A 57,160-nucleotide genomic window follows, 5' to 3' on the forward strand; every position below is an offset into this window, starting at 1 on the left:
CCAGCAGGGACTAAATCCAAGCCGGGTGGTGAATTTTCGTCCGACGATCACCGATCACTTTTCATCCGACGTTGACATTCTCCTTCAGCCATGCGAACAGCAGCACAAAAAGAGCCATACCCGGCGTCCCCAGGCAGCCCCGAACCGACAAATGTTCGGCCAGTATCGCCCGGGAAAAACGGTAAGGAAATAACAACTGGCAGAAACAGGACCCGCGCAGTCGCTGAACTGCCGTTCGAGCTAGCGCTCAGTTCGAGCAACTCTCGGGTGGCAGATTTTCGGCGGCCCACGTTGTCAGTTCACTGAGAGCGGGGAGCAGCGCCTGCCCCGACGCTGTGAGTTCGTACTCCACGGCGATGGGCGGACCTGCATCGACGCTCCTCGTCACCAGGCCTGCCCCTGCCAACTCCGTCAGGCGTTCCGAGAGCACCGAATCACTGATCCCGCCCACCGCGCGCTTGAGTTCGGAGAATCCCGCCGGCCCGTTCAGCAGCGTGCCGAGAATGACGCCGTTCCACCGTTTGCCCAGGAAGCCGAACGCGCGGGCCAGAGCCCCGTCACATGCGCGGGGCTCGTGTCCCGCTTCGCTCTTGCTTGCCACCCCACCATCCTAGCCACAGTGCTAACGTATCCGTAGGCACTATTTTTTTACTAGCAACTAGCTTTACCGGGTGATGCTCGGTCGAGCTACCACGGAACGGAAACCCCCGATGTCTCTCGACGCAGCCACCCCATTCACCGCCCAGCAACTCGACGAAGCCGGCCGCGAGCTCCTCTTCACTGCGGCTCGCACCGCCAACTCCTTCTCGAACGAACCTGTGACCGACGACGAACTGACTGCGATCTGGGAGCTCGCGAAGTGGGCACCGACCGCGGCCAACACCAATCCGCTACGTGTGCTGTTCGTCCGTACCGAGGAAGGCAAAGCACGCCTCGTCGAGCACATGGCAGACGGCAACAAAGCCAAGACCGAGGCCGCTCCTGCAGTTGCCGTTCTGGCGGTGGACACCGAGTTCTACAAGCACATCCCCAACCTGTTCCCCATTCGCCCGGAGATGAAGGACTACTTCGAATCCGACGAGGCTGCCGCCAGTTCGACGAGTCGGTTCAATGCCGCACTTCAGGCCGGCTATGTGATCCTCGCGATTCGCGCACAGGGTCTGGTCGCCGGCCCGATGGCCGGGTTCGACGCCGACGGCATCGACGGCGAATTCTTCGCAGACGGACGTTTCAAGACGATCCTCGTGGTGAACATCGGCCATCCCGGTGAGAACCCCTGGTTCGATCGTCTGCCGCGCCTCTCCGATGAGGATGCGCTCAGCTGGGCCTGAGGACAATTCGGACAAATCAAGCAATGCGGGAGAGTTCTGCGGAACTCTCCCGCTTTGCCATCTACAGCGCGTTTCAACTCTGCCCGCAGTGGGTACATACCCGCGTCTCGCAAAATCTCACGTCCAGAACAACATCCGACACGCTGCAATCGGAATTAGTTGCAGTATCTCAGTTTTTGGACGACAGTCGAGGGAAACCCCTCGGCCTACGGAGGCTGCGGGGAAAGCCCTTGTGCGCCGGTCGGTGTCGAGGGAAGACGTTCGAGCGAGCAGAAGTCCGAAGAAAGTGGGTTCGGAAATATGGGCGCCCTATGGGATTTTGTCGTTGCACGACGACAACAATTGATGACCGACTCGTACCTACATGTTTCAGCAGTTATCCAGTCCGTGATCATCGCGACGATTGCCGCCGTGATCATCGGCATTCTCGTCTACCGGAGCCCGGCGGGATCCTCCATCGCTACGGCGTTGGCCAGCACGATCCTGACGGTTCCTTCATTCGCCCTCCTCGGACTGCTCATTCCGATTCTCGGTCTCGGCGTCGCTCCCACGATCACCGCGTTGATCTTGTATGCCCTGCTCCCGATCATTCGGAACACGATCATCGGTCTGGATGCAGTCAACCCGGCGATCACGGACGCAGCCCGCGGTGTCGGAATGAATCGCATGCACGTACTGAGTCGAATCGAGCTACCGATCGCGTGGCCGTCGATCCTCACCGGCATGCGGGTCAGTACACAGATGCTCATGGGCATCCTCGCCATCGCGGCGTACGCCAAAGGTCCTGGTCTGGGAAACCTGATCTTCTCCGGACTCTCGCGTGTCGGTAGCCCGAATGCTGTTCCGCAAGCGCTGGTCGGCACCGTACTGATCGTCATTCTCGCTCTGATTCTCGACGGAATCTACGTCGTCATCGGTCGTCTCACTACTTCGAAGGGGCTGCAATGACTGAAACCATTCCGTCTGACGTATCCACAGATCAGAAGGTATCCGGGGTCGAGATCGTCCTGGAGTCCGTCACCAAGCGGTACCCGGGCCAGAAAGCTGCAGCGGTGGACAATGTTTCGCTGACTGTTCCGGCCGGTGAAATCGTGGTCTTCGTCGGACCTTCGGGTTGCGGCAAAACAACGACGATGCGCATGATCAACCGCCTGATCGAACCTACCTCCGGCAAGATCACCATCGACGGCAAGGACGCGCTGTCGATCGACCCGGACAAGCTCCGCCGTGGCATCGGGTACTCGATCCAGCAGGCAGGCTTGTTCCCGCACTTCACGATTGCGAAGAACGTCGCGACTGTCCCGGGTCTGATCGGTTGGGACAAGAAACGTATCGCAGCGCGCACCGACGAGATGCTCGACCTCGTAGGCCTCGATCCCGATACCTATCGCGACCGCTACCCTCGCCAATTGTCCGGCGGGCAGCAACAGCGTGTGGGCGTGGCGCGGGCGCTGGCTGCCGATCCTCCGGTGCTGTTGATGGACGAACCTTTCGGTGCCGTCGATCCGATCACCCGCGGCCTGCTCCAGGACGAACTGATGCGTCTGCAGTCGGAGTTGGGTAAGACCATCGTCTTCGTCACCCACGATTTCAACGAGGCAGTCAAACTCGGTGACCGTATTGCCGTGCTGGGCAATCAGTCCAGCATCATGCAGTACGACACTCCGGAAGCGATTCTCGCCAATCCCGCAAACGACATGGTCGCCGGATTTGTCGGGGCGGACGCCTCGCTCAAGCAGCTGACCCTGACACGCGTGCGCCAGATCAAACTCAAACAGTGCCTCACCGCCCGCGAAACCGATTCGGTCGATGATTTGAGAACCGCACTCGCAGCGCGTAAGTGGAAGTGGGCCCTGATTCTCGATCAGCGCGGACGGCCGCTTCGCTGGGTCTCGCCCGGCCACCTCGCCCATGCGTCGACTCTTCGAGGTGTCGGTAACGAGATCGGCGAAGCCGTGTCCATCCAGTCCACCCTGCAGGATGCGTTGGAAGCTCTTCTCGCAGAGAGCAATGCGTCCACCGTGGTCACCGGACGGCGTGGCGAGTACGTCGGTCTCATCACCATCGACACACTGGTCAGCCATCTTTCCGAAATGCGCGAGGAGCATGCGCACGACCACGACGAAGAGCCAGACACCGAGAACGTCGAGGGTTGAACATGACTGCCACGACAGAGGAGCGCGTCTCCGCGCCTGAGATGGAACCGGACGCCCCCGATCTGGGTGCGGCCGAGAACGCCGCCACGCGCCGTGCGGAACGGATGCGGCTGTATGTCCAGCCGGTCATCGTCCTGATCCTGGTTGCGGGCGTGTTGATCTGGGCATTCAGCCGAGATCTCAACGCGACGCAGAAGGCGAGCATCAATCTCGACAACATCGTCACACTGACCTGGCAGCACGTACTGATCACGGCCGCCGTGGTCATCATCGTCGTCGCCATCGCAGTTCCACTCGGAACCCTGCTGACCAGGCCGAAATTCACCCGGCTGGCACCGTTCTTCGTGGGGATAGCCAACATCGGAGCCGCAGCGCCTGCCATCGGCCTGCTCGTGCTGTTCTATCTCGCGACAAGAACGACCGGCTTCTGGATCGGCGTGTTTCCCATCGCGTTCTATTCGTTGCTTCCGGTGCTGCGCAACACCATCCTCGGCTACCAGCAAGTGGACAAGACCTTGATCGATGCCGGGCGCGGGCAGGGAATGTCTTCGCTCACGGTCCTGCGTCAACTCGAATTCCCGATGGCCGTCCCGTACATCCTTGCAGGACTGCGTACTTCGCTCGTTCTGGCCGTCGGTACCGCGACGCTGTGCTTCCTGGTCAGTGCCGGCGGACTCGGCATTCTGATCGACACCGGATACAAGCTCCGCGACAACGTCACCCTCGTTGTCGGTGCCGTACTGGCGGTGTCGCTGGCCTTGCTGATCGACTGGCTCGGCGCGCTCGCCGAAACTTATCTCGGGCCCAAGGGATTGCGATGACCAAGACTTCGATCACCAGAACGTGGGGCTGGAAACTCGCGGTTGCCACGATCGGCCTCACACTTGTCGCTTCGTGTGGTCTCGAGTCCGGTGGCGCACTGCCCCTGGCCGTCGGCCCCGGCAGCATCGAGCCGGTTCCGGAGCTCGAGGGTGTGAAGATGACCGTCGGCTCCAAGGACTTCACCGAGCAGATCGTGCTCGGGTACGTCATCGAATTCGCGATGGCCGCTGCGGGCGCGGATGTTCGAGATCTCACGAACATCCAGGGCTCGAACAGCACCCGTGACGCACAGTTGAACGGCCAGATCGATCTTGCGTACGAATACACCGGAACCGGCTGGATCAACTACCTCGGCAACGAGACACCGCTTCCCGATTCGCAGGCGCAGTTCGAGGCCGTCCGCGATGCGGACCTTGCTGCGAACGACATGGTGTGGACCGATCCGGCGCCGATGAACAATACGTATGCATTGGCGATGAGCAAGGAGACCGCTGAGAAGACCGGTGTCAAGACCGTTTCCGACTACGCGAAGTTGGTCGAATCCGATCCCGGAGCTGCGGTGACGTGCGTCGAGACCGAGTTCAACGTCCGCCAGGACGGATATCCCGGCCTGGCAGCGAAATACGGTTTCGACGCCTCTCGTGCCCAACGCCAGATCCTGCAGACCGGCATCATCTACCAGGCGACAGCCGATGGCGATCAGTGCAAGTTCGGCGAGGTGTTCACCACCGACGGTCGCATCATCGCACTTGATCTCGTTCTGCTCGACGACGATCTCCAGTTCTTCCCGAAATACAATCCGGCACTGGTGATGAAAAAGGACTTCGCGGAAGCACATCCGCAGGTAGCAGAAGTCATGGCACCGATCTCGGAGCGACTGACCAACGAGGTGATGACCGAGCTCAACCGGCAGGTCGACGTCGACGGCAAGGAGCCGGCGGACGTGGCCCGCGACTGGCTGGTCTCGGAAGGCTTTGTCACGGCGCAGTGATCGGCTGACCGCAACCCAGCCGAGTAGTTACCGTTTGCGTCCGACGCAGAACACCCGCCGGAACGGAAAGAGCGTTCCGGCGGCTGTTGCGGGGTAGGCCTCCCTCAGCAGATCGGAATACTGACGCTCGAACTCCGGAGCGTCAGCTTCGCCGAGAACGTCGAGCACGGGTCGTAACCCCGTCCCCCGTACCCATCCGAGCACCGGGTCGGCACCTGCCAGCACGTGTACGTACGTCGTCTCCCAGGCGTCGACGTCGAATCCGTGTTCTTGGAGACGCTGCGCGTACTGAACTGGACTGTCGACGCCTTCCGGGCCGCGTAGGACGCCACCCAGTCGCTCACTCCATTCCGCTGATTCCGCGAGATCTCGCATGAGCGCATGGGACGGAGCATCGAAGTTACCCGGCACCTGCCACGCCAGCCACGATCCGGATTCCAGGGTGTCCGCCCACTGGTCGATCAGCTCGCGATGGCTCGGAACCCACTGCAATGCAGCGTTACTGACGACCACGTCGTAACCGGTGGCGTCGAAGGACATGATGTCCCCCAACTCGACGGTGACGTTTCCCGGTAGGTCTGTAGGGGCCTGCGCGACCATTTCGGGAGACGAGTCGAATCCGGATACCGAGGCGTCCGGCCATCTTTCCCCGAGCATCGCGGTCAGGGTGCCTGATCCGCAGCCGAGGTCGGCTACCCGCGTCGGGTCTTCGGTGGCCACCCGTGACACCAGGTCCACGAACGGGCGTGACCGCTCACCCGAATAGCGGCCGTAGACTTCGGGATTCCACGTGACAGTGCGCATGAACCCATCCTGCACCCTGTTCCTGAGAATTGCCGCCCGTCAGATCTCGCTCTTCACGATCCGGCCATTCGAAAATCACCGACGCGGCACCACGGTGGACACTACGTTCGGCAACCTCGACCAGTCCGCGGTGATGTAACTTGCGTGCTGCCCGGCCAACAGGTCGAGACGCTCGCTCGCCTCGGTTTCGGTGGCATGGGTTCCGTCGATCTGCGGAGCGACCTTGTGCGCGTCGGTCATGACGAGCAGGTAGCCGCGATCGTGGTACCAACTCGGATCCACGACTCCGGCGGTGTAGTCGAGAGCGTCACCGTCGAAGATCACGAACCACGGACGGATCCCCGGGTCGGTATAGCGGTCGAGACGTGGGTCTCCCGGTGATGCACGGTGAACAGCGGGAAAGGCGGCGCCGAGTTCGACGAGCCCGGCGGAGGACAGATCTCGCAGGTGCGTCGCATACTGCCGGTCCGTCCACTCCGTATCGAGAGGGTTTCCCTCCTCGATCGTTCCCGGTATCAGCTCGAACAGAAATTTCCCGGTCATTTCGGAATTGCTCGGCCATCCACGCTCGGTGACGGCGGCATCCGGGGTGGAGTAGGACTCCCCCATCAGGTCGGCCGGCGTGAAAACCGCGTCTCCGAGAGTCCCGAGAATCAGGGCGTCGAGATCCGCGGGCCCACGTCCGTACCCGGCAGTGAACCCGTCCTTGATTTCCAACTTGATCATCACCGGCGGGTGCTCGGGATTGGCCTCGTGCCACGCCCGCATATCTGCCAGGCATCCACGGAATCCCTGATCTCGTAGACCGCTTCGCAACCCGGATGCGTCCTGAGCGCCGACGCAGTTGCTCTCGCTCGCCACCGGATTCATGTGCGACACACGCCAGTCCGGACCGCCCCCGTTGGTCCACAGGTCCAGCTCGAGCAACGACGCCCCGGAATCCAAAGCGTCGGCGAAGTACGGAAACGTCGCCTTCTCGTAGGAATTGTGGACCCCGACTGACGTGGTCTCGGAAAACGAGCGCACTTGGTTCGTAGTCGTTTCGGCGCCGGCAGAGGGCGCCGAGACGACCGCCACGAACGCACTCATACCGGCTACCAGGATTGCTCGCATGTTCGACACTCTCGCAGAAATCACCCCACGGCAGGATGGAATCGTCAGAGTTAACTGGACAATCGTCTAGATTGCACCGGAGTGGGGCATGATTTCAGGCGGTGGGTGAGGGCAATTGTCAGGCCAATAGCATCAGTGCCGGAACTGATCCGAGTCAGAGCACTCGCCGCACACTCGCAGGAGGAATCGCATGCAGCTGACTCAATTCGTTCACCGATCCCTACGAGCGTCGCCCGAAGCGGTGATGACGATCTCCGATGGCCGAGTGCGCACGTCTCGCGAATCGGTCGACCGGATCAAGAGGCTCGCGGGCGGGCTGCAGACGTTAGGCCTGCACACCGGTGACAGAGTCGCGATCTTGGCATCGAACTCCGACTACTACCACGAGGCGCTCCTGGCCTGCTGGTGGTTCGGAGCAGTGGCCAGTCCGGTCAATTCTCGCTGGAGCACGGCGGAAATCAGGTACGCCCTGGAAGATTCAGGGTCGACGGTATTACTCGTGGACGAGAATTTTGCTTCCGTCGGATCTACCCTTCGCGAGGCGTGTCCAGGCCTGACCACTGTCGTCTACTGCGGCAACGACCGAGTTCCGGACGGAATGCTCGACTACGAACAGGTGATCGCGGAGGCGATTCCGGTCGACGATCTGCGCGTCGGCGGCGACACGCTTGCACTACTCCTCTACACCGGCGGGACCACCGGAGTGCCGAAGGGCGTGATGATCAGCCATCAAGCGCTGATGACCTCGGCGCTGGGCACTCTCGCGGCAGGCGGCGTGGCAATCAGCAACGGAACGAACCTCGCGGTGAACCCTCTGTTTCACATTGCCGGGATCGTCGGATGGTTGGCTCAGTCGCTGATGGGTGGAACCCAGGTCTTCGTAGCGAACTTCAGCCCACGGACGTTCCTCGAGGCCGTGGACCGCTATCGCCCGACAACCGTGGGTCTGGTGCCGACAATGCTCCAGATGTTGGTCGCCCACAAAAACGAAACGGGCGAAGACGCAACCACCTACGATCTGTCCAGCGTCAGGATCCTGAGATACGGCGCCTCGCCCATATCTCCGACGCTTCTCGGGCAGGTCATGCAAATGTTCCCCAACAGTTCCTTCGCTCAGGGCTATGGGATGACTGAAACCGCGCACATCAGCATGCTGAGTCCAGCCGATCACCTCGAAGGTGGTGATCTCCTCCGCAGCGCTGGTCGCGCGCTCCCTCATTGCGAGGTGAAAATCGTCGATCCGGCCGGCTCGGAACTCCCACCCGGCAAGGTGGGCGAAATCGTCACGTTCGGCAGCCACGTCATGCTCGGATACTGGAACAAACCGAAGGAGACCGCAGAAGTGCTCCGCGACGGGTGGATGCATACCGGCGACGCCGGATACCTCGACGCCCGCGGTTACCTGTTCATCGTCGATCGCATCAAGGACATGATCGTCACCGGTGGCGAGAACGTCTACTCCACCGAGGTCGAAAATGCTCTGGTACAACACGAATCCGTCGCGGCCTGTTCCGTGATCGGTCTGCCCGATGCCCAGTGGGGCGAGCGTGTCCATGCCGTGGTCGTCCTTCGGCATGGTTTCGACGCCGACGCCGACGAACTGCGCGCTCACGTGAAAACGCTGATAGCCGGATACAAATCTCCGCGCACTTTCCAATTCGTCGATGCATTGCCGCTGTCGGCAGCAGGCAAGGTGCTGAAGCGCGATCTTCGTTGCAACGCAACGTAATCCTTTACGACGGTCAGGATTACAGCTTCAATGTCGGTTCTGGGTCGGTGATCAAGCGGTGCAGTGACGGCGACGCCGCTACGGCCTCTCCTAGTTGCGTCGCACTCGCGATTTCGTCGCCGAACTCCGATCGCCAGGCGTGCAGTCGACGCGTCAGTTGTTGCAATCGGTATTCGCGGGTCATGCCGATTGCACCGTGTGCCTGGTGGGCGGCGCGGACGCTCACGAGCGCATTCTGCGAAACCACCAATTTGGTTGCGCTCACTTCGAAGTCGGCGTCGCCTCTGATGAGTGCATGTGCAGTGCGATCGACGGCCAGCGTGGACATCGAAGCCATCTGAGCAAGCGTCACGATATGCTGCTGGACTGCTTGAAACTGCGCGACGGGCCTACCGAATTGCACCCGGTCGGACACATAGCGCCGGGTCAACGTCGACGCCGACTCCATCGCTCCCGACATCTGCACCGAGCGCAAGAACGCGCCGAGCTTGCTGAGAATCCGGGCATCGACCGGGTTGTCGCCGTCAATGGTCCGCGCTTCGGAGAACGTCAGGCTCTCACGCGGTTGCCCCGCAAGATCCGTCCCGCCACCGATCTCGGCGTCGGAGATGTCAAGGAGTACGACGCGATCACCGAGAACTGCTGCCAGCACTGATGCGGCACTACCCCACGGCACGTCGTGAAAGGTTCCCGACAGGAAACCGTCGTCGGTCCGGCGCACATCGTCGCGCGGCGAACCCGGGGCGACCGTTGCGATTCCGGAGGGCACGGGTAACCCGCCCGCCGTTGCCAGCCTGCCCGCGAGGTACGTCTCGGCGAGCGGCAGCGGCGCAGCGTGCCTCGCCGCCGCGCGCTGGACAGTCACGGCGTCGAGGAGCGAGCCACCGGAACCACCAACCGATTCGGGAAGACCGACCAGAGGTAACCCTAGTTCGACTGCCGCGCTCCATAATCCGGCGGGCAGACCGCCGATCTCCGCCTGCGCTACCACCTCGGTGCCGGACTTCTCGGCGAAAAATTGCTCGACCATCGATTCGAGGTCGGCGTCGAATGTGTACGCGTTGATCTGTGACCCCGAATTCATCGGTCCAACCCTTTCATGATCACGGTGCGGAGAATTTCGTTGGTACCGCCGCGAATCGACCACGACGGCGCCACCAGCACGGCCCGGGCGAGCAGCGACTCGTACGGATCGTCGGATGCAAGGTCCGGAGCCCGGCCGAGGTGCCGCGCGACGGTCGCAACACAGTCCTGTTCGAAGCGTGTTGCCATCTCCTTGATCAGCGCGGCCTCCGTGACCGGCGAGCGACCGGCGTCGACCATCCGTGCGATGGACAGCGACATCCCGCGAAAAGCCCAGCAGCGTGCGGTAATCGAGCCCAGATCGGCGAGGGCAGCTGGACCGCATTGCGCTGCTTGGTTGGCCGCGAAGTTCTCGAGGACCGGCATCAGCGACATCCAACGGTCGACGCCACCTCGCTCGAGTGCGAGTTCACCGGTGTTTTGTCCCCAGCCCGCTCCGACGTCTCCGAGGCGACGCGAATCCGGCACGAAAACATCCTGGAACGACACCTCGCAGAAGTCCTCACTACCGTCGATGAACGGAATGGGTGAGACGGTCAGACCCTCGCTGTCGCGATCGACGATCAGCTGAGTGAGACCGTTGTGCTTGTCTGCCGAGGTTCGAAGCAGGGCGAGTATGTGTGTGGCATGGAAGGCGCCGGTGGTCCAGATCTTGGTGCCGTTGACTTTCCAGCCACCATCGACACGTTCGGCGCGAGTGCGCACCGATGCCAGGTCCGAACCCGAGTCGGGCTCACTCATCCCGATCGAGAACGAGAACTCACCGCTCGCGATACCGGGAAGGAAGTACCGCTTCTGTTCTTCCGTGCCGTTGGCGGCGATGCTCGGACCCGACTGTCTGTCTCCGATCCAGTGATAGCCGACCGGCGCTCCCCGCGCGAGAAGTTCTTCGACGACGACCAATCGATCCACTGCTGACCGTCCGCCCCCGCCGTATTCCTTCGGCAGCGACATGCCGAGCCACCCACGTCGACCCAGATCTCGCGAGAACACCGGATCCACCGCCCCGGCCATCCCGAGTCCGAGCGAGTAGGTACCGGGGGTGAGTCGCTTGTCGAGGTACTCCCGCACTTCAGCCTGAAGAGCAAGCTCCTCGATCGTCAGTTCTGTTGCGTCGAAACGCATGACGTCTCCGATCAGTTTCGTGAGTCGATCCGCCGCCCGTGGCGCTTACCCGAATTTTTCATGCGCCCAGCAGCAGGGCGCAGCCGATCTCGAAGAGTCTGTCCGACAGGTCGTCGCGACGGCGAAGCCGGCCGATTCGGACGGCGTTCTCCACAACTGTCAAAGTGGCATTGACGGTGATCCTGGCGGTGGCGGACTCGAGGCCCGGACGGACTTCTTCGAGCATCTTGACCCATAGCGCGACGTACTCACGTTGATTCTGTTCACACGTGCGGCGGAACTTGTCCGGTAATTGGTCGAGTTCGCTGATCAACAACCCGATCAAATGACGCTCGTTGATCGCGAAATCGATATGTGCGGCAAGCAATCCGGACAGCGCGTCCTCCGGGCCGGTTGCGGCGCCGAGAGCCTGTGCAACGCCGAGCCGGCGACGCTCGCCGCCCCGCGAGACCGCGGAGATCAGCAGGTCGATCTTGGCATCGAAGTGGTTGTACACATTCGGGCCTGTCGTTCCTGCAGCCTCACCGATGTCCTCGGTATTGACTGCTTGATATCCACGCTCGTCGAACAGCCGAATTGCTTCGGTCAACAAGAGTTCACGTCTGGGTATCACAACGGGCAGGTGACCCGTTGCCGCCACGACTTTCACTTCTGAGCGACCCAGTTCCGCGTATGCAGCGCGGTCTGCCAACTCGACAAGCAGCAGTTCCATCTGACGCCTCGGCAAGGACACTCGATGCGAAGACACACTGTTGAAGACTGCGATGACAGCCCAGGCGAGCAGATAGCTGTCTTCCTCGTCGAGGTCGGGACGCTCAATTCGGATCAGCGCTGCATCGCGCGAAGCTGCACTCTTGAGGGTCGAACGCATTTCCTCACGTTGCTCGTCAGGCAGATAGCGTGCCTCTCGCTGCCACAGGAGCGACAGACCCCGACGTTTGGACACCGATGCCGCAAGTTCGGTGATCAGTGTTTTCAGATCCTCGGCACCTGCGACCCGATCGTAGAGCGATTCGATGCCTGCGTTGACCGCGGCGTAGAGGAGATCCGGCTTGTTCTTGAAGTGCCGATAGAGCGCAGGTGCCGTGATTCCAACTGCAGCAGCCACCTGAGCGACAGACACGTTGTGATAACCGTGCTCACGGAAAAGCTCACCTGCAGCCGCAAGAATCTGCTGCTTACGGTCGCGGGGCCTGCGTACGACCATCGTGACTCTCTCCTTCGCGGCAGCGGACAAGCTCAGAGTACCGAGCCGAGGAATGAAGCAATGAACCGAACCGTCTACAGCAGCGACGATCCGATGCACCGTTCACGAACACGGAATCCCGCTCAGGAGTAGATGAACGACTCGACCATCCGTCGTTCGGCGGCCCTGTCTGCGAGAGGCCATGCCAAGAGCATCAACACGATCCGAACCACCCACTGCGACTCTTGACCTTCAGGATCCAAGCCCGCAAGTTCCAGCGCAGTACGCGGCAGCAACGGCGAGGACACGAGATACTCGTCGATTCCGTTGGCCCGCGCCGCCGCAAGGCCGTGGCTCATGGCAGCGTCGGATCTGATCGCGTCGACGGCGACGAGGATCGACTCCACGATGCGCTCGTCGCCGTGCAGTGATTCGACGGCAGTCGCGACCTTGCTCGCCACGGATGCCGCGCCTCGTGACAACAACCCCTCGCGGATCGCGGACTTGCCACCTACGTAGCGGTAGAGCGTTGCCCTCGAACAGCCTGCGCGGGCAGCGACGTCGTCGGCGTTGAACCGATCGAATCCCTGTTCTCGAATCAACTCTGCCGCAGCCGCGAAGATGCGCTCGGTTGCGAGTTCACGGCGGTTACCGCCGGCCAACCAGTCGGCGGCGCGGCGCTCGTTTGCACCGGTCACTCTCCGTCACCTCGTCTCACTCTGAGACAGATTCAATCAGAAATCTCAAGGCTACGGAAGGCCGCGAGCCTCTGACCTGGGAGAAGTACGAGGGGGTTGAAGTGCGTGAGATTTTCTCAAAATGCCAGTTCAGAGGCATTTTCCACCTGTTGACTTCTCCTCGACGGCCGTGAAATCTTCCCTTCGTGACACCATCGACGCTCGACATCAACCCTTTCCTGCCGTCGAACATCGACGACCCGTACCCGCTATACGACGTACTCCGGCGCGAGCACCCCGTGTACCGCATTCCTGATACCGACTTCTATCTGGTGTCCACGTGGGAATTGGTCACCGAAGCCGTTTCCCGTACCGACGACTTCTCCAACAACCTCACCGGCGTGCTGGTTCGTACACCGGACGGTTCGGCCGTGACCTTCGACATGAACGGCGGCGGCCAAGCTGTTCACGTTCTCGCGACTGCCGACGAGCCCGACCATCAACACCAGCGCAAACTTGTCTTGCCGACACTGGTCGCCAAACGTATACGAGCACTCGAGCCGGTGATGACCGAGTACACGCAGCAGTTGTGGGACAACGGCTTCGACGGTCGACGGATCGAATGGGTCACGTCGGTAGCGGACACGCTGCCGCTGCAGATGGTTGCCACGCTGATCGGCCTGCCGGCACACGACGTCCCCCAATTGCTGGCGTGGTCGTACGACAGCACCGAACTTCTCAGCGGCATCGTGACCGCAGAACGGTTGACAGGCGTCGTCACCTCGGCGGCCGAACTCACCGGGTACCTCTACAGCAAGTTTCGTGAGGCACGGGCTCACCCGGTGGATGATCTACTCGGAGACCTCGTCCGTTGCTGTGACGCAGGCGAACTCAGCGAAGACGTGGCCGTGCTGATGTTGGTGCAACTCGTCGGTGCGGGTGGCGAATCGACCGCCGGACTGATCGCCAACTCTGCACGGTTGCTCGCCGAGCGCCCTGAGATTCAGACGCAGCTGCGCGAGGACCCTCTACTCGTGGGCGCGTTCCTGGAAGAAACGCTCAGGCTCGAGTCACCCTTTCGCGGACATCACCGACATGTCAACGCGGACACGACACTCGGTGGCATGACACTGCCCGCCGGCAGTCATCTCATACTGCTGTGGGGTTCGGCGAACCGCGACCCCGAGTCGTTCGTCGAACCACAGGTGATGAACCTCGACAGAGTCAATCCCCGAGCACATTTCGCCTTCGGCAAAGGAGCACATTTCTGTGTCGGGGCCGCGCTGGCTCGTCTGGAAGCAAAGATCGCGATCGCAGTCCTTCTCGAAAACAGTGCGCACTTCACAATCGATTCCGAATCCCCACCCCGTTGGGTCCCCAGCATGTTCGTACGCCGCCATCAGAGTTTGCGTCTCGCTGTCACCGGATAGTTTCACTCAGTTGTCGAAATTGTGGGCTATCCAGTCGATCGTCTGCATTCCGAACAGATCAGTTCCCCAACCGTATGGATTCGTGAATGCGCGGTCCATACTGCAGTCGGTGGGCTGGTAGCTCACGTCGGTCCCTCCACTCCTGTACGTGTCCGCCAGTTCTCGCGCATCAGCTGCCGGCACAAGTGACATCGGGGAGTCGTCCTTTGCGCACGACGTTATCAATACCTTCGACGCCGGAGCACCGTGGCCCAGTACGTTGTCGTCGTACGCGCGCTGGAAACTGGGTTCTGTGATCGGATCGATCCCCGGCTCGAAAAGGCTCGCCAGCGGTACGAACGGAAGCGTGAAGTACGCCGGCATCTGGCACTCATCCCGGTACACGTCGGCAATCGCTCGGCCCACGGGATTGAGTTTGTCGTTCAACTTCATCTCGGGGTACCAGGGTTCGAGGCCAAGGAGCGTCGCAAATCCGAAGCCGGCACCGACCGAGGAATCTGTTGTCTCCATGAATGTTCGGGGCTTGATCACCATTCCCTCGAGGACTGTCGAGACGATGTCGAGTTCCGGTGCGTAGGACTGCGCAGATTCGGCGGCGAATGCAGTACCGACTCCACCACCAGCGATTCCGAACAACGCAATCTCCGCCTCAGGATTCAGCCCGGAATCCTGCACCTGAAATGCTGCACGCACAGCATCCAACTGCGCGTGCCCCGCGAACTTGCCCGCGAAGACGCCGTGAGGATCGCGGTCTCCGTTGTTCCCGACGTCGGATATCACTACGGCATTGCCTTTTCCGAACATCAGTGCCAGCGGACCCAACGCCGACCAGGAGGCGCCGTCCAGCGGATCGCCGCCCGTCCAGTGCGAACTCGGATGACAGTAGCCGCCAACGCTGTCGTTGGCCTCCTGGTAGCTGATGACTTTCTTCTCCGATGCCGGTGTTCCGTCGATCGGGATCATCATGATCCCGGTGCTCACCACCGGCGTCGAACCGTCGATTCCGGTTGTGACGTACATGATCTTGTAGGCGTCGAGCTGTCCCGGTTTGTATCCCGTGAACAGTACATCCACCTTCTTCGACTTCAGGAGTTCACCGGGACGCTCGGCGCCGGTCAACACCGGCTCGTCGTAAAACGGATCATCGGGCGTGAGTGCAGTGAAGATCTCCTCTTCGGATGCGAACTCCCCCGAACTGAGAGCACCGACGGTGAACCCGTTGAACACCTCTCCCATAGTGGGAGTATCGGTCCGAAACTCCTGGGATACCGGAGCTTGCGCATCGTCTGGAACACCACTGCCTGGGGCCTCGGCCCCAGCAGTCGCAGGCAGAACCAGCGCAACGGTCAGCGCTACCAGCGGCGCCAACCTTCGGAATGTCGCCGACGACATCACTGAACCGTCACTTTCAAACTGGAGAGGGCCGATTCGAGAGTTTGTGGGAGGGTCACCATCGGGCGGTGACTCTCCAATTGATTTTCGTAGGGAACACTCAATGTGGCTACGAGCCGTGGCCAATCTTCTTCGACCATCGCTCGGTACTTCGGCAAGAGCTGCGAGGTGATGTAGTCCCACCGGTCCTCGTACACCGACCAGTTCCAATCCGGTAGGGGCAGTGTCACTGTCGCGGTGCGTCCGTCCGCCAGTGTTGTCGCGAACTCGAGAGACCGAAACGAGCGAGGCGGTACGACGCCGGCGACCGAAGGTGAACCGGCGACAGTCGATGCGTAAGTGATCGCCTCTCCCACATCACCTTTGTAGGCGCGCACGGTATCCCACTGGTCGCGGATGATCATCCCTTGCTCACGTTGGAGCAGTGCTACGTTCCCACGTGCAATCCGATTCGAATCGCCAGAGGCTACATCACGCCAGGCGTCCATGACATCCTGACCGAACAATCCGGCACTCTGCATTTCCTCCAGCGCGAGAAGTCCTTCATCCACGTATGCCTGATGCATCGGCATCAGATCCGAGAAGATGTTCTTCTGCATCACCAGGATCATCCCCAGCACATAATCCAAGTCGTCCGCTGTGACGTTCCTGCCCACCGCGGCGAGTGCGCGCAGCCCTGCCGGCAATTGGTTCAGCGCTTGCACGCCAACCTGATCCGTGACCTGAGAAACTATCGAATTGGAAACATATTGCAGATTCGGAAACGAGTACATGTCCGCCATCAGTTCGAAGTCGATCAGTCCTCCGCCGAAGTCCGCACCAACCTGTCCGCCCATGCCCGCCCACTGCAATTCCGGGTGACCGAGTTGCAGATCCTCGTAGAAGCGGTACGACTTCACCAGGTTCGTGCGATTGGCCGACACTCCGGCGCGCGGATTCCACGATGACAGATCGATTCCGGCGGCTTCCGTGGCAGCGACCAATCGATACTGAAACAGCAAGGCCGCATAGGATTCCGGACTGCGACCACTGGCGCGGGCTTCTTCCACAAGGGCTTGCAAGGTGCCGAGATCAGTCGGCAACGCGGGATGGACACCGCCCGGACCGTGTTCGGCATTCCGATTCACCAAAGGCAAATTCACGTACTCGTCCAGCTCGGACGCCGACGCTGAAATCTGTACCGAGAGCAACGCGGACATCGCCAGCGCACATGCCGTCGCGGCTGCCAATACGTCGCGCGCCCAACGACGTCGCCGAACACCTGCCCCCAGGTTCATCCGCATATCGATCCCTGTACTCAGGTCGGCACCGCCCCGATCGATTGCCGAATACTACCTACTTTGCAGTAAGATAACTGAATCTGGGAGAAAATCCAAATTCCGAATCAACATCTCTGCAGCGACTGAAGCCATTGCAGATGAGAATCTTTTACCCCGAATAGTAGGCATCGAAACCCACTCGACAAGCGATCGTCCAGCTATCCGCGCCCCAATCTACGTGTCGCATCCACTCCGATTACAGTTCATTTTCAGCTCCCTCGCAGATTATTGATCAAACTTCCGAAAATGGTTGCACAACAGACAGTTAACTCTCACAACTCCTCACGCTTGGACGTTTGTCCGACTAGAATTCGGGTTATGAAAACTACCAGTTACTCATCTCGAAAGCCTGGCGCGCTATGGAGCACAGTCATAGGGATACTCACGGCCCTCGTACTTGCACTGGTGGGCGGAGCACTGATGCCGTCGCTCGCTCACGCAGCGGACGGTGAGAGTGGAATCATCGAGTACTCCGCAGACAACTCGACCTGGGGAGATACTTCCAAAATCGTCTGGAGCACAGACATACTCATCCCGGGTGGGACCAACACAACCACATTCTACGTCCGAAACGCATCGGACCGCGCAGGTGAGGCACACTTCTACGTCGGAGACTACGAAATCAGCGACGGCATGGAAGCCTTCCTTCGTGTCGACGTAAACGGCGTCACCGGCAATCCGCTCACCGCCACCGGCAATGCCGCCACACCAGGGACCCAGTTGAACTCGGTCCGCCTCGCACCGGGCCAAAGTGCCAAGGTTGCCTTCGTGATCGGAATGCCCGTCGAGGCAGGGAATTCTTCGCAGAACGGCAGTATTACGCCGAACTGGAGTGTGGACCTCACACTCGATTCCACCGATACACCCGTCACGCCCGGCGGAACCGGATCACTCGATTTCGGTTCCCTGAATTTGGGGTCGGCGAGCTTCGGTTCACTCGACACCGGATCAGTGAAGACCGGATCTACCAGCTCCGGATCGCTTGATGTCGGATCGCTCGGCAAGCCGGTCACATTCATCGGATAACCTCCCCTACAACAATTCACAAAGTGAGGCCGGATAGCAGATTTGCTACCCGGCCTCACTTCTGAACAGCTACAGCGCTCGTGTTGTCCGCACCGACATCATGCGGGAATCTGCACCAGATTCACGTCGAATCGCGCCAAGTTCAACGACTGATCCATCGACAACGCTGTCGCGGAATCCTTGTCGAAGGTGAAACGTATTGCCACGTCGACTATCTTGCCGTCCTTCGCCGTACTGACCACAGTTCCGTCGGCACCGACAGGCACTGGCACCCCGTCGAGCTTGACTTCGGTGACCGGCTTCAGCTGGGCAACCAGCGCAGCTCCACCGGAGACACCCAGATCACTGGTCGACAGCTTTGCCTTCATTCCAGTTCCCTTGATCTCCAACGCGAAACTGGCGTGGTAGGTCAGAACGTCGCCCGGCACGACAACCATCGTCGACAGATCGATCGGACCGTTCTGATCCGTCCAGGTAGGTGCGGTGACGGTTTTCAGCGCCAACGAACCGGATTCGACCGGAGTAGTCACCACAGGCGTAGTTGTGGCCGGAACGGACGTGGTCGTGGTGGGCTTACCGCCGCCGGACGAACCCAATGAGCCGGTATCAGCACAGCCAGTCAGGAATGCCGCCCCTCCGAGCATGACCAGCGATGTGCCGATCATTTTGGTACGTCGCGTATTCCATCGACTTGCGGGAACGATGCGATTATTCATTCGAACTCTCCCGTTCCCGAATTCCGTCTCTTCTATATTCATCACTTCTGCCCGTCGATCCAGGCAGCGATCTCTGCGGGAGCTTCGCCGGAGGGGTTCTTTTCCGAGACCCCTGTTTCGGCGTTGACGCGATAGACGTTGGCGCCGTCCACGATCCACAGGTCGTCTGCGTCAGACTGCCACATCACGGTCGCCGTGGCGCTCACCGGTGTGCTCGACACCGCCGTACCCGAACTGTCGGTGACCACCACTGCGACGCTGGCACCGTCCTGCATCAACGCTGCGCTGTAGCCGGTCAGCGATGTCTGCGCCGCACCCAATGCCACCGGCGCTTCCTTCGTGGTCGTGCTGGTTGTCGTGGTTGCATCCGTTGTCGTCGTTGCATCCGTTGTCGTTGTCGGAGTTGTCGACTGAGTCGTAGTGCTGGTCGAGGTCTCCGTTGTTGTGGTGGGACCGGTCGTGGTTGTCACGTCAGCCGTAGTGGGAGCCGTCGTCGACGCGCCTGTCGTTGTCGGTGTACTGGACATGGTGGTCTCGGCAGCCGTCGCGGTTGTCGGAGCAACTCCGCGAGCAAGCTGCTCAGTTTCAGCGACAGCCGCGCCGGCGATCGATCCGGCCTCACTGAAGCAGTAGATGCTTGTCTGAGACGCAGGTTGGCGTAGGTTCCACCCTCGCCAGTCCGTTGACGATTCGCCCGTGATTCGGTTGATCGTGTAGATGCGAAGCGTGTACGTGTATGTGTTGAAAACGCTGTAACCAGCATCTGTGTAGTAGATAGTGGATGAGACCTGGGTTCCTACTGCGGCACCAACACCGGGATCGTATCCCCATGTTTTCATCAACGAGTTTCCGTTGTAGTACCGCGCCTCGTAGCGATATTGGGGACCTATGTGACTCCACTTAACAGTGGACGATTGAGAGCCACCTATGCCGTTTGTCGTGCAACTGACGCTGCTCGTTGCGGGATTGATCTTCCCGCTCACGGTAATGGCACCACTCGTTGCGACGGCAGTGTCTGTGAAGGCCGCTGCGGTGCCGCTCACCTGCGTAACACCGATCAGTGCAAATGCCGAAACACCGAGAACCGCAAGCTTTCGGAGCGAGAACGCCGAGCGATGTCCGCCTGTCCCGCTGTTCGAAGAAACCATCGGAAACTCCATCGTTGCAGCGGCTTCCGTGTCCACACTGCCAACTCCTCCACTCGGACCGTCATCCGAATCCTTGCGGCGAGAGTTGGGCCGGAAGGCAATGATCACCAATCCGCCGACCAACGCTCCGCCGAGGAAGATCGCGAGTGGGCTGGAGAGCCAAGCAATTGCGTAGCCCAGGCCCCCGACGCTGAAGAAAATGCGGTCGGCTTCGGTGATGAAGTAGGGCTCCACGTCTGGCTTGGCATTTGCGTCACCCTTGAGAGTCACCGTGACGGAGTTACCAGCCTGCTGGTCAAGTTCGTACACGCGGTGTGTGATGCGCGTGCCCTGTCCGTTGACGACGCTTACGATGTCGCCCACTGAGAGGTCGGTGGCGGGCACGGTTCGGGCCAATGCCAGGGAGCCAGTGGTGATTTCGGGAGACATCGAACCCGAGCGAAAGACGAGCGGCTTTATGCCGAACAGCATCGATGCCGCGGCGGCGAGAACACAGATGAGTCCAGCCACCGCCCCTATTGTCAGCGCAAGTTCGCGACCGGCACGTGCCGATCTCGAACTGCCGGGAGTTGTGTGATCAGACATGGTCACCTCAGGCTGTCGTCGCCGCGAACTGGAATGAAACATTGATCGACTTGTTCTGTTGTGCCGAAAGCACTCCCGTATCGAGCGCAACCTTGAAGCACAGCGTCTCAGAACCTGTATTCGCAGCCAACTGACGTCCTGTTGTGATGATCGGAGTCGCGGCAGTCGTCGACAAGCCGACCGGGCCGGCAATCGGGGTTGTGCAACTCTGATCGAGAACAGTCACCTTCATAAACGGGGCAAGCGCGGCCTCGCCTGTTGCGGTTGCTGCCATGGTGTATTTGAACTGTGCCGCGCCAGTGTTCTGTACAGGCAGAGTTGCCGTGACACTGTCGCCGGGCATCATGCCCGTCTTGGTCAACGCGGTGAAGCCGTAAGCAGTCGGATCTCCCGGGTCACCGTTGAGCTTCATCTCGATCGAACCGGTGCTGAATACGCCGGAAGTCGCTGTAGCGTTGTCAGTCCACGCAGCAAGAGTGCCAACGGCACCGAGGCCCAGAACAATTCCCACCGACATGATCGCGCGTGCGCGGCCGCTGGTTGCGCCCCCGACCAGACGTGTACCGAGCGAGGCGGGCGCCTGCTGCTCCTCGTGCTTAGACATGGCTGTGCCTTTCTTGCTGCTCAACTCGAGGCGCCGGCGCACTCGGTTCGGAAGGTTGGGGGTCTGCAGACGCAGAACGTCGCCGGGTACGGTCACGGACCGATCCGACGAACATGAACACGGCATAGATCGACAGTGCGCCGACGACAACCGTCAGCATCACCGAGCGCATCTGCCCCGTGATGGCGTTGTATACGTACCCGATGTACGGCACGCTGTACCACACCTTGCCGCGAATCTGCTCCGGTACAACGGGATTCTGATCCGCTATCGGATTTGCATCGCCTTGTGTGACGAAGGTGAGATCACCGGCGGAGTTGAGTCGCACCATCGTGATTCGGTGCGTAACCACATCGGGCTTCCCCGACTCGATTTGGTAGGTGATCGCATCACCTGCCTGCAATTGGGCAGCGTCCTGCGGTTTCACCACGATAAGGGTGCCGGGTGGATAGGTGGGCTGCATCGAACCGGTCAACACAGTGAAGGGCGTCGACCCCGTCAAACGTGGAACAACGACCGTCGACAACAGAATCGCCAGAACACCCAGCAGCAGAGCCCACGAGACAATATTGCGGATCCACCACCAGGCGCCGGTTCTCTGATCAGAACCCTTCACTGCGTGCGTCATACCGACTCCGCTTCGAACGAGAAATGCACGCTCGTGGAAACACCCGATGCGACGTCAGGACCGACAGTGCCACGCAGGCACAAGATTTCGGTACTGCCGGCAGCAACCGTGCGCCATCCCGAAGCTGTCGGTACCTGAGCGCCGACCATGGGACCGTCATAGATCGCGGTGCCGGCAGCTGCGCCCTGGGCAGGGCAACCGGCTTCGGTAGCCACTGGCGTCACTACCAACGCGAGCGGAACATCAGCGGAAGACTGCGTGACGTTCTGGATCCGGTAATTGAGTGGAACGCTACCGGAGTTGTGAACTGTCAACGGAGCCTGTGCATATGCGTTGGGGAACATACCGGTGGCGCCCAGAGCAGTGAAGTCGTAACTGCTCTGGCCGCTCCCGGCACTGCCCACCGTCAGGTCGAGGATCCCGGACTGGATCGTGCCACCGGACAGTGTTTCAGCGGCCGTCCACCGCGCGCTGGTCTGCTGCACCGATACGAAGATCAGTCCGATGACCAGCGCGGCGGCGGTTGCCCACCAACGGTAGTGCTTACGCAAGACTTATGCCTGATCGAGAGTGACGTTGAAGTTCGCCAAGCTGATCGAACCATCCTGCGAACCATTGGTTGCAGCAGCCTTGGTGAAGTCGAACGAGACATTCACATCGACGAGATCACCGTTGTTAGCGGACGTGATCGCAACACCGGTTCCGTTGGTCGGGAGGGTGGCGGCACCGACGCTGGCGGTCACAACAGGCGCCATCTCGGTCGGCAAGGTGGAGGTTCCTCCGATTGAGGACAGGTCGGCCTTCAACGTCGCGCTCAGGTTGTTACCCACAGCGCCGATGGTGACCTTGCCCGAGTACACAACCTTGTCGCCTGGAACTACCTTGTAGGTGTCGATTGCGCCAGGCGCGAGGGCCGTGCCATTCACTGACCAGGTGGGAGTTCCCGACGCTGTCAGCGTCAAATGACCTGAGTTGATCGTTCCGCCGGTCATCGGTGCGTTTGCGTTCCACGCCGCCATGGTTCCCGCGCCACCGGCGAGGAGAAGTGCTGCTGCACCGGCCGCGACTGCGCCCTTGGTTGCCTTGTTCATGGAGAACACTCTTTTCGTCTGGTCCCCGTGGCGGGGAGCTTGCAGGGTGAGAAAGCTGGTCGGATCCAGTCATGTGCGCCCTGGTACGGGCAGAGGGTTTCGTTCATCCGTGGTCAGTGAGGGGTCGTAGCGGTAAGTGCAGAGCGAGAGCGTGTTGCGGAAAGATTGCGAGCCGTTCTCGCGAACGGGTCATTCCTCTCTCGTGCTGTCGACGTCCGCTTGCGTCGTTTAGATTTTTACCACACGTATCAGGAATTTTTGGCGAAAAGCTGGTCGAATGTCCAGAAGCTTGTTGAAACCTGAACTTGACTACAGAATCGCCTCTCACCTGGATCATTTAAAAGACGCAGCACTTTGTTGCAACCCGTTTGCTGAAGTAACCTTCGCCCGGATGGTCCAAACAGTCGGAAATTCACCTGAAACAAGTTCTACAAACTTTTGGTTTGTTTTGGGGATCGTTCGATTGCCTCCGCTTTGAAAGCAGCGACAATCGAGCAACAAACTAAGGCGGAGGCCCTACACCTCGAAGACGGTCTCACCGCCGACAACCGTGCGCAGGACCGACAGTTCATTCAAGTCTGTCGAATCGATGCACAGCGGATCTCCGTCGAGCACAACAAAATCCGCCAAAAGTCCCACCGCTATCCGACCTTTGTCCGATGACTCACCGGTGAGACGAGCGGCTGCGCTTGTGTAGCCTGCCAGCGCCTCGGACGCGGAAACCCGTTGCTCCGCACCCAGAACGTGACCTTCTCGCGTCACACGATGTACGGCGGTGTTCATCGTGAAGAGCGGGTTCACTGGAGTGACAGGGCAGTCGCAATGCAGCGCGTAGGCAAGCCCCGCCGCCACGACCGACGCCACGGGGCTGATCCGCTCGCCGCGACCCGGTCCGAGAAAACGATCGCGGTGCCGGTCACCCCAGTAGTAGACGTGGTTCACGAAGATCGACGCCACCACCCCGAGTTCGACCATCCGCGCGATCTGATCTTCCCGCAACGTCTGAACGTGCTCGAGTCGATGCGAAACTTCGATGTCCGGGTGCGCCGTCCGTGCCGCTGCAATTGCGTCCAATGCAAAATCGATGGCCTGATCACCGTTGGTATGAATCGCAACCTGTCGGCCGACAGCGTGATGTTCCTCGACGAGTGCCCCGAGCGCGCCTGCCGGGATTGCCATTCCGCCGCAGTGGCATCCGCCCAGATCGTGGTACGGCGCGGTCAGCGCAGCGGTGTGCAACTGAATCGACCCGTCCGAAATGAGTTTGACGCCGCCCACACGAACTCGCTCCGTCGAATCGGCGAGTTCACCCAACTGATCGTGAACCCCGTGGCCGAGATAGAGGCGCGCACGCAGCCTCAAGTCACCATCGGCGTCGAGTTGCCGGTACGCCTCGTACATCTCGGCCGTGACGTACATGTCGTGGAAACTCGTCACGCCCACCGACGCCATGACTTCCTGCGCCCGCAGCATCGCGATCTTGGACGCGTCCGGGTTCATACCCGGAACAAGTCCGTGAACCAGAGACATTGCCGGAACCTCGCACAGTTCACCGGTGGGTACACCGTCGCTGTCCCGAACGATGACACCACCTTCCGGATCGACCGTGGTGGCATCGATCCCGGCCTTCTCCAGTGCGACCGAGTTGACATAGATTCCGTGAGCAGACAAGTGCCGCACCAGAATCGGATGATCGATGGAAGCCTTGTCCAGATCAACCGCGGTCAGGCCTCGATCTTCCGCCACGAGGCTGTCGTCGAAGCCCCACGCTTCGATGGGCTCGCCAAGTGGTGTGATCGCGGCCCGCGCGGCCAACGCCGTGATCAACTTCTCGATGGTCGGGCACGTATTCGTCGTTGCGTCGACCCCACTGAGCATCAAACCCCACATCATCGGATGAAGGTGCGTCTCGATGAACCCCGGCACAACCACCGCTCCGGCGAGATCGACAACGGAGGTTTCGGAATCGGTCAGCGCCGAGATCTCGGCGTCAGTTCCGAGGGCGACAAATCTGCCGTCCTTGACTGCCACAGCGGTCGCGTTGTCGCCGACCGCACCGTCCATGGCCCTGATGTCGCCGTTGATGTAGATGTGGTCAGCCGCAGTGGTCATACGCTTGTCTCCATTCGTTTTCCGACAACAGTCGTCGAGGATTTCTTCGCGGGTATCCGCGTCGCCACAACCACTCCGGCCAAAATCATTCCGGCACCTGCAAGTTGGACGAGAGTTGGGGTCTGCGCAAGCATCACCGCGCCGAACAACAGTGCTGACGCCGATTGCAACACGAGGCTGGCGGCGACTGCACTTGCAGGCAGACGCTGACTGGCGCTGGCTACCAGCAGCCACCCGATCACCTGAGATACCAACGCGAGCAGCACAAGCCAGCCTTGAGCTACGAGCGAAGGGGTCAGATCCAAAGTTCCACTCACGAGGCCGTATGCACCTGCCGTGAGGGCAGTGGCTCCCGTCGAGACGAACATCGGCAACGCCGTTCTGCCCGCCGCCCGAGTAGCCAGACCCATGAGGAAGATGTAGACCGCGTACGCGCCTGCGGCGATCACGGCAAACGACACTCCGACAGCAGGATTCGACCCGGTGAGCGTTGTGCTCGTCCCGGCTACCAGAGCAACTCCGACAAAGAGCAACGGAAGGCTGGCGACCAGTTCCCGGCCGATCCGTTGGCGCAGGACAACGTAGCCGAGGATTGCGACGAACAGCACCTGCAAATTCAGGATCACAGTCGAAAGACCTGCCCCGATCGAATGAATCGACTCGTGCCAGAGCACCAGATCGATTCCGAGGAACGCGCCGGCAAGTAGAGACTTCACGATCCAGGGCGCCGAGATCGAGGGCCGGGGTGACCGACGACGCTGAACGAGCACGAGCATGCCGAGAGGGATGAGCGCATAGAGACACCGAAAGAATGCACCCGTCGACGGAGACACTCCTGAGAGTTCGTAGAGCACCGAGGTCAACCCGAGGATGCATGCACCGGTGACGACTACGCGCAGGTCACGACGGCGTAGTTGATCGCCGGACAGCTCGCGTGGCGATACTTCATCACTCATGGTGATAATGTATCACCGACGCGAAGCCTGTCATACAGGGAAGATGCGTGCATGAGAACTCCGGTTACCCGTGAACGCGTGATCGCTGCCGCAGCCGATCTGGTCGACAGCAAAGGCGCCGACGCTCTGGTACTGAGTCAACTCGCCGAGACCCTCGACGTCCGGCAGTCAGCGCTGTACAAACACGTCGACGGGGTCGACGACGTCCACCATCAACTCAGCCTCCTCGCACGCAGCCTTCTCGCCGAACAACTGCGTGCCGCCGCGGTCGGTCTCTCGCGCGACGACGCCGTCATGGCGCTCGCGGACGCATGGCGTGCGTTCGTCCGAGTACACCCCGGGCTCTACGCCATCACCGACCGCTACCCCACTGCTCCGCATCCCGATCTGGTCTCCGCCGTCGGCGAGGTGGTCGACGTCATCAACAAGGTGATCGCGGGATACGGTCTGAGCCCGGATGATTCGGAGCAGGCGGCGTGGTCTCTTCGCAGTGCGCTGCACGGCTTCTGCATCCTCGAATCGGTAGAGGGACAACCGGCCGGCACCGACCCGGATCGGGTGTATCGACGACTGGTCGAACTTCTCTGCGCCGGTATTGCTCGTATGTAGATACCGGCTCCTGTTATCGTCGGATGAAACAACACAGACCAAAAAGGATCAGACATGGTTGGTGAACTCGACATCTCCGGATAAAACCGGGCATGACGGCCACCGGCAGACGCCTCGGAGCGCTGCCGTCGTGGCCATGTTGTCGTTCACTTACCCGACTCTTCGCGGAGCAGCGTTGCCGCGCCCGCACAACACCTGAGGTCTATTCATGTCCGATACCTACATCGTTTGCTCGAATCTGTCTTTTGCCTGGCCGGACGACACTCCGGTCTTCGACGAATTGTCATTCACCGTGCCCGGCGGCCGAACCGGGCTGGTGGCCCAGAACGGCGTCGGGAAAAGCACTCTGCTCAGATTGATCGCCGGCCAGTTGCGGCCGCGCGCCGGCAGTGTGTCCGTCGACGGCGTTCTCGGATACCTTCCGCAGGACCTGCCACTGACGGGCGATCTGACCATTGCCGAGGTCTTGGGCATCGCCCCGACGCTCGCTGCGTTGGACGCAGTCGAATCCGGGGACACACGAGAAGAACACTTCACGACAATCGGGTCCGACTGGGATATCGAGGAACGAACGCGAGCCCAACTCGGTCGACTCGGTTTGGCCGACATGACGTTCGATCGTCGCCTCGACACTCTGAGCGGCGGGCAGGTCGTCTCGCTCGGACTGGCGGCGCAACTCCTGCGACGCCCCGATGTCCTTCTCCTCGACGAACCCACCAACAACCTCGACCTGGACGCGCGCCGCAGGCTTTACGACGTTCTCGACGACTGGAGTGGTTGTCTGTTGGTGGTCAGTCACGATCGAGGACTACTCGACCGCATGGACCGCATCGCCGAACTTCACAGCGGCGAGATCAGCTTCTACGGTGGCAATTTCACCGACTACGAAGCCGCGGCACGCTCGGCTCGCGAAGTGGCGGAGAAGAACATCCGCAACGCCGAGCAAGAGGTCAAGCGCGAGAAGCGCGAACTGCAGCAGGCCCGAGAACGTGCTTCGCGACGCGCAAGTAACGCTGCCCGCAATCTCGGGAACGCGGGCTTGCCCAAGATCTTTGCGGGGACCATGAAGCGCAATGCTCAGGAGTCGGCAGGCAAGGCCAACGAGACACACCTCGCCCGGGTCGACGCGGCGAAGGACCGACTCGACAAAGCGGGCCGCGCTCTTCGAGACGACCAGACGATTTCACTCGAATTGCCTGGCACACATGTACCCGCCGGCCGGACGGTGTTCCTCGGTGAGCGAATGCAATTCGCGTTCGGTGATCATGCGATCTTCGCCGACTCCGGAATCGACCTGGCCATTCGAGGACCGGAGCGTATCGCGTTGACCGGGCCGAACGGCGTCGGAAAGTCGACGTTGCTACGCATCGTCAACGGGGATGTGGCGCCGACTTCCGGTGAGATCACGCGAGCCGACGGTCGAGTGGCATACCTGTCGCAGAGGCTCGACCTACTCGACCCCGCACGCACCGTCGCAGAGAACTTTGCCTTGTCTGCTCCAGGCCTACCGGCACCGGAACGCATGAACATCCTGGCGCGCTTCCTCTTTCGGGGTGCGGGTGCTCATCTTCCCGTCGCTGCACTCTCGGGCGGTGAACGACTGCGGGCTACATTGGCGTGCGTTCTCTTCGCCGATCCGGCCCCGCAGCTGCTTCTTCTCGACGAGCCGACCAACAACCTCGACTTGGTGAGCGTTGCTCAACTCGAAAGTGCCCTGAATGCATATCAGGGGGCGTTCGTGGTGGTCAGCCACGACGAGAGATTCCTGGCCGAGGTCAAGGTCGAACGCTGGCTCAGGCTCTCGGACGGCCGTTTGACCGAGGTCGCCGCACCGGGCGCATTGGGCTGACACGAGAAGTGAACAGGCGAAAGGCCTTCACACACGATGTGTGTGAAGGCCTTCGTCTGCACTACTGGTCAAGGCGTCCTGGTGTACACCGGATCGTCGAAGGATCGACGTTGCGTCACCCAGTCCGTGGACAGGATGTTCTCGATCACGTCTTCACGGGATTCGTCGAACACGACAATCCGATCGGCGATTCGCCATTCACCGTGGCGCCTTTCGAACCTGTCGACGTAACGGCATTTGATCGTCGCAAGCGTCTGCACCGTATCCGTACCGGAACGCTCTTGCCGCAGAAAGCACAAACAGTACGACTCGCACTGAGCGACATCGCCGTTGACGTCGATCAGTATGTTGGAAATGCAGTGAATCGACGAGTCGATCGTCTTGTGTCTGAGCTTCATGTCTTCGATCAGCCCGTCGACGGTTCCGATGTAACCGCCGTGGTTGTCTATCGCGTCGTCGAAGTAGCAGAGGGCCACGCTGTCGAAATCCTTCCGATCGACGGCCCGAGCGTAGCGATACAGAACTTCGGTGATTTCTTGCTTGTCAGCGAGGGACACGGTCAGGCTCCTGTTCTACCCGATGATCAATCAACCTGCAGTTCAACACCCTTGGTCTCCTTGATGAAGAAGACCGTGACGAGGGTGATCACCGCACAGAAGACGAAGTATCCAGCCGGAGCGAGAGAGTTACCGGTCAAGCTGATGAGATAGGTGGCGATGAAAGGCGCGGTGCCACCGAGGAACATGTTGGTGACGTTGTTACCCAATGCCAGACCGCTGTACCGCACAGATGCTTTCAGCATTTCGACATAGGTCACGTACGAAGCACCGTTGACAACGGAAACGCAGATGAAGAGCACTGACTGACCGACAACCGCCTGCCAGATGCCAGAACCGGCCATCATCATGAACATCGGGATTCCGAGAACCACTGCGGCGGCACTACCGGCGAACAGCACCGGCCGACGCCCGTACTTGTCTGCCATGTATCCCGAGATCGGCAACGTGATGACGCCGAGAACCAGTGCAAGAGAGGTGGAAAGGAAAGCAACGCGCGACGAATGACCGCCGGTGGTCTGCAGGTACGTCGCGGCATACACCGAGGCGATGTAGTAACCGCCGGTGATGAGTGCGCCCAGCAGGATGATCTTGACGACGCTGCCACCGGAGGTGCTGAGCAACTCACGGATGGGAAGCTTCTTGGTCTCACCCTTGTCCTGCAGTTCTTCGAACTGAGGAGTGTCTTCCATCTGGCTGCGGATCCAGATACCGATGCCACCGATCAGTAGGCTGAGCAGGAACGGGATACGCCAAGCCCATTCGAGGATCTGCTCTTGCGAGAACACCGACGTCAGGCCGAGGGCCATGAGCGAAGCTGCCAGCGAACCCAGGTAGGTGCCGGTATTGACCATCGAGGTCTGCGTCGCACGCCACCGTTTGGGAGCGGACTCGGAGACGAACGCGTTGGCGCCGCCGAGTTCACCGCCGGCCGCGAAGCCCTGCAGGCAACGAGCCAGAACCAGGATGGACGTCGCCCACACACCCAACGTGGCGTAAGTCGGCAGCAGGCCCATTCCGGCTGTCGCGAGAACCATCAGGAGGATGGTCCAGGACAGCGCGTTCTTGCGGCCGTACTTGTCGCCGATGTGGCCGAAGAAGATGCCGCCGGGCACGCGTAGGAAGAAGGCCACGGCGAATGCTGCAAAGGTACCGAGCAGTGCTGCGTTCGGGTCATGGGAAACGAAGAACAGCGCGGCGATCGTCGTGGCCATGTATCCGTAGATACCGAAGTCGTAGTACTCGACGACGGTACCGACGATGGCCGCGCGAATTACCTTCGTCGTCGACTGTCGTTCGGTTGCCACGCTGCTGCCCTCGGTGGATTCGGCTCTCGCCATGGTCTCATTCTCTGACATGTTGTTCCCTGCCTGGATTGGATACTGACTGGATTCGGTGCCGCGCAGACGTCGGACGTCAGGAGTGCGCGATGGAATGGACCGGTGCGCTCTCAGCGCTGGTCCTGGTGTAATTCGCCGCATTACGTCCCGCTACGCGGCCCATGGTCAAAGCGTTGGCAACCGCATTGCCGCCGCCCACGTATCTCAGTCCGAGGATTCCGGCGCCGGCCTCACCTGCGGCGTACAGACCCTCGATAGGTACTCCGGTGCTGCCGAGCACGGCCGCATCGGTGTTGATCTCCATTCCCGCATGCGTACAGACGAGCTCTGCCGGAAGGATTTTCGCGGCATAGAACGGAGCTGTCGCAATAGGATCCGGATTGCCGACGGCACCCTTGTTCCGCAACGTGCGATGGCGGAGGAAGTCGTCGTCGTGACCGCTGGGCAGTTGGTCATTCCATCGACGCAGGGTTTGCGCCAACGTCGCAACCGGAACACCCGTAGCCACTGCGAGGTCTTCGATCGTGTCCGCACGAATCGTGCCACCGGCGGCAACTTCTTCCTCGATGCGTTCGGGATTCCAATCCGCATATCCTGGAGCCAGATTCACGCGAGCGTTCTCGTCGAAGATCATCCAACCGTATCCACCCTGATGGTCGATGATGCCGGTCGAGACCGCGTACGAGCTGTCCTCGTCCATGAAACGACGGCCGTCCTGGTTGACGTAGATCCGCGACTTCGGCGGAAAGCCGGCCTGCCAGTGGTGGAATCGCTGGAAGTAGACGGTGGGCAGCATCAGACCCCAGCCGTCGCCCGCCAGGGAAGCACCGAGGTCTTCGGCAAAACGAAGATGGTCTCCGCGGCTCCCCTCGGCTGCGACGACGAACAAGGTCTCTCCGGCCTTGTTCGCGTCCGGGAAGTGGCGTTCCACCAAACCCGGATCTTGCGCGAATCCACCGGAAGCAACAACGACGGCGCCCGCAGGCACCTCGATGTCGTCGGCGACAACGCCGACAACCCGACCGTCTTCCTCGATCAGCTTCTGCACCCGTGTTCCGAAGATGACCTCGATCCCGTGCTTACGACGAGCCTTGTCCAGCACCTGAATCAGTCCGTATCCCTGATCCTTGGGCACGTGGCCGCGCCAGACGTCCTCGACGCCGGCTTGGGCGAGTCCCGGCTGGTGAGCGTTACCTGAGATCGCCGCGGGAATCTCGACGCCGAGTCCGATGAGCCATTCCAGTGTCGGACCGGCGTTTTCGCAGAATGCACGAATCAATCCGGGTGAGAGCATCCACTGGTTGAGGTCCATGTAGTGCTGGAAGAACTTCTCTGCCGAGTCGTCGACTCCGAGGCCGGCCTGCACGCTCGTTCCGGCGGCCGTGAAGATGCCGGCCGACAGCGCGGTGGATCCACCGAGTTCGGTTTCGGATTCGAACAGCAGAACGGATGCGCCTTCTTCAGCTGCCGACACCGCAGCGGCGAGACCTGCTCCGCCGCCACCGATGACAACGACGTCCCAGTGTTCGGTCATGAAAGTTCTCCAGTCTCCGCGATGATGCGGTGGTAAAGACCGTTCGACACCAACCCGCCGTCGACAGTGAGTTCCGTACCGGTGGTGTAGGTGGAACTGTTCGAGAGCAGGAACAGCACTGCTTCGGTGATCTCGTCGAGAGTTCCCATGCGTCCGAAGGGAACCGACTTCAGTGACGCGGCGACGAAGTCGTTCGCACCGCCGAGCAGCGCCGTACCGACCAGTCCCGGGTGCACCGAGTTGACGCGAATCCCCCACTGCGCGAAGTTGCCTGCGGCCGACTTCGACAGACCGGTCAGACCCCACTTGCTCGACGAGTAAGCCGGAGAGAAGTATCCGATCTGACCGGCGATGGACGAGATGTTGACGATCGATCCGCCACCACTCTCGCGCATCAGCGGCGCCACCGCCTTCATACCGTAGAACGGGCCGAAGAGGTTGATCTTCATGGTCAGCTCCCAGATGTCGTTCGGCGTGTCCATGAATTCGAGCCGACGCGAGATACCGGCATTGTTGACCAGTCCGCCGAGTTCCCCACGGGTGGTGCGAATTTCGTCGACAACCCGGTCCCAGGCATCGGCATCGGTGACGTCGAGAAGATGAGCGGATGCCGATCCGCCTGCGGCGACGATGTCGTCGACCACGCCGGATGAATCCGAAACATCGGCAATGCAGACATGCGAACCGCGCGCGGCGAGAGTGCGCGCGTGATGCGCTCCCATCCCGGCAGCACCGCCGGTAACGAGAACGACGCCGGGATATGTCGTGGACTCAGACATGCCGCGAACCACCGTCCACCGCAACGCTGTGCCCGGTGACGTAACGCGCGCTGTCCGAGAGCAGGAACAGCAGCGGGCCGAAGACCTCTTCGGGCGAGCCCAGACGATGCAGTGGTACCGCGTCGAGTGCGTTCGCGAGCGCGATCGGATCTTCCTGGACCCACTTCGTCATCGCCGTGTCGATGTAGCCGGGTGCAATGGAGTTGACCCGAATACCCTTGTCGCCGAACTCCACTGCGAGAGACTCCGTGAGGTGCGCAACGGCAGCTTTCGACGTGCAGTATGCGCCTCTCCCCTTCCGCACACGCAGCGCAGACACCGAAGACATGTTGACGATGGCGCCGCCGGGACCGAGGTGACGTGCCGCCGCCTGAGCACCGTAGAGCACTCCCTCGACATTGACACTCAGCGTTGCGCCGATCTGCTCCGGGGTGATCTCCTCGGCCAGCGCAAACGGGAAGATACCCGCATTGTTGATCCAGAAATCAACCCGGCCGAACTCCTTCAACGCCAACTGCGCAAGCAATTCATGCTCGTCGGGCTTGGTGACGTCGACCCGAGCTCCGACGACGCGACCCGGCTTGTCCGCCAGTGCATTCGATTCGAGGTCCGTGTTGATTCGTGCGGCCGTGGCGAGCATCTGCTCTTCGTTGATGTCGGCGCCGACGACATGTACGCCGCGCGTTGCCAGTCCTTCGGCGAACGTCGCACCCATACCCTGAGCCGCGCCGGTCACCACTGCGACCTTGCCTGCCAACTCCGGGTACACCGCCGACATCTGCGTCACAACGGTACGGCCCGGGTTCGTCTGGTCAGAGCTTTCGGTCATGATGTACTTCTCCTACTGAATATTGTTGTGCAAGAAACATTTCGGTACTTCAAGCTTGTTCGGACGCTCGGGGCGCGTCGTCGCGAGAAACGGTGCGGCGGGCGATCTTCCACTCCTCACCGACCCGAACCACGTGATCTGTGACAGTTGTCATCCGCACCAGTCGCGAGTCTCCGCCGCGAGCGGTGGCAACGATCTGCAGGTACCCGTGCACTGTGAGAGCACTCTCGTCCACCGCCTCGACGACGAGATTGGTCAGAACGTGGCGATGCACCTCGTCGGCAGCTTCCGCCGCAGCGAAGAAGCGAGCAGCAAAAGCCGCAAGGTCGTCGAAACCGACCACGGGTTCCGGATAACTGGGGGAATGAAACTCACCGCCATCGGTGAATGTCTGCGCCCAATCCTGCTGGCGCCCAGAGTCTATGCAATGACTCTGGTGGCCGTACAGCTGGTGGATTGCGGCAACGTCCTCCGTTGCCACGACGCTGTAGTTGCTCATGAAGGTTCTCTCCGAACACGCTGCGCTGCATCCACCCGAAGGTTGTGCAGCTTCGTAAAGTGTGCGATAATCGCACACACTGTGCGATATGTTCAAAGCGTAGGTGGCATACCTCACAAACGTCAAGAAAGGGATTTGATGTCAGAGCTGAGCGAGGAACACCGACCGCGCAAAAGTGCAGTTCAAGTGGACTCCAGCATGTCGAAAACGCTGCACCACGGACTCGAGATCCTGGAACTCCTGACGTCTTATCCGCACGGCTTGTCGGTCACCGACATCGCCGACGGAGTGGGAGTCCACCGAACCGTCGCACATCGGTTGATCCGCACGCTCGAGGCTCATCACCTGTGCCGCAAGGACTCCTTCAAGCGCGTCACTCTCGGCGCCGGCCTGGTCACCCTCGCCGAACCGGTGGAGCAAGATTTGCGCACTCTCGCTCGCCCGATACTTCAAGAACTTGCCGAGGCCACCGAGGCGACAGCGCACCTGGTGGTCCGCGAGAGCGATACCGAAGTGCGCGCGCTGATGGTGGTCGAACCACGCAGCGCCAAGGTTCACGTCGCGTTTCATCCAGGGCAGGTCGATCCGATCGACCGCGGCTCCGCCGGGCTTTCCATCCTTGCCTCACTCCCGCCGACGAGCGGGGAACGAGAGGAAGTGACGGCGGCACGCGCACGCGGCTACGCAGTGACCGTCGGCGAGGTCATCCCGTCCGTCCTCGGAATCTCGGCAGTCATCCCCGGCAGACGCCGCGACGCCATCTCCAGCCTCGGAATTTCCGTGTTCGACTCCGAGGACCAAGCAGCGCTGGGCGCCGAGGTCATGGCAGCGGCAAAAACCCTCGGCAGCATGTTGCGCTGATCCGAACACCAGTCGAGCCCCGGGAATACCCGGGGCTCGACTTTGTTGACTCCGAATGAGATAGTTGAACAATCAACTACCTGACATCAGCTTCACGGATACAAGGAGTACGACATGCCTGCTGTGACAGTCGAGAACATCTTGGCCCTGCCCCGTCTCGACGAGCCGGCAGAGTCAGCAGTCGACCGCCCCGTCAAGAGCATCACCACCGCACCGGTCGGATACGAAGGTGAAGGCTTTCCCGTTCACCGCGCCTTCGCCGGCATCGACCTCTCCGCCCTCGATCCCTTCATCCACATGGACCAGATGGGCGAGGTCAACTACGCACCCGGAGAACCCAAAGGCACACCGTGGCACCCGCACCGCGGCTTCGAAACCGTGACCTACATGATCGACGGCATCATGGAGCACCAGGACTCCAACGGTGGCGGTGGCATTATCGGCGGCGGCGACACCCAGTGGATGACCGCGGGTGGCGGCATCCTCCACATCGAAACTCCGCCGGAGCACCTCGTCCTCAGCGGCGGCCTTTTCCACGGCGTCCAACTGTGGGTCAACCTGCCTCGCGACAACAAGATGGCATCTCCGCGGTACCAGGACATCACCGGTAACAAGGTGGCCCTGCTTTCCTCGCCGGACGGCGGAGCCTTGGTACGCGTCATCGCCGGAGACATCGCCGGCCACGCCGGACCTGGTTCGACGTACACACCGATCGCGCTCTCCCACACGACTGTGGCCCCGGGTGCGAGCCTGACGCTTCCGTGGAACCCCGAGTTCAACGCGATCGTCTACGTGCTCGCCGGCGAAGGCACGGTCGGGGCAGAGCGTCGGCCCATTCGTGTCGGACAGACAGCTGTCTTCGGACGCGGTGACTCCATCACCGTCGCCGCCTCCGATCGCCAGGATTCACGGACCGAATCTCTCGAGGTATTCATCCTCGGCGGCAAACCGATTCGTGAGCCCATCGCGATGGCCGGGCCGTTCGTCATGAACACCAAGTCCGAGGTCATGCAGGCCTTCGAGGACTTCCAGGCCGGACGCCTGGGATCCATCCCGGCGGCACACGAGACGCTGAGCTGACATGTCGTCGGTAGTCGTCCAGCGAGCTGACGAACGTGCGCATCTCAACTACGGCTGGCTCACGGCGCGTCACAGTTTCCCCTTCGCCGGAAACTTCGATCACGCCGCGTACGCGCATGGACTTCTGTTGGTGAACAACGACGACATCATCGAAGCCGACTACGGTTTCGACACTCATCAGCACCGCGACACCGAGATCGTGACGTGGGTGCTCAGCGGATCTCTGGTTCACCAGGATTCCGCTGGGCACTCCGGGGTCATCCATCGCGGACTCGCGCAGAGAATGAGCGCCGGTACCGGAATCCTGCACTCCGAGCGCAACGATCGCTTCCGGGCCGACGGCTCACGTGTCACCGAGCCCGTTCACCTCGTCCAGATGTGGATACCCCCGGACGAATCCGGAGTGACTCCGAGCTATCAGGAACTCGACATCAACTCCGAACTCGACGGCGGTGGCCTGATCACCCTGGCGTCGGGGATGCCCGCGCATCGCGACCACAGCGCGATCAGCTTGCACAACAAACATGCGGCACTGCATGTTGCTCGCCTCGAGACCGGTGGGTCGGTATCTCTCCCGGATGCGCCGTACGTGCACGGCTTCATCGCCGGTGGCACTGTCGACGTCGAGGGAGTCGGATTGCTCGGTCCGGGAGATTCGTTGCGACTCAAGGATACTGGCGGTCAACGAGTCGAGGGAATCGGCGATGCGGAGATACTCGTGTGGGAGATGCACGCGTCGACGAACTGACGACACCACCGAGTACGCCCAATGTTCGGACTACACAGCAGGTTCGTCGTAGGGTGGATGCCGGTAGTGGCGGATCCCGATTGTGGTGGATCCCGGTGGTACAGAAGGAGGAGCCATGGCATCTGGTCGAGCACAGGCCCCACGGACGACACCGCACATCGATGTGCACCGCTCCGGCGATCGCTTGAAATCCCGCGTCTCCTGGCTGGATTCGAAACATTCGTTCTCGTTCGGACAGCACTACGATCCGGACAACACTCATCACGGATTGCTGCTCGTCAACAACGACGACACCGTACTGGCGGGAACCGGTTTCGACACCCATCCGCACAAGGACATGGAAATCGTGACCTGGGTGCTTCGCGGTTCGCTCGTGCACCAGGATTCCATCGGCCACACCGGCGTCATCTATCCGGGACTCGCCCAGCGCATGAGCGCCGGTACCGGAATCATGCACAGTGAGAAGAACGATTCGTGGCGTATCGGCGGCGAACAGCATTCCGACCCCGTGCATTTCATTCAGATGTGGGTGGTACCGGACGAAGGTGGACTGACCCCCGGTTACGAACAGCTCGAGATCGACGACGAACTGCTGCGCGGCGGTCTGATCCCGGTTGCCTCCGGGATGGAGCGCTACAAGGATCATTCGGCGATTCGCATCAACAACAAGAACGCCGCCATGCATGTCGCACGCATTCTGCCGGGCACCTCCGTGAATCTTCCGGGCGCACGGTTCCTGCACGTCTTCGTCGCGCAGGGCACTGCCGAGATGGAGGGCGTCGGCACACTGTACGAAGGCGATGCTGTCCGGTTGAGCGATTCGGGTGGCCAGCAGCTGACCTCCGACGCCGGGGCCGAAGTCCTCGTCTGGGAGATGCATTCACGTATCGGTGGTTGAGACCCGGTCTCGGCAGGACTCGGCGCGCTGGAGATACTCGACAGATGAGCATCGACAACTCCGCCGCGCCCGTCAAGAAGCTTGACCCACTCAACACATTGATGGGTGTGCGCGCCGTTTCGGTCGAGCCCGGGGACCTGGCCTTCGCGCAGGCCGTCGGCGAGCGATTCCACGATCACCGTGGCAAGACCGTGCTCGGTTCCATCGGAGTCATGATCGACGGTGCCATGGGTGGCGCGGTGTACTCGGGACTGACCTCGGGCCATCAGTCCGTGCTCGCGCAGGTCACGGTCAGTGCGGGCGCCGACATCCCCGACGTCGCGGACGTCGGTGCCACCGGAACACTCGTGCATCTCGACGACGGCGTCGGACTCGCATCCGGGCAACTTCGCGACGAGAACGGCACCCTTCTGGCAGTGATGGCCGGTCGCGCCATGGTGGTCTCGCGTCCCCCCGTCGTGGGAATCGACGACTACGTGGAGGGCGAGCCGCTGCCCGTCCCGACGCCGGAGAAGACAAGCGACCTGAGCGGGTTGTCCGGGTCCGACGTCGTCGAAGGAATCCGCGACGGCAAACTCGAACGCGGTCCACTCGCCGGACTCCTCGATCTTGCTGTCGTCGACGTGACCCCAGGTTCCGTCGTCGGTGAGTTCGCACCCGTGGCCTGGATGGCCAACCCGTTGGGCGCCGTTCAGGGCGGTGTCCTCATCTCGGCAGTCGACGCCATCACTGGCCTGTCTGCCCAGACCCTGACCAGCGTCGACCAGGACTATCGCGTCCTCGACCACAAGATCGACTTCCTGCGCTCACCCGACATCGGCGGGCCGGTCATGCGCGCCGAGGCCTCCGTGATTCGTGCCGGGCGCAGGCTCGCGCTGATCGAAACTCGCATCGTCGACGCCGGCGGACAGGTCTATGTGCGGGCCACTTCGAGCATTCAGATGCTCTCCCAGCAAGTTCACAGCGGATAACCAGTTCCGCACCAGGTCGCCCGTCCACCATTGAGACAACAGCCCACACAATGGAGGTACAGCGGCGTGAACAAAGACATCGAAGCGAGCAGGCTGCGCGTGAGCCGTCGGCGGGCTCTCGCCCTCGGCGGAACCATCAGTCTCGGCGGGCTCATCGCAGCGTGCTCCGGCAACAGTGGCACCGCCACGACGACTTCGGCTGCGGCTGCGTCGACGACAACCACTTCCGGCACCTCCGCCGCGGCCACGTCCGGCGACGCTGTCACCGCACTTCTGGCCAAAGCACCGCAGTGTGTCATGAGCAAGGAAGAGACGCAGGGTCCCTACTGGTTCGACGTCGACTCCATTCGCGGCGACATCCGCGAGGACCGTCCGGGCACCACGCTGCAGGTTGCGATGCGCGTGCAGGACAACAGCCAGTGCAACGTCGACGGCAGCATCGGCGCGGTCAGTAACGCCGTCGTCGAGATCTGGCACTGCGACGCCGGCGGCGTGTACTCCGGCTTCGAATCCGGTTCGCTGAGCGCCAACGGCGGCGGCGGTGGCGGAACTCCCCCGGCCGGCGGGATGGGTGAACCTCCGTCAGGTGCACCCGGAGGCGGAATGGGCGAACCACCGTCAGGCGCCCCCGGCGGAATGGGCGGCGGCATGGGAGGGTCCGGTGAGACCTCCGACGGTTCGTACAGCGTCGGCGACACCGAAGCCACCACCACCGACGACGGTACCTATCTGCGCGGGGCGCAGACCACCGATGCAAACGGCATCGCACAGTTCACCACGATCTTCCCCGGCTGGTACATGGGCCGCACCACCCACATCCACGTCAAGGTTCACATCGACAAGAAGACGGTCCTCACGTCGCAGACCTTCTTCGACGAGACCCTTCTCGACGAGGTGTACTCGCAGTCCCCGTACAGCGAGCACACCGGTCGTGAGAACAACACGAACAACGCCAGTGACGGCATCTACGACGACACCGGCCTCATGACCGTCGAAAAGCAGTCGGACGGGTCCTACCTCGCCGTCATCAACCTGGGTATCGACGCCTGAGGTAGGAGCCCGGTCAGCTGCCGACGTATGCCGCGAGGTGCTTTCCGGTGAGGGTGGAGCCGTCGGCGACGAGCTCCTCGGGAGTGCCCTCGAAGACGATCCGACCGCCGTCGTGACCCGCACCAGGGCCGAGGTCGATGATCCAGTCGGCGTGTGCCATCACCGCTTGGTGGTGCTCGATCACGATGACTGACTTGCCGGAATCGACCAGTCGATCGAGCAGGCCGAGCAACTGCTCGACGTCGGCCAGGTGCAGTCCGGTGGTCGGCTCGTCGAGGACGTACACGCCGCCCTTCTCACCCAGGTGGGTTGCCAGCTTGATGCGCTGACGCTCACCGCCCGACAGCGTCGTCAACGGCTGGCCGATCGTGAGGTATCCGAGCCCCACGTCGACCAGTCGGACGAGGATCTTGTGCGCAGCGAGGGTCTTGGCCTCACCGTCGCCGAAGAACTCCTCGGCCTCGGCCACCGACATCGTGAGAACCTCGTTGATGTCCTTGCCACCGAATTTGTATTCGAGTACCTCGGCTTGGAAGCGCTTGCCCTCGCACTCCTCGCAGAGAGTGGCAACGCCGGCCATCATCGCCAGGTCGCTGTAGATGACGCCGTTGCCGTTGCACGTCGGGCAGGCGCCCTCGGAGTTGGCACTGAAGAGCGCCGGCTTCACGCCGTTGGCCTTGGCGAATGCCTTGCGAATCGGGTCGAGCAGCCCCGTGTACGTCGCCGGGTTGCTCCGACGCGAGCCGCGGATCGCACTCTGATCGACCGACACCACGTCTTCGCGTTTCGCGAGTGAGCCGTGGATCAGCGAACTCTTGCCCGACCCTGCCACACCGGTCACCACGACCAGTACGCCGAGCGGTACGTCGACGTCTACATCTTGGAGGTTGTGTGAGTTCGCTCCACGAATCTCGATTGCTCCGGTGGACTCCCGCACGGTCTCTTTGATTGCGGCCCGATCGTCGAAGTGACGGCCGGTTACGGTGTCGCTGGCACGAAGGCCCTCGACGGTGCCCTCGAAGCAGACGTTTCCGCCGGCGCTACCCGCACCCGGACCGAGGTCGACGATGTGGTCGGCGATCACGATCGTCTCCGGCTTGTGCTCGACCACGAGCACGGTGTTGCCCTTGTCGCGCAGGCGCAGCAGTAGGTCGTTCATCCTCGCGATGTCGTGCGGATGCAGGCCGGTGGTGGGCTCGTCGAAAACATACGTGATGTCGGTGAGCGAGGAACCCAGGTGACGAATCATCTTGGTGCGCTGAGCTTCACCGCCGGAGAGGGTTCCCGACGGCCGATCGAGACTGAGGTAGCCGAGTCCGATCTCCACGAACGAGTCGAGCGTTTCACCGAGCGTCGTGAGCAACGGCGCGACCGACGGTTCCTTCAGTCCGCTGACCCATTCCGCGAGATCGCTGATCTGCATCGAGCAGGCGTCGGCGATGTTGACGCCCTTGATCTTCGACGACCGCGCCCCCTCGCTCAGTCGCGTCCCGTCGCATTCGGGGCAGGTGGTGAACGTGATCGCCCGCTCGACGAAAGCCCGGATGTGGGGCTGCATCGCGTCGACGTCCTTGGCCAGGAACGACTTCTGAATCTGCGGAATCAGACCCGTGTACGTCAGGTTGATGCCTTCGACCTTGATCTTGGTCGGCTCTTTGTAGAGCAGATCGTTCAGTTCCTTCTTGGTGTACTTCTTGATCGGCTTGTCGGGATCGAAGAAACCGCAGCCGCGGTAGATCCGGCCGTACCAACCCTCCATGCTGTAGCCGGGGACCGTGATCGCACTCTCGTTGAGCGACTTGGTGTCGTCGTACAACGCGGTCAGATCGAAATCGTTGACCGCCCCTCGTCCCTCACACCGCGGACACATGCCGCCGGTGATCTTGAAGCTGCGACGCTCTTTCGTCTGACGTCCGCCGCGTTCCATCGTGACCGCGCCTGCTCCGGAGATCGAGGCCACGTTGAACGAAAACGCCTGAGGCGAACCGATGTGAGGCTTTCCGAGACGGCTGAACAGGATGCGGAGCATCGCGTTGGCGTCGGTGGCGGTTCCGACGGTCGAGCGCGGGTCGACTCCCATCCGCTGCTGATCGACGATGATCGCGGTGGTCAGGCCGTCGAGAACATCGACGTCCGGCCGCGCGAGCGTCGGCATGAATCCTTGAACGAAAGCGCTGTAGGTCTCGTTGATCATCCGCTGCGATTCCGCGGCGATCGTACTGAACACCAGCGAACTCTTCCCCGAACCGGAGACGCCGGTGAATACCGTCAGCCTCCGCTTCGGGATCTCGACACTGATGTCTTCGAGGTTGTTCACCCGCGCGCCTTGCACGCGGATCAAATCGTGGCTGTCTGCGGTGTGCAAGGCAGTCATCGTGTCTCCATCTGTCAGTCGATCGCCGACGGTCTCAGCGCAGTTGACGGGCTCAGCGCAGTTCTTGAATACGGATCAGGTTTCCCGCTGGGTCCCGGACGGCGCAATCGCGAACGCCGTACGGCTGCTCGGTCGGTTCCTGGACGACGTCGATGTCGCCGGCCTGAAGCCGTTCGAACGTGTCGTCCAGATCTTTGGTGGCCAGGAGAAGTCCGCCGTAGGTGCCCTTGGCCATCATCTCGATGATGGTGCGGCGCTCCTCGTCGGTGATTCCGGGATCGACGGCCGGCGGATGCAGCACGATGGAGGTGCCGGGCTGGCCGGGCGGCCCCACCGTGATCCAACGCATCCCGTCGTAGCCGACGTCGTTGCGAACCTCGAAGCCGAGCGTGTCGCGATAGAAGTTCAGGGCGGCTTCAGGGTCGTCCTGCGGAAGGAAACTCGAGTGAATGGTGATGTCCATGGCGATCACGTTAATTGCGGCTGCGCGGTCTGCGCTTCTCGATTCCTGATCGGTCTGGTGACTTGTTTGGACACGCAGGACGGCATTCCTGCCGTCGACTGCTCGGCCTCGCGCCGATAGACACTGGGCGGAACCCCCACCAATTCGGTGAACTTGCTGCTGAAAGTGCCGAGAGAGCTGCAACCGACCTCGAAGCAGACGTCCGTGACACTGAGGTCTCCGCGCCGCAGTAACGCCATCGCTCGCTCGATTCGCCTGGTCATCAGGTAGGCGTACGGCGGTTCTCCGTATGCCTGACGGAATTGGCGACTGAGATGCCCCGCAGACATGTTCACTCCCCGCGCGAGCGCCTCCACGTCCAGAGGCCGCGCGTACTCCCGGTCGATACGGTCTCGCACACGTCGTAGTCGCGCGAGGTCCTGCAGGTGCGGATCTGCGGCAGGTCTGCTGGTCACGTATTCGATCGTGCCATGCCATACCGACGTTGCCCAGCACAAGAGATGAACTCGGCGTGGAGCGATCGCGCACACACCGAGCAGTTCGTCATGATCGTGTAAGGATGGAGAAATGACCACGGCTCATCGCTCAGGCATCGACCTCACCCACCTCGACGGCGACACACGGGCGCAGGACGATCTGTTCGTCCACGTCAACGGAAAATGGCTCGCCGAATACGAGATTCCGGCAGACCGCGCAGTCGACGGGGCCTTCCGGACGCTCTACGACAAGGCCGAAGAAGACGTACAGACCATCATCACCGAAGCCGCGGAGTCCAACTCGGCCGCCGGTACCGATGCACAGCGCATCGGCGACCTGTACTCGAGCTTCATGGACGCCGACGCCGTGGAGGCCGCAGGCCTCGGCCCCATCGACGACGAGCTCGACGCCGTCGCCGATGCGCCGGACCGGTCGTCGCTGGCCACCGTGATCGGACGCCACCAGCGCGTCGGCGTCGGCGGTGCCATCTCGCATTACGTCGACACCGATGCCAAGAACTCCGAGCGGTACCTGATCCACTTCAGCCAGTCGGGAATCAGCCTCCCCGACGAGTCGTACTACCGCGAGGACAACTACGCGGAGATCCGCGAGAAGTACGTCGCGCACATCGACAAGATGTTCACCCTCGCCGGCGTCGGCTACGACGCCCAGCGTGTGTTCGAGCTCGAGAAGAAGATCGCGGCCGGGCATTGGGACGTCGTCAAGCGTCGTGACGCAGATCTGAGTTACAACCTGGTGGGCTTCGAGGAACTGACCGAACAGAACCCCGGTTTGGACTGGGCGGCATGGCTGTCCGGTCTCGGCGCCGATTCGGAGAAGTTCGCCGAGATCGTGGTTCGCCAGCCCGAATTCCTGCACACCTTCACCGCACTCTGGGCGTCGGAGTCACTGGACGATTGGAAGGCATGGGCGGCGTGGAAGGTGCTTCATGCCCGCTCTCCTTACCTGCATTCGGCGCTGGTCGACGAGACCTTCGCTTTCTACGGCACCACGCTCTCGGGAACCGAAGAGAACCGTGAGCGCTGGAAGCGCGGGGTAAGCCTGGTCCAGGATCTGCTCGGCGAGGCCGTCGGCAAGCTCTACGTCGATCGACACTTCCCCGCTGAGGCGAAGACCCGCATGCTGGAACTGGTCGCCAACCTGCAGGAGGCGCACCGCCGCAACATCTCCGACCTCGAGTGGATGAGCCCGCAGACTCGTGAGGCTGCATTGGCCAAGCTCGAGAAGTTCACCCCGAAGATCGGTTACCCCGACAAGTGGCGCGACTACGCTGGTCTCGATATCTCGGCTACCGACCTGGTGGGCAACTACCGTCGCGGATACGCCGCCGAGTACGACCGTGACCTGGCCAAGCTGGGTGGCCCCGTGGACCGTGACGAGTGGTTCATGACGCCGCAGACCGTCAACGCCTACTACAACCCGGGCATGAACGAAATCGTGTTCCCCGCAGCCATTCTCCAGCCGCCGTTCTTCGACGCCGCAGCCGACGATGCCGCCAACTACGGGGGTATCGGCGCCGTCATCGGCCACGAGATCGGTCACGGGTTCGACGATCAGGGCGCCAAGTACGACGGCGACGGCAACATGGTCGACTGGTGGACCGACGAGGATCGTAGCGAATTCGGCAAGCGCACAAAGGCTCTCATCGAGCAGTACAACGAGTTCGAGCCCAAGGAACTGCCGGGCCACCACGTCAACGGTGAATTCACGATCGGCGAGAACATCGGCGATCTCGGCGGGCTGTCGATCGCGATCGCGGCGTACAAGATCGCGACCGAAGGTACCGAACCTCCGGTCATCGACGGACTCACCGGTCTGCAGCGCGTGTTCTTCGGGTGGGCGCAGGTATGGCGCACGAAGGCCCGTGAGGCCGAAGCGCTTCGCCGTCTGGCCGTCGACCCCCACTCGCCGCCGGAGTTCCGGTGCAACGGCGTCGTCCGCAACCTCGACACGTTCCACGAGGAGTTCGACGTCAAGCCCGGTGACGCACTGTATTTGGAGCCGGAGAAGCGTGTGAAGATCTGGTAGCAGGGGCAAGCCCCTGTGCGCGCTCGAGGACCCCCTGGACTCCCTGAGCGCGCACGGGGCCGAAGGCCTACCGGGCGTACATGATCACCCCGACGCCGACCAGACAGATCAGCGCACCGGCGATGTCGAAACGATCCGGGCGGAATCCGTCCATCACCACCGCCCACAGCAGTGAACCTGCTACGAAGATCCCGCCGTACGCGGCGAGAATGCGCCCGAAGTTCGCATCGGGTTGCATGGTGGCGACCAGACCGTAGAGGCCGAGCGAGATGACGCCGAGCCCCACCCAGATCCATCCCTTGTGCTCGCGAATTCCCTGCCACACCAACCACGCGCCCCCGATTTCGAGCAGCGCGGCGAGTACGAACAGCAACAGCGAACGTGCGACGGTCATGCCGCACACAGTATCGCTACAGACGTACTCCGGTCTCCGCGGAAAAGAAGTACACCTCGCCGGCCTTGGGCAACAGATGAAGCGGCTCCCCCGGCGCCACCGACATCTTCCGGTCGACGCGAATGACGATTCGACCGGATCGGCTCTGCCACTGGCAATCCGGTGAGCCTTTCGCGTACACGAACGATTCGGCTCCCAACTCTTCGAGCAGGTCGGCATCCACGGCCAGCGAGCCCTTTCGCCACGCGCCCACCAGATCCCACGACTCCGGGCGCACTCCCACGACGACCCGCTCCCGCTCGGACGCCCCGGTGGGCAGCGGAATCCGCAGGTCACCGAGCACTGCGACGGTACCCTCGACCGGCGCTTCGATCAGGTTCATGCCGGGCGATCCGATGAAGGCGGCCACAAAGGTGTTGACGGGGTTGTCGTAGAGTTCGCGCGGCTTCGCCACCTGCTGCAAGCGACCGTCCAGCATCACCGCCACTCGGTCCCCCATCGTCATCGCCTCGACCTGATCGTGGGTGACGTAGACCGTCGTGGTGCCGAGTCGACGCTGTAAGGCGGCGATCTGCGAACGTGTGCTGACGCGTAGTTTGGCATCCAGATTGCTGAGCGGCTCATCCATGCAGAACACCTTGGGATGGCGAACGATGGCTCTACCCATGGCGACTCGCTGGCGTTGCCCACCGGACAGCTTGGCCGGTTTACGTCCGAGCAGCGGTTCGAGCTCGAGCATCCGCGCTGCCTCGAGTACCCGCTCCCGTCGCTCGGCCTTTCCTACTCCGGCATTCTGCAGCGCGAAGCCCATGTTCTGCTCGACGGTCATGTTCGGGTACAGCGCGTAACTCTGAAACACCATGGCGACGTCACGTGCTCGCGGAGCGAGGTGCGTGACGTCCGTGCCGCCGATCTCGATCCGGCCGTCCGACGCGGACTCGAGACCGGCGAGCATTCGCAGGCTGGTGGACTTACCGCAACCGGAAGGTCCTACGAGTACCAGGAACTCACCGTCGGCGATGTCGAGGTCGAGACGGTCGACTGCCGGTCGATCAGTTCCTTCGTAGCGGTGCGTGACTCCCGCGAATTGCACGTTGGCCATGAGTGTTCTCTCCTACTACTTCGGCAGCTTGGGGGTGATCTGCCGGTCGATGATCTGCTGCAACTGCGTGGCAACGCCGGCGAATGTCGATGCGACGTCGGCCTTCTGGAGAGCGATCTGCTCGAGTCCGGTGCCGATGATCTGATCCCCACCCGGGACGAACACGCGTGCGTAGTCCTGCGAGCGCGTACGCGAGAGCTGATCCACAGCGGTACGGGAGTTGGGGTTCGCGTCGAGGAACGCCTTCATGCTCGGCTCCGAGGTTGCCGACTTGCGGACCGGCATGTAGCCGACGTTCTGCGAGAAGTACGCCGTGTTCTCACCATTGGTGATGAAGTCGATGAACTTGAGCGCGTTCTTCTTACGCTGATCGGAGATCTTGGACGGGATGGCAAGCCCGGCACCGCCGGTGGGGCAACCGGGAGTTCCGTCCACTGCCGGGAGGAAAGCGGTGCCGAAGTCGAAGTTGGCAGTCTTCTTGATGCCGGACAGATCGCCCGTCGACGCGATGGTCGACGCCAGAATGCCGGTACCGAATTCGTTCGCGATGTCAGTGGAGACCGCGGCGTACTTCTTGTCGTGAATCATGCTGGAGAGGAACTGCCCTGCGGCAATGGTCTTCTCGTTGTCGAGCTGCAGATTCCACTGGTCGGAGTACGAGCCGCCGAAGGTCCAGATGGGGCCTTCGTAGGTCCAGCCGAGGTAATCCTTCGCGTTGCCCCACCCGTGTGCCAACTTGCCGTTGCCCACGACCTTCTGCAGCTCGGGTCCCCACTCGTCGAACTCCTGCCATGTCGCCGGCCCACGGTCGGGAAGACCTGCCTGCGACCAGACCGCCTTGTTGTAGTAGAACAACGGCGTCGACCGCGCGTAGGGAAGCGCATAGTGCTTGCCCTGGAACAGGTAGTCGGCGAGCAGTGAATCGACGTAGTCGGCCGAGTCGACGCCCACCTCGGAGAAGAGACCGTCAAGCGGCTCGATTGCCCCGGCCAGTGCATAGTTGAACCACCAGACGTCCGACAGCACAACCACATCGGGCACATCTCCACCGGAGAGGGCAGCGTTGAACTTCTGTGCCACCTCTTCGTAGTTCTTGCCGCCGTCCACCAAGTTGACCTTCAGGTCCGGGTACTTGGTCTGGAAGCGGTTGATCAGTTCCTTCTCCACGTCGGTGGACTTACCCGGGTGGTTCGACCAGAAGGTGATGGTGTTGGAATCACCCGACGCACCGGATGTTCCCGCAGCATCAGCGCTCGACCCGCCGGATCCCGCGCACGCGGTCAGTGCGGCTCCGGCGGCGATTGCACCGCCGAGGCTCAAGAATCCGCGCCTGTTCATGTTTGCCATTACTGCTCCTCGAGAAAGAAATGTGACGGGAAAGCTGTCAGCCCTTGACCGCACCGGAGGTGAGGCCCTTGATCATGTGTCGTTGCAGCAGAAGGAAAATCACCAGGATCGGTAGCATCGTCAGCACCGTTCCTGCCATGACCGGACCCCAGTTGGTAAGTCCGTCGTTGTTCTGCAGTTGGGTCAATCCGATCGGCAGCGGCGCTACCGAGGAATCGTCGGACATGAGGAACGGCCACAGGTACTCGTTCCATTCGTTGACCACCGTGATGATGCCGAACGCCACCATCGTGGGTCCGGAAACGGGGAGCACCACGCGCCAGAGCAACCGCCAGTGGCCGGCTCCGTCCATCCGCGCCGCCTCGACGATCTCCGAAGGGATCGAGAGGAAGTGGTTGCGCATGAGGAACGTACCGAAGGCTACACCCGCGAGCGGAACTATGATGCCCTGGAACGTGTTACGCCAGCCCCACTCTGCCACGAGCGCGTAATTCGAGATCACGGTGATCTGGTTCGGAACCATCAATGCGGCGATGATTCCGAGAAAGACGAAGTTCTTCCCCGGGAAGCGCAGGAAAACAAGCCCATAGGCGCTGAGAGTCCCCAGAACGAACTTCGCCGCCGACAGAATCGTCGTGATCACTATCGAGTTCCGCAAGAACATCCAGAACGGGACCGATGTGGTTGCTTCCGAATAGTTTTCGGGATGCAGCGACGACGGCCACCACGTTGCCGGCTGCGTGTAGATCTCCGGGCGCTCCTTGAACGAGGTCATCACGATCCAGTAGAGCGGCAGGACGATGATGACCAACGCGATCACCATTGCCGCATAGCCGAGGATCTTCACACCGACCTCACGCCGGTCCACGTTCTTGCGGTCCGGCCCCGGCCTAACGACGGAAGTCGGAGCAGCGCTTTTCTTTTCCTCTACCGCTGTCATTTCTCTTCTCCCCGATCCATGGCACGAACCTGGTAGACGGTGATGATCAGCAGGATCAAGAACATGATGGTGGCAACCGTCGCACCGTAGCCCGCCCGGAAGTTTCGGAACGTCTCGTTGTACACCTGGTAGACCATCGTCGTCGTCCCTGTCCCCAGCGGGCCACCTCGGGTCATGACGTTGATGATGTCGAAGACCTGGAGCGAGTTGAGCATGACGGTGATGGAGAGGAAGAACGTCGTCGGGCGCAACTGAGGGAGGAGCACCCGGCGGAACTTGGTCCACGGCTTGGCGCCGTCGATTTCGGCAGCTTCGTTCAACTCTTGCCGAACTCCTTGCAGTGCAGCGAGATAGATGACAAACGTGTACCCGAGGTTCTTCCACATGTATGTCACCGTCACCATGAACAGCGCCCAGTGTGGATCCTGATAGAAGTCGGGCGATTGGAGTCCGACACGGTGCAGGAGATCCTGGATCAGGCCGAAGTTGGGGTCGAAGACGAACTGAAACGCGACACCGATCGCTGCACCGGAGATCACGAACGGCGCGAAGATGGCCGACCGAACCAGGTTTCGCCCGACGAGCTTGCGATCGAGCAGCATGGCCAAGGCCAAACCGATGACCATCGAACCCGCCACGGTAACCAACGTGAATATCACTGTGTTGGTGACGATCTGCCAGGTGTCGCTTCGTCCGAACCACTCGCGGTAGTTGCTCAGCCCGATGAACGTCGCCTTCGGGTCCGCAATGTTCCAGTCGAAGAACGAAAGTCGGATGTTGTCCACCAGCGGGCGATAGGTGAACAAGATCAGCAACGCGAGATTGGGGCCGACCAAGAGCGCGAAGAGCGCGTAATCACGCCATGGTCTGCCCCACAGACCTGGCTTGCCTGAAGTGGGCAGCGTTCTCTCCGGACTCGATCTCACTGAGGCAGTCTGACCGCCCGCAACGAATGAATGGTGAACGTACAAGACACTCGAGCTGAACGCGACACGAAAAAGGCCCTGCGCGAATACTTCTCGCACAGGGCCTTCGTCGACGAGCTCTAGCGGTTCCAGTCACCCAATCCGTCGGCGCCACTGAGGACTCCACCTGCGGTGTTCTGCACGATCACCGGGTCGCCCTTGCCAGCGTTCTCGAAGAACCACTTGGCATCCTCGGTGCTGACATTGAGGCAGCCGTGGCTGACGTTGGTGAAACCTTGTTGCGCAACCGACCACGGAGCTGCATGGACGAAGATGCCACTGTAGGAAATTCGCGTCGCGTACTCGACGTAGGTGCGGTACCCCTCGGGAGAATCGATCGGAACGCCGTACGTGGACGAATCCATGTACATGTCGCGCAGCTGCTCGCCGACGATGTACGTGCCGTTCGGTGTTTCGTGGCCCGGCTTGCCGAACGACGTCGGCATGGTGCGCACGACCTCGCCGTTGCGGGTGACCGTGACCTGCTTGGTGTTGTCGTCCGCGACCGTGACGAGCGCATCACCGATGTTGAACGTGGAGTGCGATTCACCGGCGTCGACGGTCACGGAGATGTTCGCCGGCCAGAACTGTGTCGGCTTCCAACGGACCTGGCTGTCGTTGATCCAGTAGAAGCTGCCCTCGACCGGCGGATCGGTGGTCACGCGAATAGCGCGTTCGGCCGTCGCACGGTCGCCGACGGCCTCGTTGAATCGAATGATGATCGGCTGCGCGATACCGACGGTCTCACCCGCAGACGGATTGAGTGACGGAGCGGAGAAGTTGGGGACGCCGATGGGCGCCTGGATCGGCGTACCCGGGATGCCGGGAACCGGAATTGCCGGGTCGAGGTACGGAACGCCGGGGATCACGGGCAACGGGATGTCGGGTCCACCGGGAAAGAGCGGAACAGCCGCGGAGGGTCCGGCCAGAGCGAGGCCGGCGGCCACCGCTCCGACGATTGCCACGGCAACCCGTGACGTCCGACGACCCTGTTTGCTGCCCATGTCACTACCTTCGCTCGAATGACCACGTACTCACGTGGATTTTGCGCGGCCGGCATCGATACCCGCCTGGTACCGATGCCGATGCACCATTCGGACGCACCCGCTCGGAGCACACCTACACACCCGAGCACGCCGAAGAGAGCAAACCGCACATTTCCATAGTCATTAACACACAAAAGCGGCAATCGAGCAATTCGGATGTTCGCCCAAACGTTGCTATCCCTCGCTCCGGGCAGCCGCCAACATGGATTCGATGGAGATGAGTTTGGTTCGCGGCCGTCCGGTTGCGGCACCGGATGCGCGTTCTGCCTTGTCGATCCGCTGCCAACCTTGATAGTCCACCTGATCCGGCGACCGGTCTGCCAACAAAACCTGCAACTTGTCGGCATCCTCGGTCGGGGTGGCGAGGCGCCCACCAGCGAAGTCGTCGAAGATCATCGACACGGTCTCGGCGGAGCAGTACTTGTTGGTGCCGATCACGCCAGTCGGTCCGCGCTTGATCCAACCCGCGACGTAGACACCCGGGATCGGCGTGCCGGTCTCGGTGTCGATTACTCTGCCGTTCTCGTTGGGGATCACGCCGCGAGCGTCGTCGAAGGGCAAGTCGGCCATCGGTGTGCCGCGGTATCCGACCGACCGAAGCACCAGTGAAGTGTCGATCGTCTCCTCGGTTTCGGTAGGCCGGGCGGAGAGCTGACCGGTCGGCGTTGCCACCAATTCGTTTTTCACGATCCGCACCTGTGAGACTGCACCGTCGCCGAGGACCTCGACGGGAGAGGTGAGGAACCGGAGAACGATCCGCTTGCGAGAAGGATCTGCGGTACGCGAAGCAAATTCCTGCGCCTGCTTGACCTTGAGCAGGACGGACGGCTCGGCGGCATCGCTGTCCACGAACGCCTGACTGGCCTCGTCGAGTTCGGCTTCGATCGGGTCGACGACTACGTCCACGTTCGCCATCTGTCCGAGCGCCAACAGTTCGGGATTGGTGTACGCGGCCTGCGCCGGCCCACGACGCCCGAGAATGACCACCTCACGAATCTTGCTGTTCCGCAGCGCTTCCAATGCGTGCTCGGCGAGGTCCGTCTTCGCAAGCTGGTCAGGGTCGGTCACCAGGATGCGTGCGACGTCGAGTGCGACGTTGCCGTTTCCGACGATCACCGCTCGCTCGCCAGACAGATCGAAAGTCCGATCGGCATATCCCGGGTGGCCGTTGTACCAGGCGACGAACTCGGTGGCGGCGTGACTTCCCGGCAGATCCTCGCCCGGGATCTCGAGCTTGCGATCCCCGGCAGCACCCACCGCGTAGATCACTGCGTGGTGATGGTCCAAGAGTTCCGAATGCGAGATGTGGGTGCCCACCTCGACGTTGAAGTGGCAGCGCACAGTCTTCTTCGCGACGACGGCGCGGAACTGATCGGTGACCCCCTTGGTTCCGGGATGGTCTGGCGCCACGCCGGCGCGCACCAAACCGTAGGGAGTGGGAAGTCGATCGAACATGTCGACCTCGACGCGAGGCTTGCCGGTCAGTTCCATCGCCGCGTAGCAGGCGGCCGGGCCGGAGCCGACGATCGCTACTTTCAGCGTTCCCAGTTCGGGATCGATCTTGGCCATCGTGATCGGCTCGGGCCAATCCGGGCCCATCGGATGCTTCTCGAAGTACGACGCGTTCATCTGCAGGTACGGCGCGTCGTCCTCGTCGAGTTCGTTGTCCGGGAAGATCGCCTCGACCGGGCATTCGTCCACACACGCACCACAATCGATGCAGGTGTCGGGATCGATGTAGAGCATTTCGGTGGTCGCGAACGGGGCTTCGTCCGGTGTCGGGTGAATGCAATTGACCGGACACACGTCAACACACGAGGCGTCGTTGCAGCACGGCTGCGTGATCACATACGCCATGACATTCCCCTATCCCTGAAACACGAAGCTCGAACTGGTTCCCAGACTATAACGTGTTCCAATTTGGCGCGAGAATCGTTTTCAGATCACCCCATTGCGCTTCAGCAGCCACACCGCCTGCACGGTGGCGTGACCTCGCCATTCCAACGCCGCGGCGGGTGAATAGCTGTCGAAATCCACCGCCCAACCGCCGTCGCCATGTTGTCGCGCAGCGAGCGCAGACAGTTCGGACTCGATCACTGATGCGTCGAACAACGCGCGGGTCGGGCCGCCGGGAAGCGGTGAGAAATCGAGGGGCCGCATGAATTCGCCCTCGGCTCCCCCGTCCACGTGAACCAAGCCGTCAGCCGGGATACGCGAACCAAGAGTGCTCACCAACGACGACGCTTCGGGACTGTTCCGGTGAACCGCGTCGAGAAACTGCAAGGCAAAGGCCAGCTCGAGGGCATGGAGAGAATCCGCCCCGTCGATCGCGTCGAGGCAATATCGAACGGCAGAGGCGAACCACGGATGTTCGGCGACGGCCTCGTCGAATTCGGCAACGCGAGCCGCTGCAGCACACACGATGCTGGTGATCTGCAACGACGGCGCCAACGGATCCGCATCCACCCAGAAGGGCGCACAACCGGCCGGGTCGGCGATCGGGAAGGCGAACGGCAAACCGCCGTCTGCCAGCGAATTGGTCTGCAACCAGTCGCACAGTTCGACCGCTCTGGGCGTCGGCGTTCCGATGTCGGCAAAGGCTTCGAAGGCATGCAGCGCTCCGCCAGGTTGGCTGGTTGCCGAGCGAAGATCCGGTTCGAGTCCCCAGCCGTACCCACCGTCCGGGTTGCGATAACCGTCCACGGCCGCACAAACCGCGGCCCGGTCACCCTGTCCGAGAATCAAATTCAGCCGATGCCGATCGAGAGTCCTGGCATGTCCCGCCATGAACCCGACGGCCGCCCTGAGATCAACACTCATGAACGACGACTCAAGATTCGTCGCCGTCGAGCCGGAAGCCGACCTTCAACGTGACCTGGAAATGCGCCACGGCGCCGTTCTCGATGTGACCGCGAGTTTCCACCACCTCGAACCATTCGAGGTTGCGCACCGTCTCGTTCGCCCGGGCGATGGCGGTGCGAATTGCCGCGTCACTGCTCTCGGTGGACGAGCCGACGATCTCGGTCACCCGGTACACGTTGCTGCTCATGGCATTCCCTTCGTGTCAGATTCGACGAACCAACTCCTGCGCCTCGGCGCCGAGCCTCGCAAGGCGAAGATCACCGAGAGCTGTCACAGCACTACCCAACCTGTTGGTGGTGAAACCGAGCGAGAGTCCGCTGGACAGGTCCGCATACGCGCCTGAACCGCCGACTCCGTAGTGGCCTATCGCATTCCGCGGCTGCCGCCGCGCGGCAATGATCGGCGGGTGGTAACCGAGAGTCCAGTTGGGCCGCACCGCCAGCACGTAATCCCGATCGCGAGTCTGGATGGTCGACATCTGGTCGATGGTCGATTCCTTCAGGAACCGCTTCCCGTCGATCACGCCGCCGTTCGCGATGGCGCCGTACATCTTCGCGAGAGCACGCGCGCTGAACACTCCGTTCCAGCCCGGCATGACGGCGTCGTGGACAGCCGGGTTGCGCACCATGACGTCGAAACCGTCCGGCATCGCGGCCTCCGCGAGTCCGCGAGTCGGACCGACGTGTGAGAGCACGGTCGACGCGAAGGCCCAGTTCAAGCCGGCAGGGTTGATATGTGGGAACAGCTTCGCGATCCGTGGACGCTCGGTTTCGGGTACGCGGTACCAGAATTCGTCGACTCCGAGGGGCTTCGCTATCTCCGCTTGTACGACGTCGATGAACGGCTGACCGGACACCCTGGCCACAAGTTCGGCTACCAACCAGCCGTAGGTCACAGCGTGATAGCCGGGGCCTCGAAGCCGACGCGGATCCGGTTTCTCGGCAGCCAGGGCGGCAACGACCGCGTCGTAGTCCATCAGGTCGAGAGGATGCGGCATCAAGCCGCGAACTCGGTGAAGGCCCGCGCGATGTGACATCAGTTCGCGGACGGTGATCTTGTCCTTGCCGGCCGCCGCGAATTCAGGCCAGTACCGAGCAACCGGGGCGTCGTAGTCGATCAACCCACGTTCGGCGAGTCGGTGAACGACGGTGCTGGCGACGCCTTTGCCGGTCGAGAACGACAGCGACACCGTGTCGTGGTCCCAGCGCCGATCACGATCGGCATTGCCGGCCCAGATGTCGAGAACTTTCTCGCCTCCCAGGTACACGACCAGCGCGCCGCCGCCTTGTTGCGGTTGGCGATACATCGCGAAAAAGCGGTCGGCCAAGGGAAGGAATCGCCGGTCCACGTACAGCTCGGTGCGCGAAGGCACCTCCACCCGGGCGAGCGAACCCCGTCGTGCACTGGGAGTCATCGCGTCCTCCGATCCCCGCTGATCAAGTTGTCCGGTCACCCGATCGGTGGCAGGAGCTTGACACCATTGTGACCACTGTCACGCAAGAGGCTCAGGGCCGGGGTGCCCTCACGGGGTGACCCACGTCGAAGTGCCGTCGCTGAAACATCCCTGACCTGTGGCGATATTGAAAACAAGGGTGGGACCACCTGAGCAGATCGCCCCGACGTCCGCGTCACCCACTGCCGCTCTGCCGCCAGGTCCGCTGAGCACCACGGCAAAGGGTGAGGAGTCGGTGCGACCGAGTGCGAGCGAACCCGGGCCGTACGCGACCGCGGCAAGTAACCCACCGCGCGACTCCGCCGCAGCAACGCCGCCGAAGAGGCCGAGGCCTGCCGACCTGCCGCCGTCTCGAGAATCCGCGACGCCGACGCCGTCGCCCTCGACGTGTGAAATCGCGTAACTGGAGGGATCTGCCACCGCTCGGCATGCGGATGACCCGTCGACGATCGTCTGATCTTGCCCGCGCGCCGAACAATCCAACGTCGCGGCAGACGCTGTTCCGCTACCGAGTGACAATCCGAAGGCGGCAAGAATCACACCGCCCGCCGCTAAGCTTGCTGCTCGCATTTTCCGGCGATCCATATCCAACCCCCACAGTGCATTCGACGTGACCGTACATTCGACGTCTGATCGAATTACTCGATATGTCCGCCTCTGACGCTACCCGTCTTTGTTCTTCCGATCGCGGTCCTTGCTCGGTTGAACACGTTTGGGTTCACCGGGCATTTTGGGATAGTTCGGCGGGTACGGCAGATCGCCCAGTCCCGCCGCCAGATCCTTCTCCCACATCTCCAACAGAACATCGAGGGCAAAGGCCTTGTCGTGCATGGCTTCCATCGGATCACCACGATCGGCGAGCAAGCCGGGAACCGTGGCGATGGTGCAGTCGTCTGGATGCACGTCGCGCAGTTCGTCCCAGGTCACCGGCGTCGACACAGTTGCGATCGGCGTCTTACGAGCGGAATACGCCGCCGCGATCGTCCGGTCACGGGCATTCTGATTGAAGTCGATGAAGATCCGTTCACCCCGCTCTTCCTTCCACCACGCGGTTGTGGCGCGATCGGCACTACGACGCTCGACTTCACGGGCGAGGGCGATACCCGCGTGGCGGACCTCGACAAAATCCCAGCGCGCCTCGAGCGGGATGTAGACGTGAAGGCCTCGGCCACCGGACGTCTTGGGAAATCCTTCCAATCCCAACTCGGCGAGCAGAGGGCGAAGGACCTCGTCCGCGATGGCAACGGCCTCGTCGAACCCGGTCCCCGGTTGCGGATCGAGATCGATGCGCAGTTCGTCCGGGTGGTCGGTGTCCGGGCACCGCACGGCCCAGGGATGAAACGTAACAGTCCCGAGATTGGCGGCCCACACGATGTTCGCAGCACTTCGCACTCGAAGGACGTCGGCCTTGCGACCCGACGGGAACGTGACCTCGCAGGATTCGACGTGCTCGGGCCGCTTTGCCGGCAGCCGCTTCTGGTAAACCTCTTCGCCCTCGATGCCGTCGGGGAATCGCTGAAGATGCGTGGGCCGATCTTGGAGCGCCCGCAACGCTGCACCCTGCAGCGCCACCGTTCGGTAGTACTCGACAAGATGCCGTTTGGTTCCGCCGTCCTCACCCAACTGCGGATAGTAGATCTTGTCCGGGCTCGACAATCGGACCGCGATCCCGTCGACGTCCAGTTCCTCTGCCGGGCTCGCCATCACTTACCGCCTGCAAGAACATCCGCGAAGTCGTATCGCACCGGAACCTCCAACTGATCGAATGTGCATTCGTCGGGCACCCTGTCCGGACGCCAGCGCAGGAATCGTGCAGCGTGCCGAAAGCGTTCCCCTTCCATCTGGTCGTACGCCACTTCGAGCACCCTCTCAGGACGAAGCGGAATCCAGGAGCGGTCTGCGGCCGATCTCCACCGGCTGGCCTCTCCCTCGGCTACAACGTCGTCCCCGAGGCGCAAAGGTTCGAGTTCGGCCAACAACTCGATCCGCCGCGCCGCGGTGAAAGCAGAAGCGCCACCGACCATCTTCAATTCGGAACCGTCGTACAGACCAAGAAGCAT

General features: G+C 61.7%; 57 protein-coding genes (1 of these 57 cut by a window edge). 18 read left to right on the forward strand and 39 right to left on the reverse strand.

The window, feature by feature from the left end; all coding sequences use genetic code 11:
• Nucleotides 1–193 (forward strand): hypothetical protein (locus tag AC1Q61_RS00005; protein ID WP_492650752.1); only part of this gene is annotated, 193 nt, incomplete at its 5' end.
• 54 nt (nt 194–247) lie between these two features.
• Here AC1Q61_RS00005 and AC1Q61_RS00010 read toward each other — a convergent pair.
• Nucleotides 248–601, reverse strand: a complete 354-nt coding sequence (locus AC1Q61_RS00010; RefSeq protein WP_007731459.1) for a winged helix-turn-helix transcriptional regulator — start codon at nt 599–601, stop codon at nt 248–250.
• Between the two features lie 109 nt (nt 602–710).
• On the opposite strand from AC1Q61_RS00010, the gene AC1Q61_RS00015 reads away from it, so the two are divergent.
• The 5 genes from AC1Q61_RS00015 (at nt 711) to AC1Q61_RS00035 (ending at nt 5,300) form a co-directional block, all read left to right on the forward strand.
• Complete coding sequence (locus tag AC1Q61_RS00015; RefSeq protein ID WP_007731458.1) at nt 711–1,331, forward strand: malonic semialdehyde reductase; 621 nt, start codon at nt 711–713, stop codon at nt 1,329–1,331.
• A gap of 300 nt (nt 1,332–1,631) precedes the next feature.
• Nucleotides 1,632–2,279, forward strand: coding sequence for an ABC transporter permease (locus AC1Q61_RS00020; RefSeq protein WP_019745160.1), 648 nt, complete (start codon nt 1,632–1,634; stop codon nt 2,277–2,279).
• Nucleotides 2,276–3,487, forward strand: a complete 1,212-nt coding sequence (locus AC1Q61_RS00025) for an ATP-binding cassette domain-containing protein (RefSeq protein WP_007731456.1) — start codon at nt 2,276–2,278, stop codon at nt 3,485–3,487. The genes AC1Q61_RS00020 and AC1Q61_RS00025 overlap by 4 nt, the downstream gene beginning before the upstream one ends.
• 2 nt (nt 3,488–3,489) lie before the next feature.
• A complete protein-coding gene (locus AC1Q61_RS00030; protein ID WP_003939758.1) occupies nt 3,490–4,308 on the forward strand; it encodes an ABC transporter permease in 819 nt (272 codons plus the stop codon).
• Nucleotides 4,305–5,300: a glycine betaine ABC transporter substrate-binding protein gene (locus AC1Q61_RS00035; RefSeq protein ID WP_003939988.1), complete on the forward strand. Its 996-nt coding sequence runs from the start codon at nt 4,305–4,307 to the stop codon at nt 5,298–5,300. The genes AC1Q61_RS00030 and AC1Q61_RS00035 overlap by 4 nt, the downstream gene beginning before the upstream one ends.
• A gap of 27 nt (nt 5,301–5,327) precedes the next feature.
• Here AC1Q61_RS00035 and AC1Q61_RS00040 read toward each other — a convergent pair whose 3' ends face one another.
• Nucleotides 5,328–6,104 (reverse strand): trans-aconitate 2-methyltransferase, encoded by a 777-nt coding sequence (locus AC1Q61_RS00040; protein ID WP_030535206.1) that lies wholly within the window; start codon nt 6,102–6,104, stop codon nt 5,328–5,330.
• A 75-nt stretch (nt 6,105–6,179) separates the two neighbouring features.
• Nucleotides 6,180–7,217 (reverse strand): phosphatidylinositol-specific phospholipase C domain-containing protein, encoded by a 1,038-nt coding sequence (locus AC1Q61_RS00045; protein WP_312638928.1) that lies wholly within the window; start codon nt 7,215–7,217, stop codon nt 6,180–6,182.
• Nucleotides 7,218–7,407: 190 nt separating this feature from the next.
• On the opposite strand from AC1Q61_RS00045, the gene AC1Q61_RS00050 reads away from it, so the two are divergent.
• A complete protein-coding gene (locus AC1Q61_RS00050; protein WP_492650753.1) occupies nt 7,408–8,946 on the forward strand; it encodes an acyl-CoA synthetase in 1,539 nt (512 codons plus the stop codon).
• Between the two features lie 19 nt (nt 8,947–8,965).
• Here the strand turns inward: AC1Q61_RS00050 and AC1Q61_RS00055 are convergent, their stop codons facing one another.
• The 4 genes from AC1Q61_RS00055 to AC1Q61_RS00070 form a co-directional block, all read right to left on the reverse strand.
• Entirely contained in the window at nt 8,966–10,030 is a 1,065-nt protein-coding gene (locus tag AC1Q61_RS00055) for an acyl-CoA dehydrogenase family protein (RefSeq protein ID WP_030535203.1), read from the reverse strand.
• Nucleotides 10,027–11,154, reverse strand: a complete 1,128-nt coding sequence (locus AC1Q61_RS00060) for an acyl-CoA dehydrogenase family protein (RefSeq protein WP_042922335.1) — start codon at nt 11,152–11,154, stop codon at nt 10,027–10,029. Before AC1Q61_RS00060 ends, AC1Q61_RS00055 begins: the two co-directional genes overlap by 4 nt.
• Before the next feature lie 58 nt (nt 11,155–11,212).
• Nucleotides 11,213–12,361 (reverse strand): TetR/AcrR family transcriptional regulator, encoded by a 1,149-nt coding sequence (locus AC1Q61_RS00065; RefSeq protein ID WP_178377370.1) that lies wholly within the window; start codon nt 12,359–12,361, stop codon nt 11,213–11,215.
• A 122-nt stretch (nt 12,362–12,483) separates the two neighbouring features.
• On the reverse strand, nt 12,484–13,038 hold the full coding sequence (locus AC1Q61_RS00070; protein WP_042922337.1) for a TetR/AcrR family transcriptional regulator: 555 nt from the start codon (nt 13,036–13,038) through the stop codon (nt 12,484–12,486).
• A gap of 185 nt (nt 13,039–13,223) precedes the next feature.
• Here AC1Q61_RS00070 and AC1Q61_RS00075 point away from each other — a divergent pair, with 185 nt between their 5' ends.
• Nucleotides 13,224–14,447, forward strand: a complete 1,224-nt coding sequence (locus tag AC1Q61_RS00075; RefSeq protein WP_215516071.1) for a cytochrome P450 — start codon at nt 13,224–13,226, stop codon at nt 14,445–14,447.
• A 6-nt stretch (nt 14,448–14,453) separates the two neighbouring features.
• On the opposite strand, the gene AC1Q61_RS00080 is transcribed toward AC1Q61_RS00075, so the two are convergent.
• Nucleotides 14,454–15,839 carry a lipase family protein gene (locus AC1Q61_RS00080; protein ID WP_252194536.1) on the reverse strand — a complete coding sequence of 462 codons (1,386 nt, stop codon included), beginning with the start codon at nt 15,837–15,839 and terminating at the stop codon, nt 14,454–14,456.
• Nucleotides 15,839–17,122 (reverse strand): hypothetical protein, encoded by a 1,284-nt coding sequence (locus tag AC1Q61_RS00085; protein WP_215516073.1) that lies wholly within the window; start codon nt 17,120–17,122, stop codon nt 15,839–15,841. The genes AC1Q61_RS00080 and AC1Q61_RS00085 overlap by 1 nt, the downstream gene beginning before the upstream one ends.
• 354 nt (nt 17,123–17,476) lie before the next feature.
• Here AC1Q61_RS00085 and AC1Q61_RS00090 point away from each other — a divergent pair, with 354 nt between their 5' ends.
• Nucleotides 17,477–18,184: a hypothetical protein gene (locus AC1Q61_RS00090; RefSeq protein ID WP_125051942.1), complete on the forward strand. Its 708-nt coding sequence runs from the start codon at nt 17,477–17,479 to the stop codon at nt 18,182–18,184.
• A 98-nt stretch (nt 18,185–18,282) separates the two neighbouring features.
• On the opposite strand, the gene AC1Q61_RS00095 is transcribed toward AC1Q61_RS00090, so the two are convergent.
• From AC1Q61_RS00095 to AC1Q61_RS00130, 8 genes are all read right to left on the reverse strand, one after another.
• Nucleotides 18,283–18,900 (reverse strand): alternate-type signal peptide domain-containing protein, encoded by a 618-nt coding sequence (locus tag AC1Q61_RS00095; RefSeq protein WP_158170642.1) that lies wholly within the window; start codon nt 18,898–18,900, stop codon nt 18,283–18,285.
• A 41-nt stretch (nt 18,901–18,941) separates the two neighbouring features.
• Nucleotides 18,942–20,558: a signal peptidase I gene (locus AC1Q61_RS00100; protein WP_241199037.1), complete on the reverse strand. Its 1,617-nt coding sequence runs from the start codon at nt 20,556–20,558 to the stop codon at nt 18,942–18,944.
• An 82-nt stretch (nt 20,559–20,640) separates the two neighbouring features.
• Entirely contained in the window at nt 20,641–21,237 is a 597-nt protein-coding gene (locus AC1Q61_RS00105) for a SipW-dependent-type signal peptide-containing protein (protein WP_030535194.1), read from the reverse strand.
• Nucleotides 21,230–21,865: a signal peptidase I gene (locus tag AC1Q61_RS00110; RefSeq protein ID WP_024488237.1), complete on the reverse strand. Its 636-nt coding sequence runs from the start codon at nt 21,863–21,865 to the stop codon at nt 21,230–21,232. The genes AC1Q61_RS00105 and AC1Q61_RS00110 overlap by 8 nt, the downstream gene beginning before the upstream one ends.
• Nucleotides 21,862–22,416 carry a hypothetical protein gene (locus tag AC1Q61_RS00115; protein ID WP_083056749.1) on the reverse strand — a complete coding sequence of 185 codons (555 nt, stop codon included), beginning with the start codon at nt 22,414–22,416 and terminating at the stop codon, nt 21,862–21,864. The genes AC1Q61_RS00110 and AC1Q61_RS00115 overlap by 4 nt, the downstream gene beginning before the upstream one ends.
• Before the next feature lie 3 nt (nt 22,417–22,419).
• The gene (locus AC1Q61_RS00120; RefSeq protein WP_050654815.1) at nt 22,420–22,956 is read right to left on the reverse strand and encodes an alternate-type signal peptide domain-containing protein; all 537 of its coding nucleotides are present in this window, start codon (nt 22,954–22,956) and stop codon (nt 22,420–22,422) included.
• Between the two features lie 516 nt (nt 22,957–23,472).
• Nucleotides 23,473–25,068: an amidohydrolase gene (locus tag AC1Q61_RS00125; RefSeq protein ID WP_042926423.1), complete on the reverse strand. Its 1,596-nt coding sequence runs from the start codon at nt 25,066–25,068 to the stop codon at nt 23,473–23,475.
• Nucleotides 25,065–26,024 (reverse strand): DMT family transporter, encoded by a 960-nt coding sequence (locus AC1Q61_RS00130; RefSeq protein ID WP_003940520.1) that lies wholly within the window; start codon nt 26,022–26,024, stop codon nt 25,065–25,067. The genes AC1Q61_RS00125 and AC1Q61_RS00130 overlap by 4 nt, the downstream gene beginning before the upstream one ends.
• A 51-nt stretch (nt 26,025–26,075) precedes the next feature.
• Between AC1Q61_RS00130 and AC1Q61_RS00135 the strand changes: the two genes are divergently transcribed.
• Together AC1Q61_RS00135 and AC1Q61_RS00140 are read left to right on the forward strand one after the other, a co-directional pair.
• Complete coding sequence (locus tag AC1Q61_RS00135) at nt 26,076–26,633, forward strand: TetR/AcrR family transcriptional regulator (protein WP_021332048.1); 558 nt, start codon at nt 26,076–26,078, stop codon at nt 26,631–26,633.
• 208 nt (nt 26,634–26,841) lie between these two features.
• Complete coding sequence (locus tag AC1Q61_RS00140; RefSeq protein WP_058037711.1) at nt 26,842–28,482, forward strand: ABC-F family ATP-binding cassette domain-containing protein; 1,641 nt, start codon at nt 26,842–26,844, stop codon at nt 28,480–28,482.
• Nucleotides 28,483–28,550: 68 nt separating this feature from the next.
• Here AC1Q61_RS00140 and AC1Q61_RS00145 read toward each other — a convergent pair whose 3' ends face one another.
• From AC1Q61_RS00145 to AC1Q61_RS00170, 6 genes are all read right to left on the reverse strand, one after another.
• The gene (locus AC1Q61_RS00145) at nt 28,551–29,039 is read right to left on the reverse strand and encodes a nuclear transport factor 2 family protein (protein WP_030535188.1); all 489 of its coding nucleotides are present in this window, start codon (nt 29,037–29,039) and stop codon (nt 28,551–28,553) included.
• A gap of 26 nt (nt 29,040–29,065) precedes the next feature.
• Entirely contained in the window at nt 29,066–30,379 is a 1,314-nt protein-coding gene (locus AC1Q61_RS00150; RefSeq protein WP_007731424.1) for an MFS transporter, read from the reverse strand.
• A 76-nt stretch (nt 30,380–30,455) separates the two neighbouring features.
• Entirely contained in the window at nt 30,456–31,913 is a 1,458-nt protein-coding gene (locus AC1Q61_RS00155) for an FAD-dependent oxidoreductase (protein WP_042926420.1), read from the reverse strand.
• A complete protein-coding gene (locus AC1Q61_RS00160; protein ID WP_037128614.1) occupies nt 31,910–32,692 on the reverse strand; it encodes an SDR family NAD(P)-dependent oxidoreductase in 783 nt (260 codons plus the stop codon). The genes AC1Q61_RS00155 and AC1Q61_RS00160 overlap by 4 nt, the downstream gene beginning before the upstream one ends.
• Nucleotides 32,685–33,521 (reverse strand): SDR family NAD(P)-dependent oxidoreductase, encoded by an 837-nt coding sequence (locus AC1Q61_RS00165; protein WP_204855408.1) that lies wholly within the window; start codon nt 33,519–33,521, stop codon nt 32,685–32,687. The genes AC1Q61_RS00160 and AC1Q61_RS00165 overlap by 8 nt, the downstream gene beginning before the upstream one ends.
• A 49-nt stretch (nt 33,522–33,570) precedes the next feature.
• Nucleotides 33,571–34,020, reverse strand: coding sequence for a nuclear transport factor 2 family protein (locus AC1Q61_RS00170; RefSeq protein WP_007731417.1), 450 nt, complete (start codon nt 34,018–34,020; stop codon nt 33,571–33,573).
• Nucleotides 34,021–34,158: 138 nt separating this feature from the next.
• Between AC1Q61_RS00170 and AC1Q61_RS00175 the strand changes: the two genes are divergently transcribed.
• From AC1Q61_RS00175 to AC1Q61_RS00200, 6 genes are all read left to right on the forward strand, one after another.
• Nucleotides 34,159–34,881, forward strand: coding sequence for an IclR family transcriptional regulator (locus AC1Q61_RS00175; protein ID WP_003939719.1), 723 nt, complete (start codon nt 34,159–34,161; stop codon nt 34,879–34,881).
• A 114-nt stretch (nt 34,882–34,995) separates the two neighbouring features.
• Nucleotides 34,996–35,961 carry a pirin family protein gene (locus AC1Q61_RS00180; RefSeq protein WP_007731415.1) on the forward strand — a complete coding sequence of 322 codons (966 nt, stop codon included), beginning with the start codon at nt 34,996–34,998 and terminating at the stop codon, nt 35,959–35,961.
• Between the two features lies 1 nt (nt 35,962).
• Nucleotides 35,963–36,709, forward strand: a complete 747-nt coding sequence (locus AC1Q61_RS00185; protein WP_003939960.1) for a pirin family protein — start codon at nt 35,963–35,965, stop codon at nt 36,707–36,709.
• A gap of 115 nt (nt 36,710–36,824) precedes the next feature.
• The gene (locus AC1Q61_RS00190; protein ID WP_003940511.1) at nt 36,825–37,607 is read left to right on the forward strand and encodes a pirin family protein; all 783 of its coding nucleotides are present in this window, start codon (nt 36,825–36,827) and stop codon (nt 37,605–37,607) included.
• Nucleotides 37,608–37,651: 44 nt separating this feature from the next.
• On the forward strand, nt 37,652–38,578 hold the full coding sequence (locus tag AC1Q61_RS00195) for a PaaI family thioesterase (protein WP_042452744.1): 927 nt from the start codon (nt 37,652–37,654) through the stop codon (nt 38,576–38,578).
• Between the two features lie 66 nt (nt 38,579–38,644).
• Nucleotides 38,645–39,628, forward strand: coding sequence for an intradiol ring-cleavage dioxygenase (locus tag AC1Q61_RS00200; protein ID WP_042926419.1), 984 nt, complete (start codon nt 38,645–38,647; stop codon nt 39,626–39,628).
• Between the two features lie 13 nt (nt 39,629–39,641).
• Here AC1Q61_RS00200 and AC1Q61_RS00205 read toward each other — a convergent pair whose 3' ends face one another.
• Genes AC1Q61_RS00205 through AC1Q61_RS00215 form a run of 3 tightly spaced genes read right to left on the reverse strand, consistent with a single transcriptional unit; the run spans nt 39,642 to nt 42,920 of the window.
• The gene (locus tag AC1Q61_RS00205) at nt 39,642–42,002 is read right to left on the reverse strand and encodes an ATP-binding cassette domain-containing protein (protein ID WP_058037707.1); all 2,361 of its coding nucleotides are present in this window, start codon (nt 42,000–42,002) and stop codon (nt 39,642–39,644) included.
• A gap of 52 nt (nt 42,003–42,054) precedes the next feature.
• Nucleotides 42,055–42,465, reverse strand: coding sequence for a VOC family protein (locus tag AC1Q61_RS00210; RefSeq protein ID WP_003940539.1), 411 nt, complete (start codon nt 42,463–42,465; stop codon nt 42,055–42,057).
• A gap of 5 nt (nt 42,466–42,470) precedes the next feature.
• Complete coding sequence (locus AC1Q61_RS00215) at nt 42,471–42,920, reverse strand: helix-turn-helix transcriptional regulator (protein ID WP_030535180.1); 450 nt, start codon at nt 42,918–42,920, stop codon at nt 42,471–42,473.
• A gap of 112 nt (nt 42,921–43,032) precedes the next feature.
• On the opposite strand from AC1Q61_RS00215, the gene AC1Q61_RS00220 reads away from it, so the two are divergent.
• Nucleotides 43,033–44,991, forward strand: a complete 1,959-nt coding sequence (locus tag AC1Q61_RS00220; RefSeq protein ID WP_492650754.1) for a M13 family metallopeptidase — start codon at nt 43,033–43,035, stop codon at nt 44,989–44,991.
• A gap of 67 nt (nt 44,992–45,058) precedes the next feature.
• Here AC1Q61_RS00220 and AC1Q61_RS00225 read toward each other — a convergent pair whose 3' ends face one another.
• From AC1Q61_RS00225 to AC1Q61_RS00285, 13 genes are all read right to left on the reverse strand, one after another.
• The gene (locus tag AC1Q61_RS00225; RefSeq protein ID WP_003940244.1) at nt 45,059–45,385 is read right to left on the reverse strand and encodes a YnfA family protein; all 327 of its coding nucleotides are present in this window, start codon (nt 45,383–45,385) and stop codon (nt 45,059–45,061) included.
• Nucleotides 45,386–45,401: 16 nt separating this feature from the next.
• Nucleotides 45,402–46,487, reverse strand: coding sequence for an ABC transporter ATP-binding protein (locus AC1Q61_RS00230; protein ID WP_054827077.1), 1,086 nt, complete (start codon nt 46,485–46,487; stop codon nt 45,402–45,404).
• A gap of 15 nt (nt 46,488–46,502) precedes the next feature.
• Nucleotides 46,503–47,834 (reverse strand): ABC transporter substrate-binding protein, encoded by a 1,332-nt coding sequence (locus tag AC1Q61_RS00235; RefSeq protein ID WP_003940485.1) that lies wholly within the window; start codon nt 47,832–47,834, stop codon nt 46,503–46,505.
• A 37-nt stretch (nt 47,835–47,871) separates the two neighbouring features.
• A complete protein-coding gene (locus AC1Q61_RS00240) occupies nt 47,872–48,774 on the reverse strand; it encodes a carbohydrate ABC transporter permease (protein WP_003939837.1) in 903 nt (300 codons plus the stop codon).
• A complete protein-coding gene (locus tag AC1Q61_RS00245) occupies nt 48,771–49,745 on the reverse strand; it encodes a carbohydrate ABC transporter permease (protein WP_042925052.1) in 975 nt (324 codons plus the stop codon). The genes AC1Q61_RS00240 and AC1Q61_RS00245 overlap by 4 nt, the downstream gene beginning before the upstream one ends.
• 74 nt (nt 49,746–49,819) lie before the next feature.
• Nucleotides 49,820–50,743: a L,D-transpeptidase gene (locus tag AC1Q61_RS00250; RefSeq protein ID WP_003940437.1), complete on the reverse strand. Its 924-nt coding sequence runs from the start codon at nt 50,741–50,743 to the stop codon at nt 49,820–49,822.
• A gap of 216 nt (nt 50,744–50,959) precedes the next feature.
• Nucleotides 50,960–52,642: an FAD-dependent oxidoreductase gene (locus tag AC1Q61_RS00255; RefSeq protein ID WP_007731395.1), complete on the reverse strand. Its 1,683-nt coding sequence runs from the start codon at nt 52,640–52,642 to the stop codon at nt 50,960–50,962.
• An 81-nt stretch (nt 52,643–52,723) separates the two neighbouring features.
• Nucleotides 52,724–53,605, reverse strand: coding sequence for a hypothetical protein (locus AC1Q61_RS00260; RefSeq protein WP_042924996.1), 882 nt, complete (start codon nt 53,603–53,605; stop codon nt 52,724–52,726).
• Nucleotides 53,606–53,615: 10 nt separating this feature from the next.
• Nucleotides 53,616–53,834, reverse strand: coding sequence for a dodecin (locus AC1Q61_RS00265; RefSeq protein ID WP_003939815.1), 219 nt, complete (start codon nt 53,832–53,834; stop codon nt 53,616–53,618).
• 15 nt (nt 53,835–53,849) lie between these two features.
• Entirely contained in the window at nt 53,850–55,061 is a 1,212-nt protein-coding gene (locus AC1Q61_RS00270; protein WP_003940004.1) for a serine hydrolase domain-containing protein, read from the reverse strand.
• Between the two features lie 108 nt (nt 55,062–55,169).
• Complete coding sequence (locus tag AC1Q61_RS00275) at nt 55,170–55,685, reverse strand: DUF6764 family protein (protein WP_039973227.1); 516 nt, start codon at nt 55,683–55,685, stop codon at nt 55,170–55,172.
• Nucleotides 55,686–55,763: 78 nt separating this feature from the next.
• Nucleotides 55,764–56,804: a non-homologous end-joining DNA ligase gene (gene ligD, locus AC1Q61_RS00280; RefSeq protein WP_003940248.1), complete on the reverse strand. Its 1,041-nt coding sequence runs from the start codon at nt 56,802–56,804 to the stop codon at nt 55,764–55,766.
• A protein-coding gene (locus AC1Q61_RS00285; RefSeq protein WP_039973226.1) for an ATP-dependent DNA ligase crosses the window boundary here: on the reverse strand, nt 56,804–57,160 show its end. 690 nt of this gene lie beyond the right edge of the window; only the last 357 of its 1,047 coding nucleotides appear in the window; its start codon lies beyond the right edge, outside the window; its stop codon occupies nt 56,804–56,806. Before AC1Q61_RS00285 ends, ligD begins: the two co-directional genes overlap by 1 nt.

The sequence above is a fragment of the Rhodococcus sp. MPR-R1B genome (assembly GCF_058793255.1).

Bases quoted from the DNA above. Each gene is read 5' to 3' on its own strand.
- AC1Q61_RS00015 (WP_007731458.1), top strand. From the start codon at position 711: ATGTCTCTCGACGCAGCCACCCCATTCACCGCCCAGCAACTCGACGAA.
- AC1Q61_RS00020 (WP_019745160.1), top strand. From the start codon at position 1,632: ATGGGCGCCCTATGGGATTTTGTCGTTGCACGACGACAACAATTGATG.
- AC1Q61_RS00025 (WP_007731456.1), top strand. From the start codon at position 2,276: ATGACTGAAACCATTCCGTCTGACGTATCCACAGATCAGAAGGTATCC.
- AC1Q61_RS00030 (WP_003939758.1), top strand. From the start codon at position 3,490: ATGACTGCCACGACAGAGGAGCGCGTCTCCGCGCCTGAGATGGAACCG.
- AC1Q61_RS00035 (WP_003939988.1), top strand. From the start codon at position 4,305: ATGACCAAGACTTCGATCACCAGAACGTGGGGCTGGAAACTCGCGGTT.
- AC1Q61_RS00040 (WP_030535206.1), bottom strand. From the start codon at position 6,104: ATGCGCACTGTCACGTGGAATCCCGAAGTCTACGGCCGCTATTCGGGT.
- AC1Q61_RS00045 (WP_312638928.1), bottom strand. From the start codon at position 7,217: ATGCGAGCAATCCTGGTAGCCGGTATGAGTGCGTTCGTGGCGGTCGTC.
- AC1Q61_RS00050 (WP_492650753.1), top strand. From the start codon at position 7,408: ATGCAGCTGACTCAATTCGTTCACCGATCCCTACGAGCGTCGCCCGAA.
- AC1Q61_RS00055 (WP_030535203.1), bottom strand. From the start codon at position 10,030: ATGAATTCGGGGTCACAGATCAACGCGTACACATTCGACGCCGACCTC.
- AC1Q61_RS00060 (WP_042922335.1), bottom strand. From the start codon at position 11,154: ATGCGTTTCGACGCAACAGAACTGACGATCGAGGAGCTTGCTCTTCAG.
- AC1Q61_RS00065 (WP_178377370.1), bottom strand. From the start codon at position 12,361: ATGGTCGTACGCAGGCCCCGCGACCGTAAGCAGCAGATTCTTGCGGCT.
- AC1Q61_RS00080 (WP_252194536.1), bottom strand. From the start codon at position 15,839: ATGTCGTCGGCGACATTCCGAAGGTTGGCGCCGCTGGTAGCGCTGACC.
- AC1Q61_RS00085 (WP_215516073.1), bottom strand. From the start codon at position 17,122: ATGCGGATGAACCTGGGGGCAGGTGTTCGGCGACGTCGTTGGGCGCGC.
- AC1Q61_RS00090 (WP_125051942.1), top strand. From the start codon at position 17,477: ATGAAAACTACCAGTTACTCATCTCGAAAGCCTGGCGCGCTATGGAGC.
- AC1Q61_RS00095 (WP_158170642.1), bottom strand. From the start codon at position 18,900: ATGAATAATCGCATCGTTCCCGCAAGTCGATGGAATACGCGACGTACC.
- AC1Q61_RS00105 (WP_030535194.1), bottom strand. From the start codon at position 21,237: ATGTCTAAGCACGAGGAGCAGCAGGCGCCCGCCTCGCTCGGTACACGT.
- AC1Q61_RS00110 (WP_024488237.1), bottom strand. From the start codon at position 21,865: ATGACGCACGCAGTGAAGGGTTCTGATCAGAGAACCGGCGCCTGGTGG.
- AC1Q61_RS00120 (WP_050654815.1), bottom strand. From the start codon at position 22,956: ATGAACAAGGCAACCAAGGGCGCAGTCGCGGCCGGTGCAGCAGCACTT.
- AC1Q61_RS00125 (WP_042926423.1), bottom strand. From the start codon at position 25,068: ATGACCACTGCGGCTGACCACATCTACATCAACGGCGACATCAGGGCC.
- AC1Q61_RS00130 (WP_003940520.1), bottom strand. From the start codon at position 26,024: ATGAGTGATGAAGTATCGCCACGCGAGCTGTCCGGCGATCAACTACGC.
- AC1Q61_RS00135 (WP_021332048.1), top strand. From the start codon at position 26,076: ATGAGAACTCCGGTTACCCGTGAACGCGTGATCGCTGCCGCAGCCGAT.
- AC1Q61_RS00140 (WP_058037711.1), top strand. From the start codon at position 26,842: ATGTCCGATACCTACATCGTTTGCTCGAATCTGTCTTTTGCCTGGCCG.
- AC1Q61_RS00150 (WP_007731424.1), bottom strand. From the start codon at position 30,379: ATGGCGAGAGCCGAATCCACCGAGGGCAGCAGCGTGGCAACCGAACGA.
- AC1Q61_RS00155 (WP_042926420.1), bottom strand. From the start codon at position 31,913: ATGACCGAACACTGGGACGTCGTTGTCATCGGTGGCGGCGGAGCAGGT.
- AC1Q61_RS00160 (WP_037128614.1), bottom strand. From the start codon at position 32,692: ATGTCTGAGTCCACGACATATCCCGGCGTCGTTCTCGTTACCGGCGGT.
- AC1Q61_RS00165 (WP_204855408.1), bottom strand. From the start codon at position 33,521: ATGACCGAAAGCTCTGACCAGACGAACCCGGGCCGTACCGTTGTGACG.
- AC1Q61_RS00170 (WP_007731417.1), bottom strand. From the start codon at position 34,020: ATGAGCAACTACAGCGTCGTGGCAACGGAGGACGTTGCCGCAATCCAC.
- AC1Q61_RS00175 (WP_003939719.1), top strand. From the start codon at position 34,159: ATGTCAGAGCTGAGCGAGGAACACCGACCGCGCAAAAGTGCAGTTCAA.
- AC1Q61_RS00180 (WP_007731415.1), top strand. From the start codon at position 34,996: ATGCCTGCTGTGACAGTCGAGAACATCTTGGCCCTGCCCCGTCTCGAC.
- AC1Q61_RS00185 (WP_003939960.1), top strand. From the start codon at position 35,963: ATGTCGTCGGTAGTCGTCCAGCGAGCTGACGAACGTGCGCATCTCAAC.
- AC1Q61_RS00190 (WP_003940511.1), top strand. From the start codon at position 36,825: ATGGCATCTGGTCGAGCACAGGCCCCACGGACGACACCGCACATCGAT.
- AC1Q61_RS00195 (WP_042452744.1), top strand. From the start codon at position 37,652: ATGAGCATCGACAACTCCGCCGCGCCCGTCAAGAAGCTTGACCCACTC.
- AC1Q61_RS00205 (WP_058037707.1), bottom strand. From the start codon at position 42,002: ATGACTGCCTTGCACACCGCAGACAGCCACGATTTGATCCGCGTGCAA.
- AC1Q61_RS00210 (WP_003940539.1), bottom strand. From the start codon at position 42,465: ATGGACATCACCATTCACTCGAGTTTCCTTCCGCAGGACGACCCTGAA.
- AC1Q61_RS00220 (WP_492650754.1), top strand. From the start codon at position 43,033: ATGACCACGGCTCATCGCTCAGGCATCGACCTCACCCACCTCGACGGC.
- AC1Q61_RS00225 (WP_003940244.1), bottom strand. From the start codon at position 45,385: ATGACCGTCGCACGTTCGCTGTTGCTGTTCGTACTCGCCGCGCTGCTC.
- AC1Q61_RS00230 (WP_054827077.1), bottom strand. From the start codon at position 46,487: ATGGCCAACGTGCAATTCGCGGGAGTCACGCACCGCTACGAAGGAACT.
- AC1Q61_RS00235 (WP_003940485.1), bottom strand. From the start codon at position 47,834: ATGGCAAACATGAACAGGCGCGGATTCTTGAGCCTCGGCGGTGCAATC.
- AC1Q61_RS00240 (WP_003939837.1), bottom strand. From the start codon at position 48,774: ATGACAGCGGTAGAGGAAAAGAAAAGCGCTGCTCCGACTTCCGTCGTT.
- AC1Q61_RS00250 (WP_003940437.1), bottom strand. From the start codon at position 50,743: ATGGGCAGCAAACAGGGTCGTCGGACGTCACGGGTTGCCGTGGCAATC.
- AC1Q61_RS00255 (WP_007731395.1), bottom strand. From the start codon at position 52,642: ATGGCGTATGTGATCACGCAGCCGTGCTGCAACGACGCCTCGTGTGTT.
- AC1Q61_RS00260 (WP_042924996.1), bottom strand. From the start codon at position 53,605: ATGAGTGTTGATCTCAGGGCGGCCGTCGGGTTCATGGCGGGACATGCC.
- AC1Q61_RS00265 (WP_003939815.1), bottom strand. From the start codon at position 53,834: ATGAGCAGCAACGTGTACCGGGTGACCGAGATCGTCGGCTCGTCCACC.
- AC1Q61_RS00270 (WP_003940004.1), bottom strand. From the start codon at position 55,061: ATGACTCCCAGTGCACGACGGGGTTCGCTCGCCCGGGTGGAGGTGCCT.
- AC1Q61_RS00275 (WP_039973227.1), bottom strand. From the start codon at position 55,685: ATGGATCGCCGGAAAATGCGAGCAGCAAGCTTAGCGGCGGGCGGTGTG.
- ligD (WP_003940248.1), bottom strand. From the start codon at position 56,804: ATGGCGAGCCCGGCAGAGGAACTGGACGTCGACGGGATCGCGGTCCGA.